Origin of the sequence: Kocuria oxytropis, from assembly GCF_040981195.1 — a bacterium.
Classification (GTDB): Bacteria; Actinomycetota; Actinomycetes; order Actinomycetales; family Micrococcaceae; genus Kocuria; species Kocuria oxytropis.
The window spans coordinates 1-42,453 of record NZ_JAVFXA010000021.1; the positions used below are offsets into that span (position 1 = coordinate 1).

A 42,453-nucleotide genomic window follows, 5' to 3' on the forward strand; every position below is an offset into this window, starting at 1 on the left:
GCACCGAGACACAACTGTGCACGAAGCCCCGAGACACAACCGTCCATTAACCCCCGAGATAGAACACCACGCGATCCCGTGGTCACTCGCCGGACGCGTGGTCACTCGGCGCGGGGGGCGGGCCGCACTGCACCGGCAGGACCACTGTGGGTGCGCACCCGCGCCCGTGCACAGCCGCCGTCGGGTCCTGGGCGGACCGGGGACCGCGGGTCCACGGTGGAGCAGTGACCGGACTGCCGCACCGACTCCTCGTCCTCGCCGAGCTGGAGGCGGCGGGTCTCGGCCCGTCCGCGGCCCAGCGTGCCGCCCGCCGCGGGGACCTCGTGCGGGTCCTGCCCGGCGTCTACGCGCCCGCCGCGTGGTGGCACGGCCTCCCGGAGCGGGACCGGGCGTACCAGGGACACGTCGCCGTGTCCCTGACCGCCGGCATCCCGCCCGTCTTCTGCCGCGACTCGGCGGCCACGGTGCTCGGGATGCGCGTGCTGCACCGGCCGATGGTCCCGCACGTGGTCCAGCAGTCCCAGCAGGGCAGCCGGAACAACCGCCACGTGATCCACCACTGGGCCGAGCTGCCGCCCACCGACGTGATCGAGGTCGACGGCTTCCGTGCGACGTCCCACGCCCGCACCGCCCTGGACTGCGGGCGCTTCCTGCCCCTGGCCCCGGCCCTGACCGTGGTGGACCACGCGCTGCGGCTGGGGGTGAGCCGGCAGGACCTGCTCACGCGCTGCGCGGGCCTGCCGGGCCGGCGGGGCGTCCGCCGGGCCGAGCTCGTGCTCGGGCTGGCGGATCCCCGGTCGGAATCGGTGGGGGAGACGCTCACCCGGCTGGTGATCGTGCGGGCCGGGCTGCCGCTGCCCGAGCTCCAGGTCGAGGTGGAGACGGACCTGGGCGTGTTCCGCCCGGACTTCGTCTGGCGCGAGGCGCGCGTGGTCCTCGAGTTCGACGGGATGGTCAAGTACTCGGGGGTCCACGGCGAGACCGCGCAGGTGCTGATCGCGGAGCGCCGGCGGGAGAAGGCCCTGACGAACCGGGGCTGGCGGGTGCTGCGCACGGACTGGGCCACCGTGACGCAGCGACCGGAGCTCCTGGTGTCCGCGGTGCGCCGCGCGCTGGCGGAGTCCGCGCGGCGCTGAGACGCCAGTGACCACGGGTCCGGCGAGTGACCACGGGATCGCGTGGTCACTCGCCGGACCCGTGGTCACTCGGCGGGGTGGTGCGGGCGGAAGGTAAGGGATTTGAACCCTTGGTACGGGGTCACCGCACACCGGTTTTCAAGACCGGCTCCTTAGGCCGCTCGGACAACCTTCCCCGCGCCCGCCCGGTCCCGCGAGGGCCGGTCGAGCGCGTCGCCCATTCTTCCACGGCGCCGGGAACGCCGCCAAAGCCCCGGTAGGGTGGGCGCGTGGACGCACCCGAGACACCCGGCCGCGGGACGACGACGATCGTGTGGTTCCGGGACGACCTGCGCGTCACCGACCACCCCGCCCTCGACGCCGCGTGCCGGCGCGGCGCGGTGCTGGCCCTCTACGTCCTGGACGAGGAGTCCGAGGGGGTCCGGCCCCTCGGGTCGGCCGCGCGGTGGTGGCTGGACGGGTCGCTGCGGTCCCTGCGGGAGTCGCTGCGGGAGCTGGGCATCCCGCTGGTGCTGCGGCGCGGCCGGGCGGGGGAGGTGCTGCCCGAGGTCCTCGGGCGCACGGGCGCGGGCGGCGTGACCTGGAACCGCCGCTACGGGGGGCCCGAGCTCGCCGTGGACGCCGGGGTGAAGCAGTGGTGCGCCGGGCACGGCGTGGAGGCGCACTCCTTCCAAGCGGCGCTGCTGCACGAGCCGTGGGCCCTGCGCACCGGGGCGGGCGGGCCGTACAAGGTGTTCACCCCCTTCTGGAAGGCGCTCCGGACGCTGGAGATGCGGCAGCCGCTGCCCGTGCCGGTTCCGGGCCGGGGCGCGGCCGGGGCGGTCGCGGACGCCGCCGGCGGCGAGGACCAGGACGCCTGGGAGCTCGTGGCCGACCCGGAGCGCGCGGCCGGGCTGGCCGCGGCCTGGACCCCCGGGGAGGCGGCCGCGTGGGAGCGGCTGGACGACTTCCTGGACCGCGCCGAGGACTACGCCGAGGGCCACGACCGGCCCGACCGGGACGGCACGAGCCGGCTCTCCCCGCACCTGCGGTGGGGGGAGATCAGCCCCTTCGCGGTGTGGGACGCGGCGGTCCGGCACCGGTCCGAGCGGGGGAGCAGCCCCGGGCTGGAGAAGTTCCTGACCGAACTGGGGTGGCGGGAGTTCAACTGGCACCTGCTCCACCAGGTGCCGGACCTGCACGTGCGCCACGTCCGCCCGGCCTTCGACGCGTTCCCGTGGCGGGACCCGGTGGAGGCCGCCGCCGACGTGCGGGCCTGGCAGGAGGGGCGCACCGGCTTCCCCCTCGTGGACGCGGGCATGCGGCAGCTGCGGGCCACGGGCTGGATGCACAACCGGGTCCGGATGGTCGCCGGGTCCCTGCTCGCCAAGAACCTGCTGGTCGACTGGCGGGCCGGGGAGCAGTGGTTCTGGGACACCCTGGTGGACGCCGAGCCGGCCTGCGGCCCGGGGAACTGGCAGTGGGTCGCCGGCTCCGGCGCGGACGCCAGCCCGTTCTTCCGCATCTTCAACCCGGTGACCCAGGGCCGGAAGTTCGACCCCGAGGCCCGCTACATCCGCCGGTGGGTCCCCGAGCTGGCCGGCGGGCAGGGCGTGGACCCGCACGAGCCGGGCCTGCTCGGGCCGTCCGTGGGCTACCCCGCGCCGGTGGTGGACCTGCCGGCCAGCCGCGCCCGGGCCCTGGACGCCTACGCCTCCATCCGCTGAGCCCCGGCGCCTGCGTTCGCCAGCGGCCGACGCCGGGTGACCGGCACCCCGCCCCGGGACACAATGGGAGCGCACGACGTCCCCGACCGGAAGGCCCCACCATGCGCGCAGTGCTCGAGACCACCCCCGGCGGACCGGAGGTCCTCGCCGTCACCGAGGTCCCCGCCCCGGAGCTCACGCCCGACGGCGTGCGGATCCGGGTGCGCGCCGCCGGGATCAACCGGGCCGACGTCATGCAGCGCCAGGGCAAGTACCCGGTCCCGCCCGGCGCGTCCTCGGTCTTCGGCCTCGAGGTCTCCGGAACGGTGCAGGAGCTCGGCGCCGCGGTGCCCCAGGACGCCGGTCTCGCCCCGGGGGACGAGGTCGTCGCCCTCCTGGACTCCGGCGGCTACGCCGAGGAGGTCGTGGTCCCGGCCGGTCAGGTCCTGCGCGCGCCCGCCGGTGTGGACCTCGTGGCCGCCGCCGGGCTGCCGGAGGTCTGCGCCACCGTCTTCTCCAACGTCTTCATGGCCGCCGCCGCCCGCGAGGGCGAGACCGTCCTGGTGCACGGCGGCACGGGCGGGATCGGCACCAACGCTCTGCAGATGTGCCGGGCCCTCGGCCTGCGCGTGCTGACCACGGTCGGCAGCCCGGAGAAGGCCGAGGCCGCACGGGCGTTCGGCGCGGAGCCGATCGACTACCGGCAGGAGGACTTCGTGGAGCGGGTCCGGGAGCTCACGGACGGCCACGGCGCCGACATCGTGCTCGACGTCGTGGGCGGGTCCTACCTGGGGCGCAACCTGGACGCGCTGGCCACCAGCGGGCGCATCGCCGTCATCGCCACCCAGGGCGGGCGGACGGGGGAGCTGGACCTCGGCAAGCTCATGGCCAAGCGGGCCGCCGTGATCGGCACCACGCTGCGCCCGCGGCCGGTCGCGGAGAAGACCCGCATCATGGCGGCGGTCCGGGAGCACGTGTGGCCGCACGTCGAGTCCGGGGCCGTCCGCCCGGTCGTGGACCGCACCTTCCCCCTGGACGAGGTCGCGCACGCCCACGAGTACTTCGACTCCGGCTCGCACATCGGGAAGGTCCTCCTCGTCCCCTGAGCGCACCGGCGCGCGGCCCCGCCCCCTGGGCGCACCGGCGTCCGGCCCCGTCCAGGAGCCTCCGGGGCTCCGGCGGGCGGTCCTCCGGCGCACGGAGGGCGGGCCGCGGCACCGTAGGATGGACCGTCCCCTCCGTGAAAGGACCGCCCGTGGCATTCCTGCGCGACTACCGCGCCGCTCGCCGTGACGAGGCCGAGCTCGGGCTGGGCGTGTGGCGCCGTGCCCACGACCGGTTCCGCCGGGGTCTGGACCGGTTCCACCAGATCCTCGAGTCCCTGCCGGACCACGCGCTCGCCCAGTCCGTGGTGCCGACCGCCAACGCGCTCGCCGATCTGCTGCCCGAGGTGCGGGCCGTGTGCGCCGCGGCCCAGCGCACGGCGCCCAGCCGCAGCTACGACATCCCGGCCTCCCCGGGCGGCTACCTCAATGACGTCCACCGCGAGCTCTCCCGGGCCGGCAACGCGATGGCCCAGGCGGCGGAGGCCCTGACGATGGCCCGGTTCACGGCGGCGGCGGACGAGTCCGCCGCCCACCGGCTGGACGCGGTGGTCCGCCGGGCCGAGGCGGTGCGGGAGCACGTGGAGCACGCGCGGGAGCTGCTGCAGCGGGGTTGAACCGGTCCCCGTCCCGTGCAGCGCGGAGTCCCCGTCGGCTCTCCGGTGCGCGGAGGGTGGACCCGACAGCCTGCTGATGCTGTGATGGTGGCATGAGCACTCCCGCAGTCGACCCCCGCGCGGCCGGCGAGGCGTTCGGCGCCCACCGGCCCCGCTCACCCCTCGGCCGCCCCGGCCGCGGGGGTCCCGGCCGGTTCGGCCCCGGCTACGACCTGCCCGGCCGCCGCTCCGGCGTCCGGCTGCTGCCCTTCCCGCGCTGGTCCACCCGGACCCGCCGCGGCACGGACGTCTCGGTGGGCGGGTGCTGCCTGCCGATCCCGATCGGGTGCCTGACCGGCACGGTGCTGGTGGGCGCGGCGGCGGTCGTCGTGGGCCGCGCCGCCCGCGGCTGAGCGGCGCGGTGGCGGCTCAGGCGGCCGCCGGCTCCGCCCGGACCACCTCGAGCGGCAGGGCCGTGACGCGCTCGTCCGGGTCGGGCCGGTCCTCGTCGGCCTCGGCGAGCGGGCTGAGGTGCCAGCCGACCGCCTCGAGGTCCAGGGCCAGGCCCAGCCGGCCGGTGACCGGTCCCTGGTCGCAGTAGCGGCCGAAGGACCGGTGGACGTCCTGGAGTGCCTGCCAGCGGATCAGGGCGGCCGTGCCGCCGGCGGCGGACCGGACGGGGACGGCCCCCACGTTGCGGTCCCGGAGGGCGGCCAGGGCGCGGTCCAGGAAGCCCGGTGGCAGCCGGACCCCGGGCTCGAGGACCAGCACGAGGTCGTCCGGCGCCATCCGGACGGTGCCCAGGGCCTGGTTGAGCGCCCCGGCCCGGTCCTGCCGGTTGTCCACGGTGAGCAGGACCTCGGCGCCGGCCTCCAGGGCGACTTCGACCGTGGCGTCGGTCGAGTCGTCCGACATCACGAGGATGCGCTCCGGCGGGCGCGTCTGGCGGTGGAGGGAGTCGACCGCGTGCCGGACGCGCGCGGCGTCGTCGTGCGCGGGAATGATCGCGGCGATCATGACGTCGCCTCCCGGTGTCCTCGGTCCGCGTCCCGCCGCCGACGTCCTCCCGCGGCGGGGCGCTGGACCGGTTGCTGTGCGAGTGCTTGCGGTGACAACGTGAGCCCCCTGACGTGTTGTCCTGGACCGAAGTCTAGGCACCGGGGCCGACAGTTTACATCCGCAAATCAGGGGACGGGCGACCTTCCGGACGGTGCTCCCAAAGGCTCTCCCGGGTGCGCTCGGAGGAGCCTCCGGGGGCACCTGGGGACGCCTAGGCCTCGTCCCGCCCGCACTCCCGGCACAGCTTCCAGACGTTCGTGTCCCCGTGGCGCTCGAACACCACGCGGCTGACGAGAGCCTGGATCAGGGCCAGCCCGCGGCCGGACTCGTGGTGCTCCTGCGCCATGGGCCCGGAGAGGTCCACCTGTGCCGGGGCGGCGCCGATCTCGTAGATCCGCGCCTCCAGCCGCTGCGGGTCCGCGGCCAGCTCCACCGCGAGCTCGATCGGCTCCTCCGCGGCGGGCACCGCGTGGACCACCACGTTGCCGGCCGCCTCGACCACCGCGAGGGTGAAGGCCATCCGGTCGGACTCGGGCACGAACCCGGCCTCGTCCCACAGCGCGTCCAGGTCCTCGTGCAGGGCGTCCACCGTCCGGGCGTCGGCCGGGCCCCGGCGCGCGCGGCGGGAGCCGGGCTCAGTCATCGGCGAAGGCCGCGTCGGCGGTGTCGTAGGGGGTCAGGACGCGGTGCATGCTCGTGAGCTCGAGCACCATGCGCACCTGGGGGCGGACGTTGGCGATCCGCAGGTCGCCGCCGGCCTGGCGGGCCAGCTTGAGGCACCCGATGAGGGCGCCCAGGCCGGAGGAGTCCATGAACTCGGTGCCGCCGAGGTCGACCACCACGTGGTTGCTGCCCTCGCCGACGACCTGCGTCACGACCTCCCGGAGCTTGGGCGCTCCCACCATGTTCAGCCGCCCGGTCCCCGTGACGTGGGCGAACCCCGGCTTCTGCTCAACCGTGAACTGCATCGGCACTCCTCTCCTCGGGCTCGTAGCCCGTGTATCTCGCGGCGGTGACGAGCACGCTCAGCACCACCAGGTCGAAGGCGACCCAGGCCACGTTGACCAGGGTTCCCACCGGTTCGTTCAGCCCGGCCGCCAGCCGCACGGTCCCCACCACGAGGGCCGCCGCCAGCAGCCCCATCACCACCAGCTGCGGCCGGATCAGGTGCCAGGCGGGACCGGAGTCCTGCCGCACCTTCGGCGTGACCGCGAAGCCGAGCGGGCGGCCGAACCACACGTTGCGCGCGGCCGTGGTGCACGCCCTGATCCAGATGGGGAACAGGGCCAGGCTGTACTGCTGGCCCCGCCACGTGGGGATGCCGCGGCCCACCACCAGGAACAGCAGCTGGTTGACCACCATGAACGGGATGAACCGGACGAAGAAGTCCCAGCTGAGGCTCGTGACCGGCAGGATCCCCAGCACCAGGTACACGATCGGGGCGGCGAAGTAGACGACGGCCGCGAAGCCGCTGAGGTAGCTCCACATGGTGGCGAAGTACATCAGCCGCTGCCCCCAGCGGAGCCGGCGCTGCAGCAGCGGGTTCTCCCGGAGCAGGACCTGCACCGTGCCCTGTGCCCAGCGCAGGCGCTGGGTGAGCATGGTCTTGAGGTCCTCCGGGGCCAGCCCGTGGGCGAGGACCTCGTGGTGGTAGACGCTGCGCCAGCCCAGCCCGTGCAGGCGCATCGCGGTGGCCATGTCCTCGGTCACCGAGATCGTGGCCAGCGGCATCACCGGCTGGGCCTCGCCGGGGCGGTCCACGGAGACGGCGTCGAGCACCTCCCGGACGGGCTCCACGGCGGCCAGCGGGGACAGGTCGCGGCGGGACATCCGGTCCACGGCGGAGGCGAGCTCGTCCGGCCACACCATGCCGTCCTCCGGGGGCAGCTCGAGGGCGGCGATCGAGGCGAGGTCGGCCTCGATCTGGGAGAAGTCCCGGGTGACCGTCCGCCGGGCCGCCGCGTCCACCTCCCGCTGCAGCCGGTAGGTCAGCTCGGTCAGGGGCGCGCCGGCCCGCAGCTCGGCGCGGGCCCGCTCGGTGGCGGTCTCGACGTCGTCGAGCATCCCGGCCACGACGGGGTTCGAGGCCTCCGGGGCGCGCCGGGCCTTCCGCAGCGCCGCCCGCGTGCGGGCGAGGGCGTCCTTGACGTCCTGCTCGACCTCGCGGACGTAGCCGGTGAGCCCGAGCTGCATGAGCGCCTCGCGGCGCAGGATCGCGTTGGAGCCGCAGAAGAAGGCGGCGTTCCAGCCGTCCTTGCCCTGCTGGATGGGCCCGTAGAACAGGGGGGCCTGGCTGCCCAGCGGGTCGTGGCGGGGCACGTTGACGAACCACTGCGGGGTCTGGACGAGGGCCACCTTGCGGTCGTTGAACCAGCCCAGGGTGCGGTCCAGGATGGCCGGGTCCGGCACCTGGTCGGCGTCCAGGATCAGGAGGAACTCGCCCTGGGTGCTCATGAGGGCGTTGTTGAGGTTGCCGGCCTTGGCGTGGCGCGGCCGGTCGGCCCAGTCCTCGCTGCGCGTCAGGTAGCCCAGTCCGTGCTCGGCGGCGAGCGCCTCGAGCTCGGGGCGGGCCCCGTCGTCGAGGATCCAGGTGCTGTGCGGGTGCCGGATCGCCTGTGCCGCGAGGGCCGTGCCCATCACGAGGTCCAGCGGCTCGTCGTAGGTGGTGATGAAGACGTCGACCGTGGCGCCCGCCGGCGGGGCGCCGGCCTCCCCCCGGCGCCGGAGCCGCCACACCGTGAGCCCGAACAGCGAGACGTCGATGAGGCTGTAGGTCTCCGCGAGCACCAGCGGCACGGCGATCCACCACGCGGCCCAGTTCAGCGACTCGAGCCAGCGCCAGGCGATGTAGTTGACGCCGAGCAGCAGCGTCAGCACCACCAGCAGGCGGACGAGGAAGCGGTTCACGGGGCGGCCCGGCGCCGGACGACCACGGCGGTGACGTCGTCGGAGAGGGACTCCCCGGCGGCCAGGTCGAGGACCCCGGTGCAGATCTCCTGGGCGTCCTCGTGCCGGGCGACCACGCCGGCGACCGCCCGCACGGCGTCGTCGACGTCCTCGTAGGCGTCGAGGAGGCCGTCGCTGACGACGACGAGCGCGTCCCCGGGCGCGAGCACGATCCGGCCGGGCACCCACTGCGTCCCGGGCACCGCGCCCACGGGGGGCCCGCCCGGGCGCAGCCGGTCGGTCCCGTCCGCACGCACGTGCAGGCCCAGCCCGTGGCCCGCGTCGACGTACTCCACGCCGCCGTCGGCCGTGTCCAGGCGGGCGTGGAAGAGGGTGACGAAGGAGTCGGAGTGGGCGAGGTCGTTCTCGAGGTGCCGGCACGTGTCCCGGAAGGCCCTCTCCATGTCGGGCTGCCCGGCCGCGGAGCGCAGCACGGCCCGCACGGTGGCGGCGATGAGCGCGGCGCCCATGCCCTTGCCCATGGCGTCGGCCAGGGAGACCTGCAGCCCGCCCCCGGTCGCGTACCAGTCGAAGAAGTCCCCGCCCACGCTGCGGGAGGGGCGGCACGCGCCGGCCACGTCGTAGCCGGGCACGGACGGCGCGCAGGAGGGCAGCAGGCTGCGCTGGACCTCGGCGGCCCGGCGCAGCTCCTCGGCGTCGGCCTGCTCCGCCCGGGCCCGCGGCCGGCGGAACATCGCCTCGATCCGGGCCTGCAGCTCCCGCGGGCTGAACGGCTTGCTGATGTAGTCGTCCGCCCCGAGCTCGAGACCCTCCAGCCGGTCGATCTCGCCCGGCCGGGCCGTGACCATGAGCAGGTAGGCGTCGGAGAACTGCCGGACCCGCCGGCAGACCTCCAGGCCGTCGAGGTCCGGGAGGTTGAGGTCCAGGGTGATGAGGTCGGCGCCGTCGCGACGGACGGCCTCGAGGCCCTCGAGGCCGGTCGCGGCGGTCGTCACGGCGAAGCCGCGCATGCCGATGGTCTGGGCGAGGAGGTTGCGGATGTCGTCGTGGTCTTCGATCACGACGGCACGGCGACCCTGGGGGGAGGGGGTCATGACCCCATTAAGCCGCTATTCTTTGCAATTGTCATCCCGACCCCCCGAGGGTGACGCACCTTGTCGGAGGAGATCTCCCGTGGACCGCCTGCTCACCGTCCTCTCCCTCGACCGGATCAGCTTCCACGAGCTGTCGATGCGCTCGCGCGTGCTCCTGAGCCAGCTGCCGTTCTTCGTCACGACCGTGGTGCTCGTCGCCGGGATCTGGGTGGTGCACGAGCCGCTGCGGCAGGACCTGCGGGTGCAGCTGGCCCTGGCGCTCACGGTGGCACTGACGGCCCTGTGCGTGCTGGTCCCGTGGGACCGCCTGCCCTACGGGGCGTTCCTGGTGGTGCCGGTCCTGGACTTCGTCCCCCTCACCCTGCTGCGGGAGGGCACCCTGAACACGGTGACGGGCGTGGGCGTCATGGCGGCCTTCCCCGTCATCTGGTTCACCGGTTCGGGGGTGCTGCCGCGGGCGTCCGCCCCCCTGGGGTTCCTGCTGACCCTCGCCATGGTCTGGGTCCCGCTCGTGGTCCCGCCGCGGCCGCTGAGCGCGGAGCTGCTGACGGCTCCGCTGCTGATCCCGTTCATGCTCCTGGGGATCGGGCTCACCGTCCAGGTGCTCTCGACCAGCATGGAGCGCCAGAACGCGGAGCTCGAGGCCAAGGACGTGGAGCTGCGCCGGCTGCTGGCCGTGACCGCGCGGCGCGAGCGGCTGCTCCACACCGTCCTGGACACGGTGGACGTCGGCGTGCTGGCGATCGACGAGCACGGCCACGACATCCTCATGAACCGGCGCCAACGCCTCATCCACGAGCTGTCCCTGCCCGAGGGGATGCGGGACGGCGCGGAGGCGGACCTGCGCCTCTACGCGGACGGCGCCGGGACGCCGCTGCCGGTGGACGGCCGCCCCGCCCTCCGGGCCATCCGGGGCGAGTCCTTCTCCGACGTCCTCGTCTGGGCCGGGGAGCCTCCGCTCCAGCGGGTGCTCTCCGTGTCCGCCCGGGTGCTCCGGGACGAGGCGGGGGAGACCGAGGGCTCCGTGCTGTCCTTCAACGACGTGACCGAGCTCGTGACGGCGCTGCAGGCCAAGGACGACTTCCTGGCGGGCGTCTCCCACGAGCTGCGCACACCCCTGACGTCCATCCGCGGCTACACGGAGCTCCTGGCCATGGACGGCGGGCTCCCCGGCCACGTCCGCTCCGGGCTGGAGGTGATCGAGCGCAACGCCGACCAGCTGCTCGTCCTGGTCGAGGACCTCCTCCGCACCGCAGGCCCCGGCCTCGAGCTGCAGCAGGCCCCGGCCGACCTCGTCGAGGTCGTGCAGCAGTCCGTCGCGGCGGCCGGGCTGCGGGCGGCGGAGGCGGGCGTGGTGCTGCACGTCGACGCGCCCTCCCGTCTCGTGCTGCGCTGTGATCCCGTGCGCCTGGGGCAGGTGCTCGACAACCTGCTCTCGAACGCCATCAAGTACTCCCCGGACGGCGGGCCGGTCACGGTCCGGGTCCTCCCGGCCGGGAGCACCGTGCAGGTGCAGGTGGCCGACCGGGGCATGGGGATGCGCCCCGAGGACGCCGAGAACGTGTTCGGCCGGTTCTTCCGCAGCCGCAACGCCCGGATGAGCGCGATCCCCGGGCTGGGCCTGGGGCTGGCGGTGGTGCACGAGATCGTCCAGCGCCACGGCGGGAGCGTCCGGTGCGAGAGCGCGCCGGGGGAGGGGACGGTCGTCACCGTCACCCTGCCCGCCGCCGCTCCCGCGGCAGCACCGGCCGGCACGCAGGACGACGCGCGGCCCGCGGCCCGGCCCGCCGCCCGGGCGGAGCAGCACGGATCAGCGGCTGTACTCCAGCCGGATCGAGTCGTCGTCGGACAGCACCAGGACCGTGCTCCCGGCGACGGTCCAGCGCTCGGGCAGCAGGAAGTACCGGCCGCCCCGCAGCGTGAGCAGCCGTAGCCCGTCGTAGCGGTAGAGCGGGTCGTCCGCCGTGCCCACCTGCTCCGTGCCGACCCCGGGCAGCCCCACGTGCAGCGGCTCCTCGCTGTAGACGACCGTGCGCGGCATCGACCCCAGCTGGTCCTGCAGCTCGCCGGCCATGATCCGTCCCGTCTCCTTCGCCACGGCCGAGGTGCCGGAGAAGACCAGGAGGCCGACCACCGACACCAGCGCGGCGGCGCCCAGGAGCTGGCCCCGCGGGGCGACCCGCGGCGGCGTGTCCCGCGGTGTGCCGGCCGGCCCGGCCGGAGCGGTGGCGCGCCGCCGGAGGCCGGCCGCCCACACGGCGCCCAGGACGCACAGCGCGGTCACGAAGGGGACGAGCCAGGCCTCCGGGTGCCCCCGGACCAGCCGCTCCAGGACCAGCCCGGCGGCGGCCAGCCCCACGAGGAGCCACGTCCCCCGGCGCGCCCACCGGGCGACCGGGGCGCTGCCGGAGCGTCGGACCCGGGCGTCGACGCGCTCGCGGACCCGGCGGTCCGCCCACACCCCGGCGAGCACGGCCACGGCGATCCAGAAGAGCTGGACGTACAGGGAGCTGATGCTCAGCAGCAGGTAGTCCTGGGTGGTGTACCCGAAGAGGTGGACGTCCAGGCCCATCGCCCGGGCCTGGGCCTCGGCACGGACCCAGCCGTAGTAGACGAGCAGGGCCGAGAGCAGGCTCAGCGAGATGCCCAGCTCCGAGACGGCCTGGACCAGGCGCGTCCACAGCGGAGCCGGTCCGGGCTCCGTCACCGAGGCACCGTCGGCACGGTCGCAGGCGTGGTCGCCGGCGCGGGTGCCGCCGTCGGGCCGGTCCCCGGCGCGGGGGCGGTCGTCGGTGCGGGCGCCCCCGTCGGGGCCGGCGGCCCCGGTGCCGCCGGCGGCGGCGCGGGGCAGGAGGACGCCGGCAGCTGGTAGACCAGGTGGGCCAGGCCGCCGACGGGCCAGTCCGCGTCCGAGACGACCACCGGGACGTGGCCGGTCACGTCGGACGCGGGGGCTCGGAAGAACAGGCCCCCGTTGCCCTGCTCCACCGGAACCGCCGCGGTGCCGACCGTCACGGCGCGGATGCCCTCGGGCGGCACCCACTCGAGATTGCCCTGCAGGAAGACCGGGGCGCCCCCGCAGGTCGAGACGGGGATCTCCAGGCCCTCGACCCCCGGCGCCAGGGGCGAGACGAGGCTCTCCAGAACGAGGGGACAGGCGGTGCCGTCAGGGACCCGGAACTCGGGCACCACCTCCGGGACCCGGCGGTGGAAGTCGACCAGCCGCCGCAGGCCCGCCACGGTCTCCTCCTCCCAGCAGCTGCCGGGGGCCGGGGCCGCGGCCAGGGCCTCCTCGCCCTCCCGCCACAGCTCGGGGTCGTTGCTCCGGGCGGCCTCGCACAGGATGGCGCCGGCCCGCGGGATCGGCTGGCCCCGGGAGTCGAGCAGCTGCTCGTCGTCGCACTCCCCGTCCTTCAGGGGGTCGTACCACAGCGGGGTCCCCTCCCCGGTGGGCCCCATGCGCAGCCAGGTCAGGATGCGCGAGACCGGGGGGTCGCCGGGGTCGCCCGGCGGGGTGGTGGGGTCCGGGGGCGCCGCCGGGTCCGTGGCCGTGCCGGAGCCCGGAGGCGCCGGGGCGGACGGGGCCGACGGGGCCGGGTCGGGGCCGGGCGGGCCGCCGCAGGCCGGCACGGCCAGGGCCGCGGCGGCCAGGACGAGGACGCAGAGCCGCTTCCGGGAACTCCGTTGCATGGTGCACCGCCCAGGTGGTCCGAGGTGGCGGATCGTCTCCCGAGGTCGGCGAACCGCCCGCAATGGCCTCAGCGTACGGCGGACCCCGGCCGCCAACACCGCTGTGACCAGCGGTGACGTCACTGTGACGGCCGTCCGGGGCGGGGTGCGGAGGCCGGGCCGGCCGGGGCCCGGTGCCACGACGAAGGCTCCGGACCCCGCGGGGTCCGGAGCCTTCGTCCGGGTGGAGCCTCCTGTCGGAATCGAACCGACGACCTTTTCATTACGAGTGAAACGCTCTACCGACTGAGCTAAGGAGGCGTGCACGCGGCCGTCCGGGACGGCCTCAGTGCAGATGAAACTGTAGCAGAGAGCCCGGGGGCCACCCCAATCGGGGCGGTGTGCGGGCGTTCCCCGGGAGTTCACCGGCTCTTCGGCTGCCCCGCCTTACCGGCCCGGGGGAGCGGACCGCAGCATGGACGGACACGACGACGGGGCGGGCCGCTGCGGTCCGCCCGGAACAGGAGCAGCCCCGTGCCCATCCCGGACAGCGCCATCGCGCCGGACCTCGAGCTGGCCTTCCTCGACATGTCCGGGACCGTGTTCCACGACAACGGCATCATGGAGCGGGCGTTCGAGCGCACCGTGACCGGCCTCGGCGTCGACCCGGGGACCGAGCGCTTCCGGGGGATGCTCCACCACGTCCGGGACACGCTGGGGCAGTCCAAGACGGGGGTGCTCGAGCAGCTGTTCGCGTCCGACCCCGAGCGGGCGCGGCGCGCCGTCCGGGACTTCGAGCAGCACCTCGACGAGCTGCTGGCCACCGAGGGGGTCACCCCGGTGGAGGGCGCGGAGCAGGCCGTCCTGGCGCTGCGCGAGGCCGGTCTGCGGGTGTGCCTGGCCACCGGCTACAACCGGCACAGCCTCAACACCCTCCTGGAGCAGCTCGGCTGGACGGGCCTGGCCGACCTCAGCCTGTGCCCCTCGGACGCCGGGCGCGGGCGGCCCTGGCCGGACATGGTGCTCACCGCCGTGCTGGCGCTGGACCTCGGCGACGTCCGCCGCGTCATGGTCGTGGGGGACACCGCGGCGGACGTGCAGGCCGGTCTGCGGGCCGGCTCCGCCGCGGTGGTCGGCGTCCGCACGGGGGCGCACGACGCCGCCGCCCTGCGCGCGGCCGGCGCCCACGTGGTGGTCGACTCGGTGCGGGACCTCCCCGGCCTGGTCCGGGCTCAGGAGCAGGTCGTCCCCGGCGGGGGGAGCTCCCCCTCGAGCAGGTAGGAGTCCACGGCCTCCTGCACGCAGCGGTTGCCGGACGTGTAGGCGGTGTGGCCGTAGCTGTCGTAGGTCAGCAGCCGGGCGTCGTCGAGCTGCGCCACGAGGGCCTCGGACCAGGCGTAGGGGGTCGCGGGGTCGTGCGTGGTGCCCACCACCAGGAGGGGCCCGGCGCCCTCGGCGTCAAGCGGCTCGTCGAGGCCCGCCGGCTCGGCGGGCCACCCCTGGCACGCGGCGTCGCCGTAGCCCAGGTACGGGCCGAAGGTCGGGGCGACCCGCTCCAGCTCCTCCTGGTGCCGGGCCATCTGCTCCTCCGTGACCGTGCCCCCGGGGCGGTCGAGGCAGTTGACGGCGGTGAACGCCACGGTGGTGTTGCTCGTGTACCGTCCCTCGGCGTCGCGCCCGTGCGTGAGGTCCGACTGGGCGAGCAGGGCGGAGAAGTCGCCCTCGAAGGCGGCGCCGAGGGACTCGTTGAGGCTCTCGTAGGTGGTGGTCGCGTAGAGGGGCCCGAGGATGCCCTCCACCACGTTGGTGGCGGTCACCCGGCGGCCGTCCGCGGCGGTCACGGTCCCCTCCTCGACGGAGGCGATCAGCTCCTGGATCCGGTTCATCGCCTCGTCCACGGAGACGTCGGCCACCACGCAGTCCGGGTTCTCGAACTGGCACTGCTGCACCCAGTGGCGCAGGTTCGCCTCGAAGCCCTCGGCCTGGTCCGTGGTGGCCTCCATGTCGCTGAGGCCGGGATCCACCCCGCCGTCGAGCACGAAGCGCCCGGTCCGGTCGGGGAAGAGCTCGGCGTACACGGCGCCGAGGTACGTGCCGTAGGAGAAGCCCAGGTAGGTCGTCCGCTCGTCGCCCAGGACGGCCCGGAGCACGTCCATGTCCCGGGCGGCGCTCACCGTGTCCATCTCGGCCACGAGCTCCCCCGAGTCCTGCACGCACGCGGCGCCCAGCCGCTCGTACTCCTCGCGGATCTCCGCGGCCGGCCGGGAACCGGGGTCGGCCATCGGCTCCGCGCGCCACGCGTCCAGCTCCGCGTCCGAGAGGCACTCGATCCCCTCCGAACGGCTCACGCCGCGGGGGTCGAAGCCGACCACGTCGTAGGCCTCGCGCACGTCGCCCGAGACCGTGTACTGCGCGTAGAGCATCGCGTCCACCCCGGAGGCGCCGGGCCCGCCGGGGTTGAGGAGCAGGCTGCCGCGGGCGTCCCCGCGGGCGGGCAGGCGCGACATCACCACGGTGGTCGTCTCCCCGGCCGGGTCGGCGTAGTCGAGGGGCACCTCGACGTCGGCGCACTGCAGGTCGTCCTGCGCGCCGTTCGTCGGCACCTCGAACGCGCAGTCCTCCCAGACCACGGTCTGGGTGTAGTAGCGCTCCAGGTCCGCGGGGGTGCCCTCGACGACGGCGCCGGTGGCGCCCCCGGACGTCGGCTCGCCCGTGGCGCCGGCCCCGAGGGAGGAGCATCCGCTCAGGAGCAGGCCGGCCGCGGTCAGCGCGGCCGTGGCGGGCAGGAGGGCGCGGCGCGAGGGGGCGGCACGGCGGGTCATGGGGCTCCTCGAGGGGTGGGGGGGGGAGGCAGGAGGGGGTCAGAGCAGGGAGACGGCCATGGCCTCGAAGGCCAGCTGCGCGCTGACGTTGGTGCGGATCCGGTCCCGGGTCCGGCTGATCACGTCGATGCGCTGCAGCGTCCGCTCGGGGGTCGTGTTGGAGGCGTGGTCCTGCAGCTGCTGGGCCAGGTGCTCGTTGACGAGGGCCGAGCCGGTGCGCAGCTGGAGGGTCAGGACGTCGCGGTAGAAGGTGGTCAGGTCGATGAGGAAGCGGTCCAGGGTGTCCGTCTGGATCCGCCGGGAACGGCGCTTCTGGTCGGCCTCGAGCCGGTTGAGGGCGCCGCGGATGGCCGGCGGCACCCGCCCGGACTCCGGGGCGCCCAGGGCCACGAGCAGCTGCTTGCGCTCCTCCTCGTTGCGGGACTCGGCGTCCGCCTGGGACTCCTCCACGGCGATCTTGTGCAGCCGGTCCGCCGCCCGCACCGCGTCCGGCACCCCGGAGAGCTTCAGCGGCACGGAGACGACCTCCTGGCGCCGGGTGCGGGCGTCGTCGTAGAGCGCCAGCCGCTTGGCGATCCCCACGTGGGACTGCGCCAGCCGGGCGCTCTCCTGCGCGCGCTCGCGGGACACCCCGTGCCGGCGGATCAGCAGCTCGGCGACGTCCTCCACGGCGGGCACCTTCAGGGTGGCCGGCCGGCAGCGGGAGCGGATCGTCACGAGCACGTCCATGGGGCTCGGCGCGCACAGCAGCCAGACCGTGCTGGGCGGCGGCTCCTCGACGGCCTTGAGCATCACGTTCGAGGTGCGCTCCACCATCCGGTCGGCGTCCTCGACCACCATGACCCGCCACCGGCCCACGGAGGGCCGGTCCTGGGCGCGGACCACGAGCTCCCGGGCTTCGTCGATGGTGATCTGCGGGCTCTCGGTGACGAAGTGGGTGAGATCGGCGTGGGATCCGGCCAGGACCGTGCGGCACGCGTGGCACTGCCCGCACCCGCGCTCGGCGGGATCCTCCTGCTCGCAGAGCAGGGCCGCCGCGAACGCGAGGGCCGCGTTGGAGCGCCCCGAACCGGGCGGGCCGGTGAACAGCCAGGCGTGGTGGGGCCGGTCCTCCTGCGCGGCGCGCCGCAGCTGCGCCACCACGGCGTCCTGGCCCAGCAGCTGGTCCCACACGCTCACGCGCCCACCTCCGCCGCCCGCGCGGACCGGGGCAGGTGCGCCAGGCGGGCGCGCACGGCGTCGGCGATCTCCCCGGCCGGGCGGGTCGCGTCGAGCACCAGGTAGCGCTCCGGCGCCCGCCCGGCGAGCTCCAGGAACGCCTCCCGGTTCGCGTCGTGGAAGGCGTCGGGCTCGGTCTCCAGCCGGTCGCCCGGGGTGCCGTCGCGCGCCTCCCGGCGGGCCCGCCCCGTTCCGGCCGGGACGTCGAGCAGCACGGTCAGGTCCGGCACGAGCCCCGCCGCGGCCCACGCGTTGAGCTCCGCGACACGGTCCACGCCCAGGCCGCGCCCGGCCCCCTGGTAGGCGGCCGAGGAGTCCGCGAACCGGTCGCAGACGACGGTCCGCCCGGCGGCGAGCGCGGGGCGGATGAGCTGGGCGACGTGCGCGGCCCGGGCCGCGGCGAACAGCAGGGCCTCGGTGCGGGCGTCCAGGGGCCCGTGCGCGGGGTCCAGGACGAGGCCCCGCAGCGTCTCGCCCAGCGGGGTCCCCCCGGGCTCCCTCGTGCGCACGGTGTCGTGCCCCTCGGCCCGCAGGGCCTCCACCAGCCGGGCGACCTGCGTGGACTTCCCGGCGCCGTCCCCGCCCTCGAACACGACGAAGAGCCCGCGAGCGGACGGCACGGGGGCGGCGCCCGGGTCGGGGACGGGCGGAGGGGCGGAGGGCGGTCGGACGGTCACGGACCCAGCCTATCGACCCGCGCGGACAGTGCCGCCGTCCGCGCGCGGGATGGGGACGCCGCGGCCCGCTAGCCTGGGGGCATGACTGCGCGCCCCGAGATCCCGCCCGCCCACGGCCCCGCCGGCCTCCGCCCGGACACCGTGCTGGTCGCGGGCGGCCGGCCCGCACCGGAGCACGACGCGCCGGTCGGCCCGTCCATCGTCCTGACCTCCACCTACCGGGGCTCCGGCGGCCTCGACGCCGAGGACCGCACCTACGGGCGCTACACCAACCCCACGTGGGAGGACCTCGAGGGCGTGCTGGCCCGGCTCGAGAAGGCGCAGCTGCCCGGGCTGCTCTACTCGTCGGGCCTGGCCGCGGTGGCCTCGGTGCTCGCGCTCGTGCCCGCCGGCGGGCACCTGGTGCTGCCCCGGCACAGCTACCAGGGCTCCCTGGCCCTGGCCAAGGACCTCGAGGCGCGCGGGATGCTCACCCTCGCCACCGTGGACGTCGCGGACACCGAGGAGGTCGTGGCCGCCCTCGACACCGCCGACCTGCTCTGGCTCGAGAGCCCCACCAACCCCATGCTGGAGGTCGCCGACCTCCCGGCGCTGCTCGCGGCGGCCCGGGCGCGCGGCGTGCTCACGTGCGTGGACAACACCTTCGCCACCCCGCTCCTGCAGCGCCCGCTCGTCCACGGCGCCAACATCGTGGTGCACTCCGTGACCAAGTACCTGGCCGGGCACTCCGACGTCGTCCTGGGGGCGGCCGTCACCTCGGACCCCGCCCTGCGGGCCCGGCTGCAGGGGCACCGCTCCCTGCACGGGGCCATCCCCGGTCCGTTCGAGGCCTGGCTGGCCCTGCGGGGGATGCGGACCCTGGCGCTGCGGGTCGAGCGCTCCGCGGCCTCCGCCGGTGAGCTCGCCCGCCGCCTCCGGCAGCACCCGGCCGTGCTCGAGGTCCGCTACCCGGGCCTGCCCGGGGACCCCGGCCACGAGCGGGCCGCCGCGCAGATGGACGGCTTCGGCTCGATCGTGGCGATCGTCCCTGCCGGGGACGTCGCCGCCGTGGAGGCGGCCGTGGACGCGCTGCGCGTGTGGACCCCCGCGACCTCCCTGGGCGGGGTGGAGTCGCTGATCGAGCGGCGGCGGCGCCACCACGAGGAGCCGCACAGCGTCCCGGAGACGCTGCTGCGCCTGTCGGTGGGCATCGAGGACGTCGAGGACCTCTGGGAGGACCTGGACCGCGCCCTGTCCGGGATCGACCGGTAGGGTGGGCGTCGTGGACATTCCCTGGGTCTTCCTGCTCGTGCGCCTCATCGACATCGCCCTGGCGCTGGTGGTCGCCGGCCTGGCCGTGTGGGCCTTCGTGGACTGCCTGACCAAGGCGCCGGTGCAGTTCCAGCGCGCCTTCAAGCGCACCAAGGGCTTCTGGCTCGCGCTCACGGGCGGCTCCCTCGCCTTCACGGTCCTCACGCTGCTGCTCCTGCGGCCCAGCCTGTTCGTGCTGCTCATCGCGGGCACCGCCGTGGGCGTCTACCTCGCCGACGTCCGCCCGGCCGTGGGCCTGGAGTCCAAGGGCCCCAACAACTGGTGACCGCCCGTCCCTGAGCGCGCGACACGGGGCGCGGCGGGCGCACCCGCTTGTCCCGGGCCGCCGCCCGGATGGAAGAATGGCGCCATGGCTACCGAATCAGCACCGCACAAGCTCGTCCTGCTCCGGCACGGACAGTCCGACTGGAACGAGAAGAACCTGTTCACCGGGTGGGTGGACGTGGACCTGACCGACAAGGGGCGGGAGGAAGCCGTCCGCGGCGGTGAGCTGCTCGTCGAGAAGGGGATCGCCCCGGACGTCCTGCACACCTCGCTGCTGCGCCGGGCGATCACCACCGCCCACCTGGCGCTGGACCGGGCCGACCGGCACTGGATCCCCGTGAAGCGGTCGTGGCGGCTCAACGAGCGCCACTACGGTGCGCTGCAGGGCAAGGACAAGACCCAGGTCCGCGAGGAGTACGGCGACGAGCAGTTCATGACGTGGCGCCGCTCCTTCGACGTCCCGCCGCCCGAGCTCGACGACTCCGACCGGTACTCCCAGGCCGGCGACCCCCGGTACGCCGACGTCGAGAACGCCCCCCGCACCGAGTGCCTCAAGGACGTCCTCGACCGCTTCATGCCCTACTGGGAGCAGGAGATCGTGCCGGACCTGCGGGCCGGGCACACCGTGATCGTCGCCGCGCACGGCAACTCCCTGCGCGCGCTCGTGAAGCACCTCGACGGCATCTCCGACGAGGACATCGCGGCCCTGAACATCCCCACGGGCATCCCGCTCTACTACGAGCTCGACGAGGACCTGCGCCCACTCGTGCCCGGCGGCGAGTACCTCGACCCCGAGGCCGCCGCGAGCTCGATCCAGGCGGTCGCCAACCAGGGCAAGAAGTAGCCCGGACCGGCGGCAAACCAGAGGGGCCGGACCCACCGCGGTGGGTCCGGCCCCTCTGCTCGTGCCCGGACGCGGCTCGGCGCGCGCCCGGGCGGGGCGTCACTCGCCGCCGTCGCGGCCCACGTGGCCGTGGCCGGTCGGGCGGTCGGAGCTCGCCGGGACCCAGTCCCCGGTCACGAGGTAGGAGACCTTGCGGGTCACGGAGACCCCGTGGTCCCCGATGCGCTCCAGGTACCGGGAGCACAGGGTGACGTCCACGGCGGTGGGCACCGAGCAGTCCCAGCTCGGCGCGGCGAGGGCGTCGAAGACGGACTGGTGGAGCTTGTTCACCTCGCCCTTGAGCGAGTAGATGTCGTCGGCCAGGGACAGGTCGCGCGTCTGGAGCACCTGGATCACCCGGTCCACGATCTGCAGGTCGAGGTCGAACATCCGGGTGAACGTGTCCACGAGCGGCTCCGGGATGACCGGCTCCGGGTAGCGCAGGCGCACGGCCTGGGCCAGGTGCCGGGCGAGATCGCCCGCCCGCTCCAGGGACGCGCTCATCCGCAGCGCGCCCACGATCATCCGCAGGTCCGAGGCCACGGGGCTCTGCAGCGCCAGGATGTCGATCGAGCGCTCGTCGAGGTCGTTCTGCAGGAAGTCGATCCGGGCGTCGTTGGAGATGATCTCCTCGGCCAGCTGGATGTCCGCGTCGAGCAGCGCGTCCTTGGCGCTGGCGAGGGCCTCGCGCACCAGCGTCGCGATCTGGATGAGCTCCTCACCGACCTGGTGGAGTTCTGCCTGGAAAACCTTGCGCACTGATGCGTCCTTTCGAGATGCGGCGACGTCCGCTGCCGCCGCGGCCGGGGCACGGCGCGGAGCGGGACGGATGACGTGGGGGCCGGGTGCGAGCACACCCGCCGCCACCGTCACAGCCAGGAGTGAACTTTTGCTCATCTTAGGATGAACGTTCGTTGAACCTGTAGCTCGTGACGTCCGGTGCGGGGTCCCCGCGCCGCCGAGTGCCTAAGCTGGATCCGTGACTCCCACCGCCATCGCCGTCGCCGCGGGTCTGCTCGGCTTCGCCCTCGGGGTGAGCGGGCTGATCGCCCTGCGGGTGAGCAGCCGCAGCCGCCGCGCCCGCGCCGACGTCCAGGAGCCCACGCTGCCGGACGGCACCGCCGACGTGCTCGCGGTCATCGGCCGCGCCTACGTGGTCGTGGACGGAGTCGACGGCGTGGTGCGCGCCTCCCCGGCCGCCTACGCCTTCGGCCTGGTCCGCGGGCACACCGTGGTGCACGAGCAGATGCTCGAGATGATCCGCCGGGCCCGCCGCAGCGGCGTGATCGAGGAGCGGCGCGTCGAGCTGACCCGCGGGCCGTTCCAGACGGGGTCGGTGGTCCTCGACGTCCGGGTGGCCCCCATCGCCGAGGAGTACATCCTGCTGCTCGCCGACGACCAGACGGAGATCGTCCGGGCGCAGTCCATCCGCAACGACTTCGTCGCGAACGTCTCGCACGAGCTCAAGACGCCCGTGGGGGCGATCGGGCTGCTGGCCGAGGCGATCGAGGACGCCGCCGAGGACGAGGAGGCCGTGCGCCGCTTCGCCCAGCGCCTGCACAAGGAGTCCGCCCGGCTGACCGCCCTGGTCCAGGACATCATCGAGCTCTCCCGCCTGCAGGGCGCCGACGTGGTCACCGAGGGGCGGCCCGTGGACCTCAACCAGGTGATCGCCGACGCCGTGGACCGCAACCGGTTCCCCGCCGAGAACAAGGGCATCGACATCGCGGTGGGCGGGCGCGTCACCCGGCCCGTGTTCGGGGACCCCGACCTGCTCGTCACGGCGCTGCGCAACCTCATCGACAACGCCGTGCACTACTCCCCGGAGGGCACCCGGGTGGGCGTCGGCGTCCGGGAGCGGGACGGGATGGCTCAGATCTCGGTGACCGACCAGGGGCCGGGCATCCCGGAGGAGGAGCAGGACCGGATCTTCGAGCGCTTCTACCGCGTGGACGCCGCCCGCTCGCGCCGGACCGGCGGCACCGGGCTGGGCCTGAGCATCGTCAAGCACGTCATGTCCCAGCACGGCGGGGAGGCCACCCTGTGGTCCCAGCCCGGCCGCGGGTCCACGTTCACCCTCAGCATCCCCCAGATCGAGGGCGCCGACGAGCCCGGGGAGGCCGCACCGCCGGCCCCCGGCGCGGCCGCCCGCCCGGTGCCGGAACCGGCACCGTCCCGCCCAGTGGCATCGACCCCACGGCCCGCCGCCCCCGCGGCGCGCGCCGGGAGCACGGAGGACCGACAGTGACCCGCATCCTGATCGTCGAGGACGAGGAGTCCCTCAGCGACCCGCTCTCCTACCTGCTCGGGAAGGAGGGGTTCGAGGTGGAGGTCGTCGACAACGGCGTGGACGCCGTGGCGGAGTTCGACCGCTCCGGGGCCGACCTGGTGCTGCTGGACCTCATGCTCCCGGGGCTGTCCGGCACCGAGGTGTGCCGGCAGGTGCGGCAGCGCTCCTCCGTGCCGATCATCATGCTCACCGCCAAGGACGCGGAGATCGACAAGGTCGTGGGGCTCGAGCTCGGGGCCGACGACTACGTCACGAAGCCGTACTCGTCGCGCGAGCTCGTGGCTCGGATCCGTGCCGTGCTGCGCCGGCAGGGCGAGCCCGAGGAGCTCGTCTCGGCGACCGTGCAGGCCGGGCCCGTGCGGATGGACGTCGAACGGCACGTGGTCAGCGTGCACGGCGAGAAGGTGGCCATGCCGCTCAAGGAGTTCGAGCTGCTCGAGATGCTGCTGCGCAACGCCGGGCGGGTGCTGACCCGCGGGCAGCTCATCGACCGGGTCTGGGGCTCGGACTACGTGGGGGACACCAAGACCCTCGACGTCCACGTCAAGCGGCTGCGCTCGAAGATCGAGCCCGACCCCTCCGCCCCGCGGCACCTCGTGACGGTGCGGGGCCTGGGGTACAAGTTCGAGGGCTGAGCCCGCGGCCCGCGCACGGGAAGGGCCCGGAACCCCGAGGGGTTCCGGGCCCTGTCGTCCGAGCGCCCGCCCCGGCGGGAGGCGTCAGTGACCGCCCTCCTCGCCCACCATCTCGCGGTGCGGCACGGGCGTGTTGGAGGGGTTGGCGGGGGTGCTGGGCGCACCGCCGGGCACGAACTCGGCGTAGCGCGGGAAGGTGTGGTCGAGCACCGGGACCTGCTCGACCAGGGACTCGCCGTCGGCGGTGAACACCGTCTCGACCATGAGGCCGGGGGCGGCGCCGGCGCGGTCCACGACGACCGGGTCCGCCTCCTCCAGGTCCACGGTGCCGTTGGCCGGGATCCGCACCTCGGCGGTCGCGCCGTCGACGTCCATCGACAGGGTGACGTCCTCGTCGCCGTCGTTGTCCAGCGTGCCCAGCACGCGTCCCTCGGCGTCGGCGGCGGTGGCCACGATCAGCATGTTGGTCAGCTTGACGTCCCCCACCTGCTCCACGATGCCGTCCGCGGGGGAGTAGGCCATGGTCGTGGCCGGAGGGTTGATGTAGGCGCATCCGGCGGTGGACAGCAGGGCGGCCGCGGCGGCGGCACTGAGGCCTGCGCGCTGCAGCAACTTGGGGGCGGCGATCTTCACGGCGCGTACTCCTCGGGAGCTCAGGACGATGACCCGGCCAGCTTATCCGTTTGCCGACGGAACGTCCGCATCGCCGGTCCTCCCGGGCCCGTCCGGGCCGGATCGGCGAATCCTACACCGTGTTAGAATGGACGTTCTGAAAGGGGTATTTCCATATGGTTTTTGAGGTTGGCGAGACGGTTGTCTACCCGCACCACGGCGCGGCGACCATCGAGGAGATCAAGACCCGCACTGTCAAGGGCGAAGAGAAGATGTATCTCAAGCTCAAGGTGACCCAGGGGGATCTGGTGATCGAGGTACCCGCGGAGAACGTCGACCTGGTGGGCGTGCGCGACGTCGTCGACGAGGACGGGCTCAAGAAGGTCATCTCGGTCCTGCAGGCGAAGGACACCGAGGAGGCCAGCAACTGGTCCCGGCGCTACAAGGCCAACCTCGAGAAGCTCGCCTCCGGCGACGTGCTCAAGGTCGCCGAGGTCGTGCGCGACCTCTGGCGCCGTGACCGCGACCGCGGGCTCTCGGCGGGGGAGAAGCGGATGCTGACGAAGGCACGCCAGATCCTCACCTCCGAGCTCGCGCTCGCCAAGAAGATCGACGAGGAAGAGGCCGAGAAGCGCCTCGACGACATCCTGGCGTCCTGAACCGGACCGTGAGCGGCAGCACCGAGCGGCCGACATCGGCGGACCCGGCCTCCTCGGAGGCCGGGTTCGCCGTCGTCGTCGTGGCGGCGGGCTCCGGAACCCGGCTCGGGCACGGCATGCCCAAGGCCCTCGTACCGCTCCACGGCCGGCCCCTCCTGGAGCACGCGCTCCGGGGGATCCGGGAGTCCGGGCTGCAGGGCCCCGTCCTGGTGACCGTGCCGTCCGGCGACGTCGAGCTGTCCGCGATCGCCCGGGAGCACGGCGCACGGCCCGTTCCGGGCGGCGCGTCCCGGGCGGAGTCCGTGCGAGCGGCCCTGGCCGAGCTCCGGCGCACCGATCCCGGCTGCACCGCGGTGCTCGTCCACGACGCCGCGCGGTGCCTCACCCCGCCGCAGGTGTTCCGCGCCGTGGTGGACCGGCTGCGCGCTGGGGAGCGCGCCGTGGTCCCCGTGCTCCCCGTCGCGGACACGATGCGCCGGATCGACCGCGCCGGCCGGTCGCTCGGCACCGTGGACCGCACGGAGCTGCGCGCGGTGCAGACCCCGCAGGGCTTCGACCTCGCCCTGCTCCGGGCGGTGAACCTCGCCGCCGTCGAGGCCGGCACGGACCCGGATTCCGTCACGGACGACGCCTCCCTCGTGGAGGCGCACGCGCCGGGAGCCGCCGTGCTCACCGTGCCCGGCCACGAGCACGCCTTCAAGATCACCCGTCCGCTCGACCTGGTGCTGGCCGAGGCCGTCCTGCGCGGACGTGCGCCCGGCACGGCCGGCACGGTGCCCGTCACCGCTGTCACCGCCGCGGCCGGCCCCTCCCATCCCGGCCGTTCCTGGCCCGACCGTTCCGAGCCCGAGGAGCACTGAGCCCGTGATCCTGCCCCGCACCGGCATCGCCGTGGACGTCCACGCCTTCGGTCCCGAGGGCACGCCCCTGTGGGTCGCCGGCCTCGAGTGGCCGGGGGAGCGGGGCCTCGCCGGGCACTCGGACGGGGACGTCGTGGCCCACGCCGCGGCGGACGCCCTGTTCTCGGCCTCGGGCACGGGTGACCTGGGCGCCAACTTCGGCGTGGACCGTCCCGAGATGCAGGGTGCCTCGGGGGCGCGGATCCTCGCCGAGGCGGCCCGGATCGTGCGGGCGGCCGGCTTCGAGATCGGCAACGTGGCCGTGCAGCTGATCGGGAACCGGCCGCGGTTCGCGCCGCGGCGCGCCGAGGCCGAGGCCGTGCTCAGCGCCGCGGCCGGCGCGCCCGTCACCGTCAGCGCCACGACCTCCGACCGCCTCGGGCTCACGGGCCGCGGCGAGGGCCTCGCGGCCGTGGCCACCGCGCTGGTCGCGCCCGCGGACGCGCGCCGGGCCTGACCGGGGCGCCACCGCCCGCCCCTATGATGGGGCGTGTGACTCTGCGCTTCTACGACACCGCCACCGCGACCGTGCGGGACTTCGCGCCCGCCCACCCCGGCGAGGCCCGTCTGTACTACTGCGGCGCCACCGTCCAGGGCATGCCGCACATCGGTCACGTCCGCTCGGCCCTGGTCTTCGACCAGCTCGCCCGGTGGCTCGCCCACCGCGGCTACCGGGTCACCGCCGTGCGCAACGTCACCGACATCGACGACAAGATCCTCGCGAACTCGGCCGCGTCCTTCGCCCCCGACTACGCCGGCGATCACCCCCGCGAGCCGTGGTGGGCCCTCGCCTACCGGTTCGAGCAGGCGTTCAACGCCGCCTACGACGCCATCGGCGTCGGCCGGCCCACCTACGAGCCGCGCGCCACCGGCCACGTGCCCGAGATGCACGCCCTGATCCGCACCCTCGTGGACGCCGGGCACGCCTACCCGGCGCCTGACGGCTCCGGGGACGTCTACTTCGACGTCCGCTCGTGGGAGCGCTACGGCGAGCTCACCCACCAGTCGGTCGACGACATGCAGGACGCCCCCGACGCCGACCCCCGCGGCAAGCGGGACCCCCGCGACTTCGCGCTGTGGAAGGGGCACAAGGCGGGGGAGCCCGAGACCGCCCGCTGGGACTCGCCCTGGGGCGCCGGCCGGCCCGGGTGGCACCTCGAGTGCTCGGCCATGGCCGCGAAGTACCTCGGCGAGCACTTCGACATCCACGGCGGCGGACTGGACCTGCGCTTCCCCCACCACGAGAACGAGCTGGCCCAGTCGGCGGCGGCCGGGCAGCGGTTCGCGACGCTCTGGCTGCACAACGGGCTGGTCACCTACGCGGGCGAGAAGATGTCCAAGTCGATCGGCAACACCGTCTCCCCGGCGGAGATGCTCGCCCAGGCCCGGCCGCTGGCCGTGCGCTACTACCTCGGCCAGGCCCACTACCGCTCCGTGCTGGACTACCGGCCCACCTCCCTCGCCGAGGCCACGGCCGCGGTCGAGCGGGTGGAGGCCTTCCTGCGCGCGGCCCGGGGCGGCGGGCCCGACCTCACCGGCGCCCCGGCCGACGTGCCGGACGCCTTCGGGGCCGCCATGGACGACGACCTCAACGTCCCCCAGGCCCTCGCGGTCCTGCACGAGACCGTCCGGGCCGGCAACTCCGCGCTCGCCGAGGGCGGGGACGCCGCCCCGCACGCCCGCGCCGTGCGCGCCATGACGGACGTGCTCGGGCTCACCGATCTCATGGACCTGGGGGACGCCGCGGGCAACGCCGCCGAGCACGCGGCCCTCGACGCCCTGGTGCGCTCGCTGCTGGCCCAGCGGGACCGGGCCCGCGCCGCCAAGGACTGGGCCCGGGCCGACGCCATCCGGGACGAGCTCGCCGCGGCCGGCGTCGCGGTGCGCGACGCCGCCGGCGGATCCACCTGGTCCGTGGCCTGACCGGGCCGCACCACACCGACCGAACAGAGGAACCCATGCCAACCCCCAAGCAGCGTCCCGGCGCGATCCGCAAGAACAAGAAGGGCCCGCTCGTCGGCACCGGCGGCCACGGCCGCAAGGCCCTCGAGGGCCGGGGTCCCACCCCCAAGGCCGAGGACCGCCCGTACCACAAGGCGCACAAGATGAAGAAGGCCGCCGAGCGCCGCCAGAGCTCGGGCGGCCGCGGCCCGGCGCGCTCCCGCGGCAAGGTCCAGGAGGACCTGGTCACCGGGCGGAACTCGGTGCTCGAGGCGCTGCGCGCCGACATCCCGGCCAAGGCCCTCCACGCGGCGAGCAAGATCGACGTGGACGACCGCGTCCGGGAGATCCTGCAGCTCTGCGCCGAGCGCGGGATCACGATCCTCGAGGCCTCCAAGGGCGAGCTCGACCGGCTCACCAGCGACGCCGTGCACCAGGGCGTGGCCCTGCAGGTGCCGGCCTACGAGTACCAGGACGCCGTGGAGACCGCCCGCAAGCTCATGACGCAGTGGGAGAAGCGGCACATCCGCCGGCCCCCGCTCGTGGTGGCCCTCGACGGGATCACCGACCCCCGCAACCTCGGCGCCATCATCCGCAGCGTCTCCGCGTTCTCCGGCAACGCCGTGATCGTCCCCGAGCGCCGCTCCGTGGGCGTCACGGCCTCCGCCTGGAAGACCAGCGCCGGTGCCGCGGCCCGGGTGCCCGTCGCCAAGGCCGCCAACCTCAACCGCACGCTCGAGGAGCTCAAGGCCATGGGCTACTTCGTGGTCGGCCTGGACGGCGGCGGCGACGTCGAGCTGCCCGGCCTCGAGCTGGCCACCGAGCCGCTCGTCGTCGTGGTCGGGGCGGAGGGCAAGGGCCTGTCCCGGCTGGTCACGGAGAACTGCGACCAGGTCGTCTCCATCCCCATCGACTCCACCATGGAGTCGCTCAACGCCTCGATGGCGGTGGGCATCACCCTGTACGAGGTGTCGCGACGTCGTGCTGGTTCCTGAGCCCCGGCGGCAGGACACCGGTCGGCCGTACGTCTCCCACCCCTACCCCCTCGGGGTGCACCCCTCCCACGAGCGCGACGGCAGCGCCAACGTGGCCGTCTACGCCCCCGGGATCCCCGACGTCGACATCGTCTACCGGCTGCCCGGCGGGCGCTGGCAGCGGCGCCGGCTCACCGGCCGCACGGGCGGGGTGCACCACGGCACCGTCCCGCCGGCCGATCAGCAGCGGCTCTCGGAGACGGGCTTCGACTACCTGCGGCACCGGGACGAGGCCCCGGCCCTGCCCGCCGGCACGGAGTACGGCTTCGTCCCCGCCGACTCGGCGGTCGCCTCCCGGCACCGTGCCCCGGACCCGGCCGCCCAGCAGATCCTGCTCGACCCCTACGGCAAGGGGCTGCGCCGGGTCGCCCCGCCGCCGGGGGTCGAGGACCCCGGTCCCGACGCCTACGGGGGGCGCTACGTCTCCGTGGTCGTCCAGCAGGACTTCGACTGGGACGAGGACCGCCGCCCCGCCACCCCCTGGCGGGACACGGTCGTCTACGAGGCGCACGTCAAGGGTCTGACCGCTCTGCACCCGGACGTCCCGGAGCACCTCCGGGGCACCTACGCCGGCCTCGCGCACCCCGCGATGACCGAGTACCTCACGTCCCTGGGCGTCACGGCCGTCGAGCTGCTGCCCGTGCACGCCCATCTGGACGAACCCCACCTCACGGCCCTCGGGCTGAGCAACTACTGGGGCTACAACACGCTGGGCTTCTTCGCCCCGCACGCCGGCTACGCCACCGAGGCCGCCCGGGCCCGCGGCCCCCAGGGCGTGCTGGACGAGTTCAAGGCCATGGTCCGGGACCTGCACCGTGCGGGGCTCGAGGTCTACCTCGACGTCGTCTACAACCACACCGCGGAGGCCGGTCAGGAGGAGCCCGCCTACTGCTGGCGCGGACTCGGCGACGAGGCCTACTACCGCCACGGCGAGGACGGCCGCTACGTGGACGTCACCGGGTGCGGCAACTCGGTGAACTTCGGCAACCCGCGGGTGGTGCACATGGCACTGGACTCCCTGCGCTACTGGGTGGAGCGCTGCCACGTGGACGGCTTCCGCTTCGACCTCGCCCCCGAGCTGGCCCGGGACGAGCGCCACCGCTTCACCCGCAACCACCCCTTCCTCGTGGCCGTCGGCGCGGACCCCGCCCTGTTCGGCACGAAGCTCATCGCCGAGCCCTGGGACGTGGGCATGGGCGGCTGGCAGACCGGTCACTTCCCCGAGGGGTGGGCGGACTGGAACGACCGGTTCCGGGACACCGTCCGGGACTTCTGGCTCACCGGGCCGCGCAGCATGAGCCTGGGCGGGGACGGGGGCAACGCCGCGCGGCTGGCCGGGGCCCTCGCCGGCTCCGCGGACATGTTCGCCGCGTCCGGGCGCAGCGCCCTGGCGTCCGTGAACTTCGTGACCGCCCACGACGGCTTCACCCTGGCAGACCTGGTCTCCTACGACAACAAGCACAACCAGGACAACCTGGAGAAGAACCGGGACGGGACCAACGACAACCACTCGTGGAACCACGGCGTGGAGGGCCCGGCACGCGACGTGCGGGTCCGGGCCGACCGGGCCCAGACCATGCGCAACGTCATGGCCACCCTGCTCTTCTCGCAGGGCGTGCCGATGATCACCGCGGGGGACGAGTTCGGCCGCACGCAGCGCGGCAACAACAACGCCTACTGCCAGGACAACGAGCTGTCCTGGGTGGACTGGCGGCTCACCCCGGCGGACCGCGCCATGCTCGCGGCGACCCGCGCCCTGGTGGGCGTGCGCGGGGAGTTCCTGGCGGGGCAGCCGTCCCACTTCCCGACCCGTCCCGACGAGGTCATGATGCACTGGTTCGGCCCGGACGGCTCGGCCATGACCGCCACCGGCTGGCAGACCCCCGGGGCCCGGACCATCCAGGTGCTGATCGGCTCCCGGGGCGGCCGGGTCGCCGGGCTCATGGTGGTCAACGGCGCGAGCGCCGACATGGCGATCACCTTCCCGGACCTCGCGGACCTCGTGCACCCGGAGGAGGACGGGCACCCCCTCGGGAAGGCCGACGGCACCTACTCCCTGGTGCACAGCACGGCCTCCGTGCTGCACGGCCGCTACGGCACGCGCTACCGGGCGGGCCAGGCGCAGGGCGTGCCCGCCGGCTCGGTGACCCTCTTCCGCGTCCTCTGAGCCGCACGGCCGCGGAGCCCGGGCGCCGCCGGTCCGGGCCCCGCCGGTGTGGGCGCCGCACGGACGCGGAGTCGCCGCTCCCGGGCAGGACAGGGCCCGGGAACAGCAGGGGCCGCACCCGGCGACGCCGGGTGCGGCCCCTGCTGCCCGGCGCGCCGCGGCGCCGGCCGGGTCAGGCGTTGGTCACGAGGCCCAGCTCCGCCTTGTCGGCGAGCTCGGGGTGGGCCGGCAGCACCCGGACGGTGTAGCCGAAGGGGCCGGAGCGGTCCACGGTGATGATCCCGCAGAACTTGTGCCGGCCGCCGCCGAGATCGCCCACGGGGCTCAGGCTCGCGTACTTGCGCTCGTGGATGTGGTCCGTCTCCGAGACCCGGCCGTACCCGACCTCCGCGCACACGTCCTCCGGGCTCAGGGAGCCCAGGGAGACGTAGGCGCACACCGTGAGCTCGTCGCCGATCTGGGGGTCCTGGGCCACGCCCTCGGTGTCCACGTGCTCGACCGAGACCTCCTCCCACGCCTGGCGCACGCGACCGACCCAGCGGGACTTCGCCCGGGCGGCCGCGTGGCCGTCCCGGGCGGCCAGCCGGCCGGAGACGGCGGCGGGGACGTAGAGCTGCCGCACGTAGTCCTCGACCATGCGCTTGGCGGAGACCTGCGGGCCCAGCGTCGCCAGGGTGTGCTTGACCATGGCCAGCCACTGGTGCGGCACGCCGTCGGTGTTCGGGTCCGAGCCCTCGGCGGTCTCGCCGTAGAAGCGCGGCGCCACGTGGTTCTCGATGAGCTCGTAGAGGGCCGCGGCCTCGATGTCGTCGCGCTCGTCCGGGTGCGCGCCCTCGTCGGCGGTCGGGATGGCCCAGCCGTTCTGGCCGTCGTACATCTCGTCCCACCAGCCGTCGAGCACGGACAGGTTGAGCCCGCCGTTGAGGGCGGCCTTCATCCCGGACGTGCCGCAGGCCTCGAGCGGGCGCAGCGGGTTGTTCAGCCAGACGTCGCAGCCGGGGAACAGGGTCCGGGCCATCGCGATGTCGTAGTTGGGCAGGAACACGATGCGGTGCCGCACCTCGGGGTCGTCCGTGAAGCGCACGAGGTCCTGGATCAGGCGCTTGCCCTGCTCGTCGGCCGGGTGGGACTTGCCCGCGACCACGAGCTGTACCGGGTGCTCCGGGTCCAGCAGGATCCGCTTGAGCCGCTGCGGGTCCCGCAGCATGAGCGTGAGCCGCTTGTACGTGGGCACCCGGCGGGCGAAGCCGATGGTGAGCACGCCCGGGTCGAGGACCGAGTCGGTCCAGCCCAGCTCGGCGTCCGCGAGCCCGCGCTTCTTCCACGAGGCCCGCAGCCGGGCCCGGACGTCCTCGACCAGGCGGGTGCGCAGCTCGCGGCGGACGGACCACAGCTCGGCGTCGTCGGCGGTGTAGATCCGCCGCCACCGCGCGGCCCGGTTGAGGTCCGGGCCCATCGGGTCGAGCGCCAGCTCCGCCATGCGGGGGTCGATCCACGTCATGACGTGGACGCCGTTGGTGATCGAGCCGATCGGCACCTCGTCGGCGTCGAAGCCCGGCCACAGCCCCTGGAACATCCCCCGGGAGACCACGCCGTGCAGCTTGGCCACCCCGTTGGCGCGCTGGGCCAGGCGCAGGCCCATGACCGCCATGTTGAACTTGGCGGGGTCGCCGCCGTCGTAGTCCTCGGCGCCCAGGGACAGGACCCTGTCCGTGGGCACCGACGGGGCGAGGCCCGCGTCGAGGAAGTGCTCGATCTGCGCCTGCTCGAACCGGTCGATGCCCGCGGGCACCGGGGTGTGGGTCGTGAACACGGTGGCCGAGCGCACCGCGGTCAGGGCCTCGTCCCAGGTCATGGGCGCCGTCCCGTCCGCGGGGGCCATGAGCTCCGCGATCCGCTCGACGCCCAGGAACCCGGCGTGTCCCTCGTTGCAATGGAAGACCTCCGGGGCCGGGGCGCCGGTCAGCCGGGAGAACGCCCGCAGGGCGCGGATCCCGCCCATCCCGAGCAGCAGCTCCTGCTGGAGCCGGTGGTCGCCGCCGCCGCCGTAGAGGCGGTCCGTGACGTTGCGGGCGTGGTCGTCGTTGTCCGGGATGTCGGAGTCCAGCAGCAGCAGCGGGACGCGGCCGACGTCGGCGCGCCAGATGTGGGCGGAGAGGCTGCGGCCGTTGGGCAGGGGCAGGGTGATCCGGGCGGGGGTCCCGTCCTCCTCGCGCAGCAGGGTCAGCGGCATGCCGTCCGGGTCGAGCACGGGGTAGGACTCCTGCTGCCACGCGTCGCGGGAGAGGGACTGCTTGAAGTAGCCGTGCTGGTAGAACAGGCCGACCCCCACCACGGGCACGCCGAGGTCCGAGGCGCTCTTGAGGTGGTCGCCGGCGAGGATGCCCAGCCCGCCCGAGTACTGGGGGAGCACGGAGGTGACCCCGTACTCCGCGGAGAAGTAGGCGATGGCCCTCGGGGCGTCCTCCGACTGGGTCCTCTGGTACCAGAGGTCGTCGGTGAGGTAGTGCTCCAGGTCGGCGTCCAGCTCCCGGATCCGGCGCACGGTGGCCGGGTCCTGGGCGATCTGCTGGATCTCCTCCCGGGTGAGGGAGCCGAGCAGCTTCACGGGGTCCCCGTGCACCGCCTCCCACGCCTGCGGGTTCAGGTCCGCGAACAGCTGTTCGGTGGGCCGGTGCCAGGACCAGCGGAGGTTCCGCGCCAGCCGGCTCAGAGGGGCGATGGACTCCGGCAGCACGGTGCGCACGGTGAATCTACGGATTGCCTTCACGCGGCCAGACTACCGGTGCCGCGGCGCCGGACGGGGGCACCACGGCCCATCCGTCCCCCGGCGCGCCGGACGGTCCCCGCCGGGGCGCCGGACGCGGGCGCGCCGACACCGTCCACGAGTCGACAGCGGGCTTAACGATCGCCGGGTTTGTCGCTAACGTGGTCCAGGTGAGCCAAGCCAACACGCCGCCCCCGTCCGACCCGGCCCAGAGCCCGGCCGGCGCGCCCGCCCCCGACCTCTCGACGACGCCCGCCGTGCCCGACGCCGCGGCCGCCGCCCCGGCCGAGCCGCCCGCGCGGAAGGCACCGGCCCGCCGCCGCACCTCGACCACCCGGAAGACCGCGGACGCCGGGACCGCGGCGCCGGTGCCGGACGAGCCCGGCGTCGAGGTCGTCCCGGCCGCGGAGCCCAAGACCCGTGCCCGGCGCACCACGAGCACCCGGACCGCGGCCGCCAAGGCAGCTGCGGCCAAGACGCCCGCCGCCGAGGCCTCGGAGGCCGGGACGCCGGCCGCCGCCAAGGCGCCTGCCGCCAGGGCGGCCAAGGCGGGCACCACCCGGACGGCCACCGCCAAGAAGGCCACCACTCCGCGCAAGGCGGCGAGCCCGCGCCGGAAGGCCGCCGGGTCGGCCTTCTCCCGCGAGGACCTCGTGTACGGCCGGATCCCGGTCGTCGGCGTGAGCCCCGTGGTGGAGGACGGACGCTTTCCCGCCAAGGCCGTGCCGGGCGAGTCGATCCGCGTGGGCGCCACCGTGTTCCGCGAGGGCCACGACGCCCTGGGCGTGACCGCGGTGCTGTACGACCCCCAGGGGGCGGAGACCGAGCGCGTGCCGATGCACCTGACGACTCCCGGCACCGACCGCTACGAGGCCTGGCTGACGCCGTCCTCCGAGGGCGCCTGGACCTTCGCGGTCGAGGGCTGGGGCGACCTGTTCGAGACGTGGCGCCACGCCGCCGAGATCAAGGTGGGCGTGGGCCAGGACGTGGACCTGATGCTGGCCGAGGGCGTCGTGCTCTTCGACCGCGCCGCCGCGGAGCCGGGACGCCCGGACTCCGACGTCGAGCTGTTCCGCTCGGCCTCGCGCACGCTCGGCAACGCCGAGCTGCCCGCCGAGCACCGGCTCGAGGCCGGCACCTCCGCCGAGGTCCTGGCCGTGGTCGCCGAGCGGCCCGTGCGCGACCTCGTCACCGAGAGCCGCCGCTATCCGCTGAAGGTCGAGCGCACCGCCGCCGGCCGCGGCTCCTGGTACGAGTTCTTCCCGCGCTCCGAGGGCGCCGCCTTCGACGCCGAGAGCGGGACCTGGACCTCCGGCACCTTCCGGACCGCGGCCGAGAGCCTCGACCGGGTCGCGGCCATGGGCTTCGACGTGATCTACCTGCCGCCGATCCACCCGATCGGCCGCGCCCACCGCAAGGGACCCAACAACACGCTGGTGGCCGGTCCCCAGGACCCGGGCTCCCCGTGGGCCATCGGCGCCCCCGAGGGCGGGCACGACGCGATCCACCCGGACCTGGGCTCCTTCGAGGACTTCGACGGCTTCGTGGCCCGCGCCGGGGACCTCGGCCTCGAGGTCGCCCTGGACCTGGCCCTGCAGGCCTCCCCGGACCACCCCTGGGTCACGGCCCACCCGGAGTGGTTCACCACCCGCGCCGACGGCTCCATCGCGTACGCGGAGAACCCGCCGAAGAAGTACCAGGACATCTACCCGATCAACTTCGACAACGACCCCGAGGGCCTGTCCCTCGAGGTGCTCCGGATCGTGGAGCTGTGGATCTCGCACGGGGTCAAGATCTTCCGGGTGGACAACCCGCACACCAAGCCCCTGTGGTTCTGGGAGTGGCTGATCGGCACCGTCAACGCCAAGCACCCCGAGGTCGTCTTCCTGGCCGAGGCGTTCACCCGGCCCGCCATGATGCAGGGTCTCGCCCGGGTCGGCTTCCAGCAGTCCTACTCGTACTTCACCTGGCGCAACACCAAGAAGGAGATCGAGGAGTACCTGGAGGAGGTCAGCCACGAGACCTCGGCGGTGTACCGGCCGAACTTCTTCGTCAACACTCCGGACATCCTCACCGAGTACCTGCAGTTCGGCGGGCCCGCGGCCTTCAAGATCCGCGCCGTCCTGGCCGCCACCGGCTCCCCGCTGTGGGGCGTCTACGCCGGCTACGAGCTGTACGAGCACGTGGCCCGGGCCGGTGCCGAGGAGTACGTCGACAACGAGAAGTACGAGTACCGGCCCCGGGACTTCGCCGGCGCGGAGGAGCGCGGCGAGTCCCTGGCCCCGTACCTCACGCGGCTCAACGAGATCCGGCGCCGGCACGCCTCGCTGGGCGACCTGCAGAACCTCACCGTGCAGTCGACGTCCGATGACGCCCTGGTCGCCTACTCGAAGACCAAGACGGTGCGGCACGGGGGCTCGAGCTACAAGGACACGGTCATCGTGGTCGTCAACGTGGACCCACATGCGGTCCGCGAGGGCACCGTGTGGCTGGACCTGGCGTCCCTGAACCTGGACGACGCGGACTTCAACGAGGACGGCAGCTTCTGGGTGGACGACCTGCTCAGCGGGAACTCCTGGAAGTGGGGCACGCACAACTACGTGCGGCTGGACCCGCACTACGACCCCGCGCACGTCCTGCACATCCGCCGCAACGTCAAGTAGGGGCTCCACCGCACCCCGCCGGGGCCCTCCCGGGCGCACTGCCCGGGAGGGCCCCTCCTCAAGCACCGAAGGCCTCCGACCCACCTGTCCGAAAGGCGGCACCCCCGCATGAGCCTCTCGCCGTACTCGCTCAACGCCCCCGGCATCTCCCACGACCCCGACTGGTTCCGCAAAGCGGTGTTCTACGAGGTGCTCGTCCGGGCGTTCTCCGACGCCAACGGTGACGGCTCCGGTGACTTCTCCGGCCTGATCGACAAGCTGGACTACCTGCAGTGGCTGGGCATCGACTGCCTGTGGCTGCCGCCGTTCTTCGAGTCCCCGCTGCGCGACGGCGGCTACGACATCTCGGACTACTACTCCGTGCTCGACGAGTTCGGCACGATCAGCGACTTCAAGCGGCTCGTGGCCGAGGCGCACGCCCGTGGCCTGCGGGTGATCATCGACCTCCCGCTCAACCACACGAGCGACCAGCACCCGTGGTTCCAGGCGTCCCGCGAGGACCCCGAGGGCCCCTACGGCGACTTCTACGTCTGGTCGGACACGGACGAGCTGTACCAGGACGCCCGGATCATCTTCGTGGACACCGAGGAGTCGAACTGGACGTTCGACCCGATCCGCCGCCAGTTCTTCTGGCACCGCTTCTTCTCCCACCAGCCGGACCTCAACTTCGAGAACCCCGCCGTGGTCGAGGCGGTGTACGACGTGGTGAAGTTCTGGCTCGACATGGGCATCGACGGGTTCCGGGCCGACGCGATCCCGTACCTGATCGAGGAGGAGGGGACCAACTGCGAGAACCTTCCCGGCACGCACGACTTCCTGGTCGGCCTGCGGCGCATGATCGACGAGCAGTACCCAGGTCGCGTGGTCGTCGCCGAGGCGAACCAGATGCCGCACGAGGTGGTGGAGTACTTCGGCAGCGAGGAGAACCCCGAGTGCCACATGTGCTTCCACTTCCCGATCATGCCGCGGATCTTCTACGCGCTGCGGGACCAGAAGGCCGGCCCGATCGTGGAGACCATGCGGGAGACGCCCGACATCCCCCGCGGCACCCAGTGGGGCACGTTCCTGCGCAACCATGACGAGCTGACCCTCGAGATGGTCACCACCGAGGAGCGCCAGGCGATGCTCGGCTGGTACGCCCCCGACTCCCGGATGCGCGCCAACGTGGGCATCCGCCGCCGGCTGGCACCCCTGCTCGACAACTCCCGCGCCGAGATCGAGCTCATCCACGCCCTGCTCCTGTCCCTGCCCGGCAGCCCGTTCCTGTACTACGGGGACGAGATCGGGATGGGCGACAACATCTGGCTCGACGACCGGGACGCGTCCCGCACCCCGATGCAGTGGACCCCGGACCGCAACGCCGGGTTCTCCAAGGCGGACCCGGGCAAGCTCTACCTGCCCGTGGTCCAGTCGCTGGTCTACCACTACAACCAGGTCAACGTGGAGGCGCAGCTGGCGTCGTCGTCGTCCCTGCTGCACTGGATGCGCCAGATGCTCGCGGTGCGCAAGGCGCACCCGGCCTTCGGCCTCGGCTCCTACGTCAACGTGGAGACGGACCACGACTCCGTGCTCGCGTTCCTGCGCGTGCTCCCCGACGACGAGACCGAGGACGGGCGCGGCGAGACCGTGCTGTGCCTGTTCAACCTCGCCCACACCCCGGCGTTCGCGCGGATCCGGCTGCCCCAGTTCGCCGGCCGCGGGCTGCGCGAGCTCTTCGGCGGCGACCTGTTCGGCGAGGTGGACGAGGCCGGGGAGTACCGCATCACCCTCGGCAGCCAGGACTTCTTCTGGCTGCGCCTGCGCGCGGCCCCGCGCGACGACGGCACGCACCCCCAGACCACGGCCATGCCGATCATCACCGCGACCACGACGTCCTGAGCGCGTCCCTGCGTCCGGCCACCTCCACGCCCGTCCCGGAAGGATCCGATCCCATGACCGACCAGCACCCCGACGAGCTCCTCGACCTCCTGCGCCGGTGGCTGCCGCGGCAGCGGTGGTTCCCCTTCGCGGAGGGCGGTGCCGGCGCGGAGCTGCGGGTCGTCGCCCAGCTCGCCCTGCCGGACCAGGAGGGCGCGGGCGCCCGGATCGTGCTGCTGGAGGCGTCCGAGGGGGCGCGCACCGAGCTGCTCCAGGTGCCGCTGACCTTCCGCGCCGCACCCCTCGAGGGAGCCGAGCGCTTCCTCGTCGGCGAGCTGGCACCGGCCGAGGACCCCGGGGCGGACGGGGCCCCGGAGGAGGAGCCCACGCCCCGCCGGGCCGCGCGCTTCCTCCGCGAGCGGGCCGCCCGCGCCGGCCGCGCGGTGGCCCACCGCACGGGTCTGCCGCTGCCCGGGGCGGAGGACGCCGTGGCAGGCCCCTGGGTCTACGACGGGGTCGGGGACCCGGTGTTCGTCGGCCCGGTCCTCCGGCTGATGCAGGACGGGGAGTCCGCCGGCTCCGGCCCCCTGGGCCTGACCGTGACCGGCGCCCACGGCGAGGCGCTGAGCGTCCCCTACGCCGTCGACTCGCTCGAGCAGGTCCGAGTGATCTCCAGCGAGCAGTCGAACTCCTCGGTGATCCTCACCCCGCCGGCGACGGGGCGGGCCGGTGCCGACGCCGTGATCGTGAAGTTCTTCCGCGTGGTCGGGGAGGGCGAGAACCCGGACGTCGAGGTGGGCCGCGAGCTCACCGCCCTGGGCTGCCCCGCGGTGCCGAGCACCTTCGGCTGGCTCGACGCCCGCTGGCGCACGGGGCTGAGCGCCGCGCAGGGCCAGCTGGCCGTGGCCACGGAGTTCCTCGCGGGCTCCGCCGACGCGTGGGCGCGGGCCGTCGAGGCCGCGGAGCAGGGCGAGGACTTCTCCGAGGAGGCGCGGGAGCTGGGCCGCACGACCGCCCGCGTGCACCGCGACCTGGGCCGTGCGTTCGGCACGGACGTGCCCGACGACACCGCCCGGGCCCGGTTCCTGAACGACCTGGGCGGGCGCCTGCGCTGGGCCCGCACCGAGACCGGTTCCCTCTTCTCGGAGCACGCCGCCGCCCTCGACCAGCTGATCACGTCCCTCGACGACGTTCCGGAGCTGCCCCCGCTGCAGCGCATCCACGGCGACTACCACCTGGGGCAGGTCCTGCAGACCGAGGACGGGCAGTTCAAGGTCCTGGACTTCGAGGGGGAGCCCCTGCGGGCCATCGAGGAGCGCACCCGGCCGGACGTGGCCCTGCGCGACGTCGTCGGCATGCTGCGGTCCTTCGACTACGCCGCCGCGTTCGGCGCCCGGGCCGGTGCCCCGGACGCGCAGGAGTGGGGCCGGCGCGCCGCCGACGCCTTCCTGGCCGGCTACGAGCAGGGCGCCGGGCACCCGGTGGACCGCGGATCCCCCCTGTTCCAGGCGCTGTGGCTGGACAAGGCCCTGTACGAGGTCGTCTACGAGCAGCGCAACCGGCCCGACTGGGTGGACGTTCCGGCCGCGGCGGTGCGCCGTTCGCTGGAGAGCCTCCGGTCGCGTAGCGTGAACCCTGATACCGCCGGTGCGGTCCCCGTGCCCGGCTCCGACCACGACGACGACAGCTCCCGGTCCGCGCGGTTCAGCCCGGCGGAACCGGGGACGGAAATCGAGGACGCAGTGAGCGCCAGCACCCCGAAGGACCGATCCGACTCCGGGCGGGCCTCCCGCACCGCCCCGGCCGGACACGACGTGGCCCCCACGGGACCCGTGCCCGTCCCCGAGCACCTGCTGGCCGCGGTGTCCGAGGGCCGGCACCACGATCCGCACGGCGTCCTGGGCGCCCACCTGAACCCGGACGGCAGCGTCACCGTGCGCACGCTGCGACGGTTCGCGACGGCCGTGGCCGTGGTGACGCAGGACGGCACCTTCGAGCTCGAGCACGAGTGGGGCGGCATCTTCACGGGCGTGGTCCCCGCGCACGAGCCGGGCCGGATCCCCGACTACCGCGTGGACGTGACCTACCGGGACCTGGAGCCCCAGCGGATGGACGACCCGTACCGCTTCGGGCCCACCCTCGGCGAGCTCGACCTGCACCTCATCGGCGAGGGCCGCCACGAGACGCTGTGGACCGTCCTCGGCGCCCACGTGCGCCGCTACCCCTCGGCGATGGGCGACATCACCGGCGTGGCCTTCGCCGTCTGGGCGCCCAACGCCCAGGCGGTGCGGGTCATCGGCGACTTCAACGGCTGGGACGGCAGCGAGCACGCGATGCGCTCGCTCGGCTCCTCGGGCGTGTGGGAGCTCTTCGTCCCGGGCCTGGGCTCGGGGGCGACCTACAAGTTCCGCATCCTCGGCCGGGACGGGGGCTGGCGCGAGAAGGCCGACCCCATGGCCTTCGGCACCGAGGTGCCGCCGTCCACGGCCTCCCGCGTCTTCGAGTCCGACTACGAGTTCCAGGACGACGAGTGGATGGCGCGGCGGGCGACGACCGACCCGCACAACGCCCCCATGAGCGTCTACGAGATGCACATCGGTTCGTGGCGCCTGGGTCTCGGGTACAAGGACCTGGCGAAGGAGCTCGTCGAGTACCTCACCTGGCAGGGCTTCACGCATGTGGAGTTCATGCCCGTGGCGGAGCACCCGTTCGGCGGTTCCTGGGGCTACCAGGTCACCTCCTACTACGCCCCGTCCTCCCGCTTCGGCAGCCCGGACGAGTTCCGCTACCTCGTGGACACGCTGCACCAGGCCGGCATCGGCGTGATCGTGGACTGGGTCCCGGGGCACTTCCCGAAGGACGAGTGGGCGCTGGCCCGCTTCGACGGCGAGCCGCTGTACGAGCACGCCGACCCGCGCCGGGGCGAGCACAAGGACTGGGGGACGCTGATCCCCGACTACGGGCGCAATGAGGTCCGCAACTTCCTGGTGGCCAACGCCTCGTACTGGCTCGAGGAGTTCCACGTGGACGGCCTGCGCGTGGACGCGGTCGCCTCCATGCTCTACCTGGACTACTCCCGCAACGAGGGGGAGTGGGAGCCCAACGTCTTCGGCGGACGGGAGAACCTCGAGGCCATTTCGTTCCTCAAGGAGGCCAACGCCACCGCGTACAAGCGCACCCCGGGGATCGTGATGATCGCCGAGGAGTCCACGTCCTACCCGGGCGTCACACGCCCGACCGACGCGGACGGGCTCGGCTTCGGGCTCAAGTGGAACATGGGGTGGATGAACGACACCCTCGAGTACATGGCGGAGGACCCGGTCAACCGGTACTACCACCACAACAAGCTCACGTTCTCGCTGGTGTACGCGTTCTCCGAGAACTTCCTGCTCCCGATCTCCCACGACGAGGTCGTCTACGGCAAGGGCTCCCTGCTGCGCAAGATGCCCGGTGACCGCTGGCAGCAGCTCGCCAACGTCCGCGCTTACCTGGCCTTCATGTGGGCCCACCCCGGCAAGCAGCTGATCTTCATGGGCACGGAGTACGCGCAGGAGTCGGAGTGGTCGCAGGAGCACGGCCTGGACTGGTGGCTCTCCGAGACCCCGCCGCACAAGGGCGTGCAGGAGCTGGTACGCACCCTCAACACGATCTACCGCGAGACCCCCGCGCTGTACGAGCGGGACAACAACCCCGCCGGGTTCGAGTGGATCGACGCGGCGGACGCCGGACGCAACACCCTCTCCTTCACCCGCTGGGACGAGCAGGGCAACCCGCTCGTGTGCGTGGCGAACTTCGCCGGCAACCCGCACGAGAACTTCCGGCTCGGTCTGCCGTGGGCCGGGGAGTGGGTCGAGGCCCTCAACACGGACTCCGAGCACTTCGGCGGGTCCGGGGTGGGCAACCTCGGGAAGGTCAGGGCCGTCGAGGGCGCCCACAACGGCAACCCCGCCTCGGTCGAGCTGACGGTCCCCCCGCTCGCGGTGCTGTACCTCAAGCCGGCCGAGCACTGAGCCGGCCCGGTCCGCGCCCACGGGGCACCGACCGGCGCAGCGGAAGGGCCCGGATCCTCGGATCCGGGCCCTTCCGCCGTCCGTCCTCCATGACGAGACGGCCGGCAGACCGGGGACACCGGGCCCGCGGCACCCGGTTTGCGCGGACCCGGGAAAGGGAGTAACTTCTTCCAAGTCGTCGCGGCGAGGAACTCCTCCGGGAGAGCCACGGGACGGCATTCCACCCCGGACGTCCCGGGCCGGGCAGCCGGAGAGTTGCACGGACACCGAAGCGTGTTAGGGTGGGAGATTGTGAGCTTCGCCGGAAGGCGGCACCGTCGCGATCGGGTCACCAAGTGTTCACCCGAGATTGACCGGGGCCGACCGGAAGGGCTAAGGTTGCAGAGCACTCCGACGGCAAGATGTCAAGTACGACACGTCGATCGGTCTGTTGTTTGAGAACTCAATAGTGTGCCATGTTTGTTGATACCGATTTTTTATTTTCGGTTGATGGGT

At 73.8% G+C, this 42,453-nt stretch carries 33 protein-coding genes and 2 tRNA genes; 21 read left to right on the forward strand and 14 right to left on the reverse strand.

The window, feature by feature from the left end:
* Positions 1-224 precede the first annotated feature (224 nt).
* Positions 225-1,136 (forward strand): type IV toxin-antitoxin system AbiEi family antitoxin domain-containing protein, encoded by a 912-nt coding sequence (locus tag QYM41_RS15915; RefSeq protein ID WP_368800754.1) that lies wholly within the window; start codon positions 225-227, stop codon positions 1,134-1,136.
* Between the two features lie 87 nt (positions 1,137-1,223).
* On the opposite strand, the gene QYM41_RS15920 is transcribed toward QYM41_RS15915, so the two are convergent.
* Positions 1,224-1,311, reverse strand: a tRNA-Ser gene (locus QYM41_RS15920).
* Between the two features lie 94 nt (positions 1,312-1,405).
* Here QYM41_RS15920 and QYM41_RS15925 point away from each other — a divergent pair.
* The 4 genes from QYM41_RS15925 to QYM41_RS15940 all read left to right on the forward strand — a co-directional run bounded on the left by QYM41_RS15925 (position 1,406) and on the right by QYM41_RS15940 (position 4,933).
* The gene (locus QYM41_RS15925; protein WP_368800755.1) at positions 1,406-2,842 is read left to right on the forward strand and encodes a cryptochrome/photolyase family protein; all 1,437 of its coding nucleotides are present in this window, start codon (positions 1,406-1,408) and stop codon (positions 2,840-2,842) included.
* A gap of 101 nt (positions 2,843-2,943) precedes the next feature.
* Entirely contained in the window at positions 2,944-3,927 is a 984-nt protein-coding gene (locus QYM41_RS15930) for an NAD(P)H-quinone oxidoreductase (RefSeq protein ID WP_368800756.1), read from the forward strand.
* Positions 3,928-4,076: 149 nt separating this feature from the next.
* A complete protein-coding gene (locus QYM41_RS15935; protein WP_368800757.1) occupies positions 4,077-4,541 on the forward strand; it encodes a hypothetical protein in 465 nt (154 codons plus the stop codon).
* A 92-nt stretch (positions 4,542-4,633) separates the two neighbouring features.
* On the forward strand, positions 4,634-4,933 hold the full coding sequence (locus tag QYM41_RS15940; protein ID WP_368800758.1) for a hypothetical protein: 300 nt from the start codon (positions 4,634-4,636) through the stop codon (positions 4,931-4,933).
* A 16-nt stretch (positions 4,934-4,949) separates the two neighbouring features.
* Here QYM41_RS15940 and QYM41_RS15945 read toward each other — a convergent pair whose 3' ends face one another.
* The 5 genes from QYM41_RS15945 to QYM41_RS15965 all read right to left on the reverse strand — a co-directional run bounded on the left by QYM41_RS15945 (position 4,950) and on the right by QYM41_RS15965 (position 9,580).
* Positions 4,950-5,537 carry a glycosyltransferase family 2 protein gene (locus QYM41_RS15945; protein ID WP_368800759.1) on the reverse strand — a complete coding sequence of 196 codons (588 nt, stop codon included), beginning with the start codon at positions 5,535-5,537 and terminating at the stop codon, positions 4,950-4,952.
* 253 nt (positions 5,538-5,790) lie between these two features.
* Entirely contained in the window at positions 5,791-6,222 is a 432-nt protein-coding gene (locus tag QYM41_RS15950; RefSeq protein WP_368800760.1) for an ATP-binding protein, read from the reverse strand.
* Positions 6,215-6,547: an STAS domain-containing protein gene (locus QYM41_RS15955; protein WP_368800761.1), complete on the reverse strand. Its 333-nt coding sequence runs from the start codon at positions 6,545-6,547 to the stop codon at positions 6,215-6,217. The genes QYM41_RS15950 and QYM41_RS15955 overlap by 8 nt, the downstream gene beginning before the upstream one ends.
* Positions 6,531-8,486: a glycosyltransferase family 2 protein gene (locus tag QYM41_RS15960; protein ID WP_368800762.1), complete on the reverse strand. Its 1,956-nt coding sequence runs from the start codon at positions 8,484-8,486 to the stop codon at positions 6,531-6,533. The genes QYM41_RS15955 and QYM41_RS15960 overlap by 17 nt, the downstream gene beginning before the upstream one ends.
* Positions 8,483-9,580 carry a PP2C family protein-serine/threonine phosphatase gene (locus QYM41_RS15965; RefSeq protein WP_368800763.1) on the reverse strand — a complete coding sequence of 366 codons (1,098 nt, stop codon included), beginning with the start codon at positions 9,578-9,580 and terminating at the stop codon, positions 8,483-8,485. The genes QYM41_RS15960 and QYM41_RS15965 overlap by 4 nt, the downstream gene beginning before the upstream one ends.
* Positions 9,581-9,659: 79 nt before the next feature.
* Here QYM41_RS15965 and QYM41_RS15970 point away from each other — a divergent pair, with 79 nt between their 5' ends.
* Positions 9,660-11,513, forward strand: a complete 1,854-nt coding sequence (locus tag QYM41_RS15970; RefSeq protein WP_368800764.1) for a sensor histidine kinase — start codon at positions 9,660-9,662, stop codon at positions 11,511-11,513.
* Between the two features lie 770 nt (positions 11,514-12,283).
* Here the strand turns inward: QYM41_RS15970 and QYM41_RS15975 are convergent.
* Positions 12,284-13,270, reverse strand: a complete 987-nt coding sequence (locus tag QYM41_RS15975; RefSeq protein WP_368800765.1) for a hypothetical protein — start codon at positions 13,268-13,270, stop codon at positions 12,284-12,286.
* Between the two features lie 224 nt (positions 13,271-13,494).
* Positions 13,495-13,570, reverse strand: a tRNA-Thr gene (locus tag QYM41_RS15980).
* Positions 13,571-13,783: 213 nt separating this feature from the next.
* On the opposite strand from QYM41_RS15980, the gene QYM41_RS15985 reads away from it, so the two are divergent.
* A complete protein-coding gene (locus QYM41_RS15985) occupies positions 13,784-14,530 on the forward strand; it encodes an HAD-IA family hydrolase (RefSeq protein WP_368800766.1) in 747 nt (248 codons plus the stop codon).
* Here QYM41_RS15985 and QYM41_RS15990 read toward each other — a convergent pair.
* From QYM41_RS15990 to tmk, 3 genes are read right to left on the reverse strand one after another with little or no spacing between them, the layout of a single operon-like run.
* Complete coding sequence (locus tag QYM41_RS15990; protein WP_368800767.1) at positions 14,482-16,071, reverse strand: alpha/beta hydrolase; 1,590 nt, start codon at positions 16,069-16,071, stop codon at positions 14,482-14,484. The genes QYM41_RS15985 and QYM41_RS15990 overlap by 49 nt on opposite strands.
* Before the next feature lie 39 nt (positions 16,072-16,110).
* Positions 16,111-17,250: a DNA polymerase III subunit delta' gene (locus QYM41_RS15995; protein ID WP_368800768.1), complete on the reverse strand. Its 1,140-nt coding sequence runs from the start codon at positions 17,248-17,250 to the stop codon at positions 16,111-16,113.
* On the reverse strand, positions 17,247-17,966 hold the full coding sequence (tmk, locus tag QYM41_RS16000) for a dTMP kinase (protein ID WP_438612610.1): 720 nt from the start codon (positions 17,964-17,966) through the stop codon (positions 17,247-17,249). Before tmk ends, QYM41_RS15995 begins: the two co-directional genes overlap by 4 nt.
* Before the next feature lie 81 nt (positions 17,967-18,047).
* Between tmk and QYM41_RS16005 the strand changes: the two genes are divergently transcribed.
* From QYM41_RS16005 to QYM41_RS16015, 3 genes are all read left to right on the forward strand, one after another.
* Positions 18,048-19,217, forward strand: coding sequence for a trans-sulfuration enzyme family protein (locus QYM41_RS16005; RefSeq protein ID WP_368800769.1), 1,170 nt, complete (start codon positions 18,048-18,050; stop codon positions 19,215-19,217).
* Between the two features lie 10 nt (positions 19,218-19,227).
* A complete protein-coding gene (locus tag QYM41_RS16010; RefSeq protein ID WP_368800770.1) occupies positions 19,228-19,542 on the forward strand; it encodes a DUF2516 family protein in 315 nt (104 codons plus the stop codon).
* Between the two features lie 84 nt (positions 19,543-19,626).
* Positions 19,627-20,385, forward strand: coding sequence for a phosphoglyceromutase (locus QYM41_RS16015; protein WP_368800771.1), 759 nt, complete (start codon positions 19,627-19,629; stop codon positions 20,383-20,385).
* Between the two features lie 99 nt (positions 20,386-20,484).
* On the opposite strand, the gene phoU is transcribed toward QYM41_RS16015, so the two are convergent.
* Entirely contained in the window at positions 20,485-21,183 is a 699-nt protein-coding gene (gene phoU, locus QYM41_RS16020) for a phosphate signaling complex protein PhoU (RefSeq protein ID WP_368800772.1), read from the reverse strand.
* Between the two features lie 220 nt (positions 21,184-21,403).
* On the opposite strand from phoU, the gene QYM41_RS16025 reads away from it, so the two are divergent.
* Together QYM41_RS16025 and QYM41_RS16030 are read left to right on the forward strand one after the other, a co-directional pair.
* Positions 21,404-22,672, forward strand: a complete 1,269-nt coding sequence (locus tag QYM41_RS16025; RefSeq protein ID WP_368800773.1) for a sensor histidine kinase — start codon at positions 21,404-21,406, stop codon at positions 22,670-22,672.
* Entirely contained in the window at positions 22,669-23,349 is a 681-nt protein-coding gene (locus QYM41_RS16030; RefSeq protein ID WP_368800774.1) for a winged helix-turn-helix domain-containing protein, read from the forward strand. The genes QYM41_RS16025 and QYM41_RS16030 overlap by 4 nt, the downstream gene beginning before the upstream one ends.
* 84 nt (positions 23,350-23,433) lie before the next feature.
* On the opposite strand, the gene QYM41_RS16035 is transcribed toward QYM41_RS16030, so the two are convergent.
* Positions 23,434-23,982 carry a hypothetical protein gene (locus QYM41_RS16035; protein WP_368800775.1) on the reverse strand — a complete coding sequence of 183 codons (549 nt, stop codon included), beginning with the start codon at positions 23,980-23,982 and terminating at the stop codon, positions 23,434-23,436.
* 155 nt (positions 23,983-24,137) lie between these two features.
* On the opposite strand from QYM41_RS16035, the gene QYM41_RS16040 reads away from it, so the two are divergent.
* From QYM41_RS16040 to glgX, 6 genes are read left to right on the forward strand one after another with little or no spacing between them, the layout of a single operon-like run.
* Positions 24,138-24,620 carry a CarD family transcriptional regulator gene (locus tag QYM41_RS16040; RefSeq protein ID WP_017831963.1) on the forward strand — a complete coding sequence of 161 codons (483 nt, stop codon included), beginning with the start codon at positions 24,138-24,140 and terminating at the stop codon, positions 24,618-24,620.
* Positions 24,621-24,628: 8 nt separating this feature from the next.
* On the forward strand, positions 24,629-25,480 hold the full coding sequence (gene ispD, locus QYM41_RS16045; RefSeq protein WP_368800776.1) for a 2-C-methyl-D-erythritol 4-phosphate cytidylyltransferase: 852 nt from the start codon (positions 24,629-24,631) through the stop codon (positions 25,478-25,480).
* A gap of 4 nt (positions 25,481-25,484) precedes the next feature.
* Positions 25,485-25,976, forward strand: a complete 492-nt coding sequence (gene ispF, locus QYM41_RS16050) for a 2-C-methyl-D-erythritol 2,4-cyclodiphosphate synthase (RefSeq protein WP_368800777.1) — start codon at positions 25,485-25,487, stop codon at positions 25,974-25,976.
* A gap of 35 nt (positions 25,977-26,011) precedes the next feature.
* Complete coding sequence (gene cysS, locus QYM41_RS16055) at positions 26,012-27,442, forward strand: cysteine--tRNA ligase (RefSeq protein ID WP_368800778.1); 1,431 nt, start codon at positions 26,012-26,014, stop codon at positions 27,440-27,442.
* Between the two features lie 35 nt (positions 27,443-27,477).
* Entirely contained in the window at positions 27,478-28,455 is a 978-nt protein-coding gene (rlmB, locus tag QYM41_RS16060; RefSeq protein ID WP_368800780.1) for a 23S rRNA (guanosine(2251)-2'-O)-methyltransferase RlmB, read from the forward strand.
* Positions 28,442-30,661, forward strand: a complete 2,220-nt coding sequence (gene glgX / locus QYM41_RS16065) for a glycogen debranching protein GlgX (RefSeq protein ID WP_368800781.1) — start codon at positions 28,442-28,444, stop codon at positions 30,659-30,661. Before rlmB ends, glgX begins: the two co-directional genes overlap by 14 nt.
* Positions 30,662-30,833: 172 nt before the next feature.
* Here the strand turns inward: glgX and glgP are convergent, their stop codons facing one another.
* On the reverse strand, positions 30,834-33,431 hold the full coding sequence (gene glgP, locus QYM41_RS16070) for an alpha-glucan family phosphorylase (RefSeq protein WP_368800782.1): 2,598 nt from the start codon (positions 33,429-33,431) through the stop codon (positions 30,834-30,836).
* 158 nt (positions 33,432-33,589) lie between these two features.
* Between glgP and QYM41_RS16075 the strand changes: the two genes are divergently transcribed.
* The 3 genes from QYM41_RS16075 to glgB all read left to right on the forward strand — a co-directional run bounded on the left by QYM41_RS16075 (position 33,590) and on the right by glgB (position 41,958).
* Positions 33,590-36,091 (forward strand): alpha-1,4-glucan--maltose-1-phosphate maltosyltransferase, encoded by a 2,502-nt coding sequence (locus QYM41_RS16075; RefSeq protein ID WP_438612611.1) that lies wholly within the window; start codon positions 33,590-33,592, stop codon positions 36,089-36,091.
* A gap of 108 nt (positions 36,092-36,199) precedes the next feature.
* A complete protein-coding gene (gene treS, locus QYM41_RS16080) occupies positions 36,200-37,969 on the forward strand; it encodes a maltose alpha-D-glucosyltransferase (protein WP_368800783.1) in 1,770 nt (589 codons plus the stop codon).
* Positions 37,970-38,022: 53 nt separating this feature from the next.
* Entirely contained in the window at positions 38,023-41,958 is a 3,936-nt protein-coding gene (gene glgB, locus QYM41_RS16085; protein WP_368800784.1) for a 1,4-alpha-glucan branching protein GlgB, read from the forward strand.
* Positions 41,959-42,453: the final 495 nt, after the last annotated feature.

What these genes read in the sequence shown, in the direction of transcription:
- QYM41_RS16040 (WP_017831963.1), top strand. Translation starts at nt 24,138, where the DNA reads ATGGTTTTTGAGGTTGGCGAGACGGTTGTCTACCCGCACCACGGCGCG.
- QYM41_RS15950 (WP_368800760.1), bottom strand. Translation starts at nt 6,222, where the DNA reads ATGACTGAGCCCGGCTCCCGCCGCGCGCGCCGGGGCCCGGCCGACGCC.
- QYM41_RS15990 (WP_368800767.1), bottom strand. Translation starts at nt 16,071, where the DNA reads ATGACCCGCCGTGCCGCCCCCTCGCGCCGCGCCCTCCTGCCCGCCACG.
- QYM41_RS15975 (WP_368800765.1), bottom strand. Translation starts at nt 13,270, where the DNA reads ATGCAACGGAGTTCCCGGAAGCGGCTCTGCGTCCTCGTCCTGGCCGCC.
- rlmB (WP_368800780.1), top strand. Translation starts at nt 27,478, where the DNA reads ATGCCAACCCCCAAGCAGCGTCCCGGCGCGATCCGCAAGAACAAGAAG.
- treS (WP_368800783.1), top strand. Translation starts at nt 36,200, where the DNA reads ATGAGCCTCTCGCCGTACTCGCTCAACGCCCCCGGCATCTCCCACGAC.
- QYM41_RS16015 (WP_368800771.1), top strand. Translation starts at nt 19,627, where the DNA reads ATGGCTACCGAATCAGCACCGCACAAGCTCGTCCTGCTCCGGCACGGA.
- glgB (WP_368800784.1), top strand. Translation starts at nt 38,023, where the DNA reads ATGACCGACCAGCACCCCGACGAGCTCCTCGACCTCCTGCGCCGGTGG.
- QYM41_RS15945 (WP_368800759.1), bottom strand. Translation starts at nt 5,537, where the DNA reads ATGATCGCCGCGATCATTCCCGCGCACGACGACGCCGCGCGCGTCCGG.
- QYM41_RS15930 (WP_368800756.1), top strand. Translation starts at nt 2,944, where the DNA reads ATGCGCGCAGTGCTCGAGACCACCCCCGGCGGACCGGAGGTCCTCGCC.
- QYM41_RS15955 (WP_368800761.1), bottom strand. Translation starts at nt 6,547, where the DNA reads ATGCAGTTCACGGTTGAGCAGAAGCCGGGGTTCGCCCACGTCACGGGG.
- QYM41_RS16005 (WP_368800769.1), top strand. Translation starts at nt 18,048, where the DNA reads ATGACTGCGCGCCCCGAGATCCCGCCCGCCCACGGCCCCGCCGGCCTC.
- QYM41_RS15965 (WP_368800763.1), bottom strand. Translation starts at nt 9,580, where the DNA reads ATGACCCCCTCCCCCCAGGGTCGCCGTGCCGTCGTGATCGAAGACCAC.
- QYM41_RS15940 (WP_368800758.1), top strand. Translation starts at nt 4,634, where the DNA reads ATGAGCACTCCCGCAGTCGACCCCCGCGCGGCCGGCGAGGCGTTCGGC.